General features: G+C 42.8%; 71 protein-coding genes, 1 rRNA gene and 1 other annotated feature (1 of these 73 only partly in view). Of the genes, 3 read left to right on the top strand and 69 right to left on the bottom strand.

The features are described 5' to 3' along the window. Positions 1-833, bottom strand: a 16S ribosomal RNA gene (locus BV11031_RS17990) (it extends 717 nt beyond the left edge of the window). A gap of 346 nt (positions 834-1,179) precedes the next feature. On the opposite strand from BV11031_RS17990, the gene pdaB reads away from it, so the two are divergent. Continuing rightward, a complete protein-coding gene (gene pdaB / locus BV11031_RS17995) occupies positions 1,180-1,944 on the top strand; it encodes a polysaccharide deacetylase family sporulation protein PdaB (RefSeq protein WP_129550798.1) in 765 nt (254 codons plus the stop codon). Here pdaB and kbaA read toward each other — a convergent pair whose 3' ends face one another. Continuing rightward, on the bottom strand, positions 1,945-2,541 hold the full coding sequence (gene kbaA, locus BV11031_RS18000; protein ID WP_121641726.1) for a KinB-signaling pathway activation protein: 597 nt from the start codon (positions 2,539-2,541) through the stop codon (positions 1,945-1,947). 110 nt (positions 2,542-2,651) lie between these two features. On the opposite strand from kbaA, the gene gerD reads away from it, so the two are divergent. Further along, positions 2,652-3,209 carry a spore germination lipoprotein GerD gene (gene gerD / locus BV11031_RS18005; RefSeq protein WP_100739315.1) on the top strand — a complete coding sequence of 186 codons (558 nt, stop codon included), beginning with the start codon at positions 2,652-2,654 and terminating at the stop codon, positions 3,207-3,209. A gap of 38 nt (positions 3,210-3,247) precedes the next feature. Here the strand turns inward: gerD and salA are convergent, their stop codons facing one another. The 9 genes from salA to BV11031_RS18050 form a co-directional block, all read right to left on the bottom strand. Continuing rightward, positions 3,248-4,306, bottom strand: coding sequence for an iron-sulfur carrier protein/transcriptional regulator SalA (salA, locus tag BV11031_RS18010; protein ID WP_039076414.1), 1,059 nt, complete (start codon positions 4,304-4,306; stop codon positions 3,248-3,250). A 95-nt stretch (positions 4,307-4,401) separates the two neighbouring features. Beyond that, positions 4,402-5,115: an N-acetylmuramoyl-L-alanine amidase CwlD gene (cwlD, locus tag BV11031_RS18015; RefSeq protein ID WP_121641725.1), complete on the bottom strand. Its 714-nt coding sequence runs from the start codon at positions 5,113-5,115 to the stop codon at positions 4,402-4,404. 59 nt (positions 5,116-5,174) lie between these two features. Further along, the gene (locus tag BV11031_RS18020; RefSeq protein WP_121641724.1) at positions 5,175-5,618 is read right to left on the bottom strand and encodes a YbaK family protein; all 444 of its coding nucleotides are present in this window, start codon (positions 5,616-5,618) and stop codon (positions 5,175-5,177) included. A gap of 197 nt (positions 5,619-5,815) precedes the next feature. Beyond that, the gene (locus BV11031_RS18025) at positions 5,816-6,583 is read right to left on the bottom strand and encodes a class I SAM-dependent methyltransferase (protein WP_121641723.1); all 768 of its coding nucleotides are present in this window, start codon (positions 6,581-6,583) and stop codon (positions 5,816-5,818) included. Positions 6,584-6,729: 146 nt separating this feature from the next. After that, positions 6,730-7,707, bottom strand: a complete 978-nt coding sequence (locus BV11031_RS18030; RefSeq protein WP_121641722.1) for an ABC transporter ATP-binding protein — start codon at positions 7,705-7,707, stop codon at positions 6,730-6,732. Beyond that, positions 7,697-8,695: an ABC transporter ATP-binding protein gene (locus tag BV11031_RS18035; protein ID WP_121641721.1), complete on the bottom strand. Its 999-nt coding sequence runs from the start codon at positions 8,693-8,695 to the stop codon at positions 7,697-7,699. The genes BV11031_RS18030 and BV11031_RS18035 overlap by 11 nt, the downstream gene beginning before the upstream one ends. An 11-nt stretch (positions 8,696-8,706) precedes the next feature. After that, entirely contained in the window at positions 8,707-9,579 is an 873-nt protein-coding gene (locus BV11031_RS18040) for an ABC transporter permease subunit (protein WP_121641720.1), read from the bottom strand. Positions 9,580-9,594: 15 nt separating this feature from the next. Next, complete coding sequence (gsiC, locus tag BV11031_RS18045) at positions 9,595-10,518, bottom strand: glutathione ABC transporter permease GsiC (RefSeq protein ID WP_039076407.1); 924 nt, start codon at positions 10,516-10,518, stop codon at positions 9,595-9,597. Positions 10,519-10,609: 91 nt separating this feature from the next. Next, complete coding sequence (locus BV11031_RS18050; protein WP_129550799.1) at positions 10,610-12,187, bottom strand: glutathione ABC transporter substrate-binding protein; 1,578 nt, start codon at positions 12,185-12,187, stop codon at positions 10,610-10,612. Between the two features lie 150 nt (positions 12,188-12,337). Between BV11031_RS18050 and BV11031_RS18055 the strand changes: the two genes are divergently transcribed. Next, a complete protein-coding gene (locus BV11031_RS18055; protein ID WP_129550800.1) occupies positions 12,338-13,078 on the top strand; it encodes a gamma-glutamyl-gamma-aminobutyrate hydrolase family protein in 741 nt (246 codons plus the stop codon). 92 nt (positions 13,079-13,170) lie between these two features. Here BV11031_RS18055 and rpsI read toward each other — a convergent pair whose 3' ends face one another. From rpsI to cysE, 58 genes are all read right to left on the bottom strand, one after another. Then, the gene (gene rpsI, locus BV11031_RS18060; protein WP_003225846.1) at positions 13,171-13,563 is read right to left on the bottom strand and encodes a 30S ribosomal protein S9; all 393 of its coding nucleotides are present in this window, start codon (positions 13,561-13,563) and stop codon (positions 13,171-13,173) included. A 20-nt stretch (positions 13,564-13,583) separates the two neighbouring features. Next, entirely contained in the window at positions 13,584-14,021 is a 438-nt protein-coding gene (rplM, locus tag BV11031_RS18065) for a 50S ribosomal protein L13 (RefSeq protein ID WP_003225844.1), read from the bottom strand. 161 nt (positions 14,022-14,182) lie between these two features. After that, the gene (gene truA, locus BV11031_RS18070; RefSeq protein WP_100739324.1) at positions 14,183-14,926 is read right to left on the bottom strand and encodes a tRNA pseudouridine(38-40) synthase TruA; all 744 of its coding nucleotides are present in this window, start codon (positions 14,924-14,926) and stop codon (positions 14,183-14,185) included. Between the two features lie 10 nt (positions 14,927-14,936). Further along, on the bottom strand, positions 14,937-15,734 hold the full coding sequence (locus BV11031_RS18075; protein ID WP_039076403.1) for an energy-coupling factor transporter transmembrane component T family protein: 798 nt from the start codon (positions 15,732-15,734) through the stop codon (positions 14,937-14,939). Next, positions 15,731-16,600, bottom strand: a complete 870-nt coding sequence (locus tag BV11031_RS18080) for an energy-coupling factor ABC transporter ATP-binding protein (RefSeq protein ID WP_129550801.1) — start codon at positions 16,598-16,600, stop codon at positions 15,731-15,733. Before BV11031_RS18080 ends, BV11031_RS18075 begins: the two co-directional genes overlap by 4 nt. Beyond that, positions 16,576-17,421, bottom strand: a complete 846-nt coding sequence (locus BV11031_RS18085; protein WP_129550802.1) for an energy-coupling factor ABC transporter ATP-binding protein — start codon at positions 17,419-17,421, stop codon at positions 16,576-16,578. The genes BV11031_RS18080 and BV11031_RS18085 overlap by 25 nt, the downstream gene beginning before the upstream one ends. Positions 17,422-17,552: 131 nt before the next feature. Continuing rightward, positions 17,553-17,915, bottom strand: coding sequence for a 50S ribosomal protein L17 (gene rplQ / locus BV11031_RS18090; protein ID WP_003225836.1), 363 nt, complete (start codon positions 17,913-17,915; stop codon positions 17,553-17,555). Positions 17,916-17,990: 75 nt separating this feature from the next. Then, positions 17,991-18,935, bottom strand: a complete 945-nt coding sequence (locus tag BV11031_RS18095) for a DNA-directed RNA polymerase subunit alpha (protein ID WP_003225835.1) — start codon at positions 18,933-18,935, stop codon at positions 17,991-17,993. A 176-nt stretch (positions 18,936-19,111) separates the two neighbouring features. Next, entirely contained in the window at positions 19,112-19,507 is a 396-nt protein-coding gene (rpsK, locus tag BV11031_RS18100) for a 30S ribosomal protein S11 (RefSeq protein ID WP_010332782.1), read from the bottom strand. Between the two features lie 20 nt (positions 19,508-19,527). Continuing rightward, on the bottom strand, positions 19,528-19,893 hold the full coding sequence (rpsM, locus tag BV11031_RS18105) for a 30S ribosomal protein S13 (protein WP_129550803.1): 366 nt from the start codon (positions 19,891-19,893) through the stop codon (positions 19,528-19,530). Between the two features lie 22 nt (positions 19,894-19,915). Beyond that, a complete protein-coding gene (gene rpmJ / locus BV11031_RS18110) occupies positions 19,916-20,029 on the bottom strand; it encodes a 50S ribosomal protein L36 (RefSeq protein ID WP_003156543.1) in 114 nt (37 codons plus the stop codon). Between the two features lie 33 nt (positions 20,030-20,062). After that, a complete protein-coding gene (infA, locus tag BV11031_RS18115; RefSeq protein WP_003156508.1) occupies positions 20,063-20,281 on the bottom strand; it encodes a translation initiation factor IF-1 in 219 nt (72 codons plus the stop codon). Between the two features lie 312 nt (positions 20,282-20,593). Beyond that, positions 20,594-21,340 carry a type I methionyl aminopeptidase gene (gene map / locus BV11031_RS18125; RefSeq protein ID WP_039076400.1) on the bottom strand — a complete coding sequence of 249 codons (747 nt, stop codon included), beginning with the start codon at positions 21,338-21,340 and terminating at the stop codon, positions 20,594-20,596. Next, positions 21,337-21,990 carry an adenylate kinase gene (locus tag BV11031_RS18130; protein WP_019713058.1) on the bottom strand — a complete coding sequence of 218 codons (654 nt, stop codon included), beginning with the start codon at positions 21,988-21,990 and terminating at the stop codon, positions 21,337-21,339. The genes map and BV11031_RS18130 overlap by 4 nt, the downstream gene beginning before the upstream one ends. Positions 21,991-22,045: 55 nt before the next feature. Beyond that, positions 22,046-23,341 (bottom strand): preprotein translocase subunit SecY, encoded by a 1,296-nt coding sequence (secY, locus tag BV11031_RS18135; RefSeq protein ID WP_039076399.1) that lies wholly within the window; start codon positions 23,339-23,341, stop codon positions 22,046-22,048. Between the two features lies 1 nt (position 23,342). Beyond that, positions 23,343-23,783, bottom strand: coding sequence for a 50S ribosomal protein L15 (gene rplO, locus BV11031_RS18140; RefSeq protein ID WP_003225819.1), 441 nt, complete (start codon positions 23,781-23,783; stop codon positions 23,343-23,345). Between the two features lie 30 nt (positions 23,784-23,813). Continuing rightward, entirely contained in the window at positions 23,814-23,993 is a 180-nt protein-coding gene (gene rpmD / locus BV11031_RS18145; RefSeq protein ID WP_003156497.1) for a 50S ribosomal protein L30, read from the bottom strand. A gap of 13 nt (positions 23,994-24,006) precedes the next feature. After that, complete coding sequence (rpsE, locus tag BV11031_RS18150; protein ID WP_003328273.1) at positions 24,007-24,507, bottom strand: 30S ribosomal protein S5; 501 nt, start codon at positions 24,505-24,507, stop codon at positions 24,007-24,009. Positions 24,508-24,531: 24 nt separating this feature from the next. Next, a complete protein-coding gene (rplR, locus tag BV11031_RS18155; RefSeq protein WP_039076398.1) occupies positions 24,532-24,894 on the bottom strand; it encodes a 50S ribosomal protein L18 in 363 nt (120 codons plus the stop codon). Between the two features lie 32 nt (positions 24,895-24,926). Next, positions 24,927-25,466, bottom strand: a complete 540-nt coding sequence (rplF, locus tag BV11031_RS18160) for a 50S ribosomal protein L6 (protein ID WP_039076397.1) — start codon at positions 25,464-25,466, stop codon at positions 24,927-24,929. Between the two features lie 29 nt (positions 25,467-25,495). Beyond that, positions 25,496-25,894, bottom strand: coding sequence for a 30S ribosomal protein S8 (rpsH, locus tag BV11031_RS18165; RefSeq protein ID WP_003241998.1), 399 nt, complete (start codon positions 25,892-25,894; stop codon positions 25,496-25,498). A gap of 31 nt (positions 25,895-25,925) precedes the next feature. Continuing rightward, positions 25,926-26,111: a 30S ribosomal protein S14 gene (rpsN, locus tag BV11031_RS18170; RefSeq protein ID WP_003156488.1), complete on the bottom strand. Its 186-nt coding sequence runs from the start codon at positions 26,109-26,111 to the stop codon at positions 25,926-25,928. 22 nt (positions 26,112-26,133) lie between these two features. Next, a complete protein-coding gene (rplE, locus tag BV11031_RS18175) occupies positions 26,134-26,673 on the bottom strand; it encodes a 50S ribosomal protein L5 (RefSeq protein ID WP_039076396.1) in 540 nt (179 codons plus the stop codon). 26 nt (positions 26,674-26,699) lie between these two features. Next, complete coding sequence (gene rplX / locus BV11031_RS18180) at positions 26,700-27,011, bottom strand: 50S ribosomal protein L24 (RefSeq protein WP_003156486.1); 312 nt, start codon at positions 27,009-27,011, stop codon at positions 26,700-26,702. Positions 27,012-27,047: 36 nt separating this feature from the next. Further along, entirely contained in the window at positions 27,048-27,416 is a 369-nt protein-coding gene (gene rplN / locus BV11031_RS18185) for a 50S ribosomal protein L14 (protein ID WP_003156485.1), read from the bottom strand. A 40-nt stretch (positions 27,417-27,456) separates the two neighbouring features. Further along, the gene (gene rpsQ, locus BV11031_RS18190; protein ID WP_003225804.1) at positions 27,457-27,720 is read right to left on the bottom strand and encodes a 30S ribosomal protein S17; all 264 of its coding nucleotides are present in this window, start codon (positions 27,718-27,720) and stop codon (positions 27,457-27,459) included. Positions 27,721-27,742: 22 nt separating this feature from the next. After that, on the bottom strand, positions 27,743-27,943 hold the full coding sequence (rpmC, locus tag BV11031_RS18195) for a 50S ribosomal protein L29 (RefSeq protein ID WP_003156482.1): 201 nt from the start codon (positions 27,941-27,943) through the stop codon (positions 27,743-27,745). Next, entirely contained in the window at positions 27,933-28,367 is a 435-nt protein-coding gene (gene rplP, locus BV11031_RS18200) for a 50S ribosomal protein L16 (protein WP_003225801.1), read from the bottom strand. The genes rpmC and rplP overlap by 11 nt, the downstream gene beginning before the upstream one ends. A 1-nt stretch (position 28,368) precedes the next feature. Further along, positions 28,369-29,025, bottom strand: a complete 657-nt coding sequence (gene rpsC / locus BV11031_RS18205) for a 30S ribosomal protein S3 (protein ID WP_003242001.1) — start codon at positions 29,023-29,025, stop codon at positions 28,369-28,371. Positions 29,026-29,028: 3 nt separating this feature from the next. Next, entirely contained in the window at positions 29,029-29,370 is a 342-nt protein-coding gene (gene rplV, locus BV11031_RS18210) for a 50S ribosomal protein L22 (protein ID WP_014662532.1), read from the bottom strand. A 16-nt stretch (positions 29,371-29,386) separates the two neighbouring features. Continuing rightward, a complete protein-coding gene (rpsS, locus tag BV11031_RS18215; RefSeq protein WP_039076395.1) occupies positions 29,387-29,665 on the bottom strand; it encodes a 30S ribosomal protein S19 in 279 nt (92 codons plus the stop codon). Positions 29,666-29,722: 57 nt separating this feature from the next. Next, positions 29,723-30,556: a 50S ribosomal protein L2 gene (rplB, locus tag BV11031_RS18220; RefSeq protein ID WP_039076394.1), complete on the bottom strand. Its 834-nt coding sequence runs from the start codon at positions 30,554-30,556 to the stop codon at positions 29,723-29,725. 31 nt (positions 30,557-30,587) lie between these two features. Then, entirely contained in the window at positions 30,588-30,875 is a 288-nt protein-coding gene (rplW, locus tag BV11031_RS18225; protein WP_003225793.1) for a 50S ribosomal protein L23, read from the bottom strand. Next, positions 30,875-31,498: a 50S ribosomal protein L4 gene (rplD, locus tag BV11031_RS18230; RefSeq protein WP_129550804.1), complete on the bottom strand. Its 624-nt coding sequence runs from the start codon at positions 31,496-31,498 to the stop codon at positions 30,875-30,877. The genes rplW and rplD overlap by 1 nt, the downstream gene beginning before the upstream one ends. 27 nt (positions 31,499-31,525) lie before the next feature. Next, the gene (gene rplC / locus BV11031_RS18235) at positions 31,526-32,155 is read right to left on the bottom strand and encodes a 50S ribosomal protein L3 (RefSeq protein WP_039076392.1); all 630 of its coding nucleotides are present in this window, start codon (positions 32,153-32,155) and stop codon (positions 31,526-31,528) included. A 39-nt stretch (positions 32,156-32,194) separates the two neighbouring features. Further along, positions 32,195-32,503 carry a 30S ribosomal protein S10 gene (rpsJ, locus tag BV11031_RS18240; RefSeq protein ID WP_003156464.1) on the bottom strand — a complete coding sequence of 103 codons (309 nt, stop codon included), beginning with the start codon at positions 32,501-32,503 and terminating at the stop codon, positions 32,195-32,197. 236 nt (positions 32,504-32,739) lie between these two features. Next, positions 32,740-33,696: an alpha/beta fold hydrolase gene (locus tag BV11031_RS18245; protein WP_129550805.1), complete on the bottom strand. Its 957-nt coding sequence runs from the start codon at positions 33,694-33,696 to the stop codon at positions 32,740-32,742. Positions 33,697-33,795: 99 nt separating this feature from the next. Then, complete coding sequence (gene tuf, locus BV11031_RS18250; protein ID WP_087991688.1) at positions 33,796-34,986, bottom strand: elongation factor Tu; 1,191 nt, start codon at positions 34,984-34,986, stop codon at positions 33,796-33,798. A gap of 119 nt (positions 34,987-35,105) precedes the next feature. Beyond that, entirely contained in the window at positions 35,106-37,184 is a 2,079-nt protein-coding gene (gene fusA, locus BV11031_RS18255) for an elongation factor G (RefSeq protein ID WP_039076389.1), read from the bottom strand. A 51-nt stretch (positions 37,185-37,235) separates the two neighbouring features. Beyond that, positions 37,236-37,706 (bottom strand): 30S ribosomal protein S7, encoded by a 471-nt coding sequence (gene rpsG / locus BV11031_RS18260; protein ID WP_003156447.1) that lies wholly within the window; start codon positions 37,704-37,706, stop codon positions 37,236-37,238. A gap of 41 nt (positions 37,707-37,747) precedes the next feature. Continuing rightward, entirely contained in the window at positions 37,748-38,164 is a 417-nt protein-coding gene (gene rpsL / locus BV11031_RS18265; RefSeq protein WP_003156445.1) for a 30S ribosomal protein S12, read from the bottom strand. 113 nt (positions 38,165-38,277) lie between these two features. Then, positions 38,278-38,526, bottom strand: coding sequence for a 50S ribosomal protein L7ae-like protein (locus BV11031_RS18270; protein WP_039076388.1), 249 nt, complete (start codon positions 38,524-38,526; stop codon positions 38,278-38,280). Positions 38,527-38,703: 177 nt separating this feature from the next. Continuing rightward, positions 38,704-42,303 (bottom strand): DNA-directed RNA polymerase subunit beta', encoded by a 3,600-nt coding sequence (gene rpoC / locus BV11031_RS18275; RefSeq protein WP_039076387.1) that lies wholly within the window; start codon positions 42,301-42,303, stop codon positions 38,704-38,706. A 61-nt stretch (positions 42,304-42,364) separates the two neighbouring features. Next, on the bottom strand, positions 42,365-45,946 hold the full coding sequence (rpoB, locus tag BV11031_RS18280) for a DNA-directed RNA polymerase subunit beta (RefSeq protein ID WP_039076386.1): 3,582 nt from the start codon (positions 45,944-45,946) through the stop codon (positions 42,365-42,367). 245 nt (positions 45,947-46,191) lie between these two features. Continuing rightward, the gene (locus BV11031_RS18285; protein ID WP_010327720.1) at positions 46,192-46,797 is read right to left on the bottom strand and encodes a class I SAM-dependent methyltransferase; all 606 of its coding nucleotides are present in this window, start codon (positions 46,795-46,797) and stop codon (positions 46,192-46,194) included. An 89-nt stretch (positions 46,798-46,886) separates the two neighbouring features. Beyond that, the gene (rplL, locus tag BV11031_RS18290; protein ID WP_003156436.1) at positions 46,887-47,258 is read right to left on the bottom strand and encodes a 50S ribosomal protein L7/L12; all 372 of its coding nucleotides are present in this window, start codon (positions 47,256-47,258) and stop codon (positions 46,887-46,889) included. A gap of 45 nt (positions 47,259-47,303) precedes the next feature. Continuing rightward, on the bottom strand, positions 47,304-47,804 hold the full coding sequence (gene rplJ, locus BV11031_RS18295) for a 50S ribosomal protein L10 (protein WP_010327719.1): 501 nt from the start codon (positions 47,802-47,804) through the stop codon (positions 47,304-47,306). Positions 47,805-47,869: 65 nt separating this feature from the next. Further along, positions 47,870-48,010, bottom strand: a sequence feature (ribosomal protein L10 leader region). A gap of 45 nt (positions 48,011-48,055) precedes the next feature. Then, positions 48,056-48,754, bottom strand: a complete 699-nt coding sequence (gene rplA / locus BV11031_RS18300) for a 50S ribosomal protein L1 (RefSeq protein WP_010327718.1) — start codon at positions 48,752-48,754, stop codon at positions 48,056-48,058. Positions 48,755-48,848: 94 nt separating this feature from the next. Further along, a complete protein-coding gene (rplK, locus tag BV11031_RS18305; RefSeq protein ID WP_003156430.1) occupies positions 48,849-49,274 on the bottom strand; it encodes a 50S ribosomal protein L11 in 426 nt (141 codons plus the stop codon). A gap of 167 nt (positions 49,275-49,441) precedes the next feature. Further along, positions 49,442-49,975: a transcription termination/antitermination protein NusG gene (gene nusG, locus BV11031_RS18310; RefSeq protein ID WP_010327717.1), complete on the bottom strand. Its 534-nt coding sequence runs from the start codon at positions 49,973-49,975 to the stop codon at positions 49,442-49,444. Between the two features lie 176 nt (positions 49,976-50,151). Then, positions 50,152-50,331 carry a preprotein translocase subunit SecE gene (gene secE / locus BV11031_RS18315; RefSeq protein WP_010327716.1) on the bottom strand — a complete coding sequence of 60 codons (180 nt, stop codon included), beginning with the start codon at positions 50,329-50,331 and terminating at the stop codon, positions 50,152-50,154. Positions 50,332-50,363: 32 nt separating this feature from the next. Beyond that, positions 50,364-50,513, bottom strand: coding sequence for a 50S ribosomal protein L33 (gene rpmG / locus BV11031_RS18320; protein ID WP_003156421.1), 150 nt, complete (start codon positions 50,511-50,513; stop codon positions 50,364-50,366). A gap of 93 nt (positions 50,514-50,606) precedes the next feature. Next, a complete protein-coding gene (sigH, locus tag BV11031_RS18325; RefSeq protein WP_010327715.1) occupies positions 50,607-51,263 on the bottom strand; it encodes an RNA polymerase sporulation sigma factor SigH in 657 nt (218 codons plus the stop codon). A gap of 62 nt (positions 51,264-51,325) precedes the next feature. Beyond that, positions 51,326-51,838 carry a ribosome-dependent mRNA decay endonuclease Rae1/YacP gene (gene rae1, locus BV11031_RS18330; RefSeq protein ID WP_010327714.1) on the bottom strand — a complete coding sequence of 171 codons (513 nt, stop codon included), beginning with the start codon at positions 51,836-51,838 and terminating at the stop codon, positions 51,326-51,328. Positions 51,839-51,844: 6 nt separating this feature from the next. Beyond that, positions 51,845-52,594, bottom strand: a complete 750-nt coding sequence (rlmB, locus tag BV11031_RS18335; RefSeq protein WP_003225755.1) for a 23S rRNA (guanosine(2251)-2'-O)-methyltransferase RlmB — start codon at positions 52,592-52,594, stop codon at positions 51,845-51,847. Next, positions 52,578-53,009 (bottom strand): mini-ribonuclease 3, encoded by a 432-nt coding sequence (locus BV11031_RS18340; RefSeq protein ID WP_010327713.1) that lies wholly within the window; start codon positions 53,007-53,009, stop codon positions 52,578-52,580. The genes rlmB and BV11031_RS18340 overlap by 17 nt, the downstream gene beginning before the upstream one ends. A gap of 4 nt (positions 53,010-53,013) precedes the next feature. Next, a complete protein-coding gene (gene cysS, locus BV11031_RS18345) occupies positions 53,014-54,414 on the bottom strand; it encodes a cysteine--tRNA ligase (protein ID WP_010327712.1) in 1,401 nt (466 codons plus the stop codon). After that, positions 54,411-55,064: a serine O-acetyltransferase gene (gene cysE, locus BV11031_RS18350; protein ID WP_010327711.1), complete on the bottom strand. Its 654-nt coding sequence runs from the start codon at positions 55,062-55,064 to the stop codon at positions 54,411-54,413. Before cysE ends, cysS begins: the two co-directional genes overlap by 4 nt. Positions 55,065-55,116 lie beyond the last annotated feature (52 nt).

Here is a 55,116-nt window from a genome sequence, read left to right on the forward strand (position 1 = left end):
GCACTCATCGTTTACGGCGTGGACTACCAGGGTATCTAATCCTGTTCGCTCCCCACGCTTTCGCTCCTCAGCGTCAGTTACAGACCAGAGAGTCGCCTTCGCCACTGGTGTTCCTCCACATCTCTACGCATTTCACCGCTACACGTGGAATTCCACTCTCCTCTTCTGCACTCAAGTTCCCCAGTTTCCAATGACCCTCCCCGGTTGAGCCGGGGGCTTTCACATCAGACTTAAGAAACCGCCTGCGAGCCCTTTACGCCCAATAATTCCGGACAACGCTTGCCACCTACGTATTACCGCGGCTGCTGGCACGTAGTTAGCCGTGGCTTTCTGGTTAGGTACCGTCAAGGTGCCGCCCTATTTGAACGGCACTTGTTCTTCCCTAACAACAGAGCTTTACGATCCGAAAACCTTCATCACTCACGCGGCGTTGCTCCGTCAGACTTTCGTCCATTGCGGAAGATTCCCTACTGCTGCCTCCCGTAGGAGTCTGGGCCGTGTCTCAGTCCCAGTGTGGCCGATCACCCTCTCAGGTCGGCTACGCATCGTTGCCTTGGTAAGCCATTACCTCACCAACTAGCTAATGCGCCGCGGGTCCATCTGTAAGTGGTAGCCGAAGCCACCTTTTATGTTTGAACCATGCGGTTCAAACAAGCATCCGGTATTAGCCCCGGTTTCCCGGAGTTATCCCAGTCTTACAGGCAGGTTACCCACGTGTTACTCACCCGTCCGCCGCTAACATCAGGGAGCAAGCTCCCATCTGTCCGCTCGACTTGCATGTATTAGGCACGCCGCCAGCGTTCGTCCTGAGCCAGGATCAAACTCTCCGATAAAAGTTTGACTGACTACGCACATTGCTGTGCGATTTATAAAAAAATGAATTAACAGGTACGTTTTGTCTTGTTTAGTTTTCAAAGATCATTACTGCCGCTTAACGAAGCAGCTTTATTACTATAACATTCAGCTTCTTGTAAGTCAATAACTTTTTTCAAAGCATTTAATGAAGCTTTTAATTGTTGCCTGGCTTATCAGCGACGAATAATAATATATCACGGATATTATCAAAAGGTCAACACCTAATTTAGCTTTATACAAAGAGACATTTTGACGGTTATATTCAATCGGCCCTGCTCATAAGATGTAGTACAAGAATGATGGACAAGATAAGGAGGCATCTCAGTGAATCACTTCTATGTGTGGCACATTAAACGAGTGAAACAATTTATCATTATACTTATCGCCGCATTTGCAGCAGCCAGCTTTTTTTATATCCAAAGAGCTGTTCCGCTTCCCGTGTTTTCAACTGACACCGGACCTAAAGCCATTTATAAAGGAGAAACAGATTCGAAAGACGTTGCCCTTACTTTTGATATCAGCTGGGGTGATAAAAAAGCAGAACCTATACTTAATACTCTGAAAGCAAATGGAATTAGAAATGCGACGTTTTTTCTTTCCGCTTCCTGGGCTGAACGCCACCCCGACACAGTAGCGCGTATCGTAAAGGAAGGCCATCAAATAGGGAGCATGGGCTATGCTTATAAAAACTATGCCAATTTAGAGAGCAGCGAAATAAAAAAGGACATTAACCGTGCGCAAACTGCCTTTGAAAAGTTAGGGGTCAAAGACATACAGCTATTAAGACCCCCTACCGGACAGTTCAATAAGAATGTACTAACGGTCGCTAAGCAATACAATTATACGGTTGTTCATTATAGTATAAACTCTCAGGATTGGACTAATCCCGGGGTTGAAAAAATTATCGATAATGTGACCAAGCAGGTTTCCGGAGGAGACATTGTTCTTTTACACGCCTCCGACTCGGCAAAACAAACAGAAGAAGCGTTGCCTGATATCATCCATCAGCTAAAAGAAAAAGGGTTAAAAAATGTAACCGTAGGTGATCTCATTGCAAATTCTGATGCCAAATCCTCAGAGATAAAGTAATTACTTCGCTGCAAACCTCGGCAGCATCAGCAATTGGAAAGCATTACACGCCATTAACGGAAAAAGCATTAAATAAAGCCAGTCCTCATCATTTACTCTTAACGCAGGAAACCATTCTAATGCAGTAATCACAACCATTAAAAACAACGATGACACAAACGTTTTCTTAGAGGACTGCTTTTGCTTTATATAAGCTGTTACCACCCCAAAGATCAGTAAAAATATTGGTAACCACGCATAGCCAGCCAGCGATTCTCCGCTTTCTCCAAAAAATAAGAACCGCACATACATTAAATCAAAAGCTACAAACAAGATGAAAAACAACTGAAGCAAATTCCATAAGGATGATGATCTTAATATCTCAAGCGCAAACCGGTGAACTGTTAAAAACACGAAGAAACCCATTTGGCTAATCACACTAAAAATCATGCCTACCCCGACAAACCAAAACAAAACAGAAAAAATCTGCCCCGCTTCGAAGGCAAGAAACAGCCCCTTATATTCTCCCCACTTTAAAGCAAAACCCACAATACTCGTGATAACCGCTCCGACAGCTAATATAGAAAAGAAAAAACGAACCAAACCACGGCTTTTCATTTCTTTAATCAACCCCCTCAAAAATCGCATACCGCGATATTTTGTTATGTATAATTCCAAAGAGATGAATCATATTAAAAGTAAGACAAGTATGTGAAAGGAGCTTAAGCATGTCAAAAGCCAAAACGCTATTGATGAGCTGTTTTTTGTTATTATCTGTAACAGCTTGTGCTCCAAAAGACCAAGCAGCGGATATGGACTATGATCAGACCAAAAAAATGGTTGTTGATATATTAAAAACTGATGATGGAAAGAAAGCCATTAAGGAATTATTAAACGATGATGCGATGAATGAAGCACTGGTGATTGACCAAGATGCGATTAAAGGAACGATAGAAAAAACACTCACCTCTAAAAAGGGTGAAGAATTTTGGAAAAACATCTTTGAAGACACTGATTTTGCCGAAGGCTTTTCGAAAACCCTTCAGAAAGAGCATGAAAAAGTGATTAAAAAATTGATGAAGGACCCGGATTACCAGAAGATGTTGATGGACGTCATGCAGGATCCAGGCATGAATAAAAAGTACAGCCAATTGGCAAAAAGCCAAGAATTCCGCAGTTACTTAGAAGAGGTTATTAACGAAACGCTTTCTAGTCCGCTTTACAAAAAACAGTTCGAAGATGAGCTGAAAAAAGCAGCAAAAGAAACGGCTAAAGAAAGCGAATAAAGGGAAAGCCGGGATTCAGAATCCCGGTTCGCCTTTTTTTATACTTGCACTGACATTTTCGCATCTATTTTTTTAGCGATGTCCTGATATATTTCTCCTATAGGATGGCTTTTGTCATATACAGAAGGAGCAAATTGTTCCTTATCCCAATCAGGCTGTTTCAACGGGATTCTGCCAAGCAAAGGCACATTCAATTCCTCAGCTAGTTTATCTCCGCCGCCTTTACCAAAGACATACTCTCTTTCTCCTGTCTTAGCGCTTTCGTAATAAGCCATGTTCTCTATGACGCCAACGACTTCATGATCAGTTTTAATGGCCATAGAACCCGCTCTAGCCGCGACAAAAGCAGCTGTAGGATGCGGCGTTGATACGATGATTTCTTTGCAGCTCGGAAGCATTGTATGTACATCGAGAGCAACGTCCCCTGTTCCAGGCGGAAGATCAAGAACAATATAGTCTACTTCTCCCCACTCTACTTCATGGAAAAAGTTGTTCAGCATTTTGCCAAGCATTGGCCCTCTCCATACGACCGGAGCATTTTCTTCTACGAAGAAGCCCATCGACATCACCTTTACCCCGAAGCGTTCAACAGGAAGAAGTTTCTCTCCTTCAATAGTCGGACGCACAGTGATGCCCATCATATCAGGCACACTGAAGCCATAAATATCCGCATCAATTAAACCAACCTTTTTCCCAAGACGAGCAAGAGAAATAGCAAGGTTTACTGACACAGTTGACTTGCCTACGCCGCCCTTTCCGCTTGCTACAGCTAGAAAGACTGGCGGATTATCCATATTTAGCAATGTTTTTTTCTCAGCTGACGGCGCACGGAACTTAGCAATCGTTTCCTCAGGAAGCTCTTCAAATCGAAGGCCGACCGTCTCGGCGCCTGCCCCTTTTAAGACGTTTACGATCTCTTGCTGAATCTGCATTTGCTCTGCAGTCCCGGTCTTTGCAAGAGCGACTTTTACACTGATATGCCGTTTTTCAGGCTTTATTTTAATTTCCTTTACGGCATCCAATTCTCCCAGAGGTCTTTGAAGAAAAGGTTCGCGCATTTCACCGACTAGTTTTCTTACTTCATCTTCTCTTATCATCGAACCTCACCCTTTTGTGTATTCGTTTTCAGGCATTATTATATCATACATAAATAGCAGGTGTCTTATGCTTGAAACCATAAGAAAACCCTCCTTTACTCTGGAGGGTTTCCTTTTTCCGTGTAATATCGCAAAATGCCTTTATATATGGAAGATGCCACCTTGTCCTGATATTTCGATTTTCCGAGCAGCTTTGCTTCACTTGGATTAGATAAAAATCCGACTTCTATAAGTGCTCCGGGTTTGGTGACGTTTTGCATTAAGTAGACACCATGAATCCGCTTTGCTTTTCGGGTTGTGTTTTCCAGATTTCGTCTCAATTCATCCTGAATGTATTTTGCGACTTTTTCATTTTCTGCATATTTCCCGAAATAAAAGCTTTGGGCTCCGCTCCACTTTTGCGATGGAATCGCATTGAGATGAATGCTGATATAGAGTTCAGCCTCTGAATGGTTTATTAATTTGACTCGCTGTCTTAGGTCTTCCGCTTTTCGCCTGCTATAGCCCTTCGTTCCTTCTGGAGCGAGATCGACATCACTCTCCCTAGTCATGATGACAAGCGCCCCTTGTTGCTGAAGGTAGTCCCTGACTCTAAAGGCCACTTCAAGCGTTACATCTTTCTCTAACAGCTTTCCGCCGACTGCTCCTCCGTCAGGACCTCCATGACCGGGGTCCAGATAAATAATTTTCCCGCTCAGAGGCAGACTCCACGGCTTCCATGAATCGTTATTGCTGAACTGATACTTGAATAGAAATAGTAAAACGATGAAGCCTAGCAAAAAACCGAGCCATTTAAGCTTTTTCCTCATGCCTTCCCCTCCCGCTTGTCCGTTACTACATAACTATGGGACAGGGCCGGGAATTATGATTATCGCATGCGAAGCTTACACTGTTTTTCTCTTTGGACAACTCCCTGTGTCCACCAGTCTTTAATGAACTTTCGCGCTGCTTCATAAACCGTATTTTTATCAAAAGTTGCGTATTGCTCGTGTATCCAATTATAGAGATAATCAAAAAACTCCATACGCAGCTCTTCTTCTTCACTTGCTGAGCGGGCACTGATGCTCTGCATGGATTCTCCGTAGTAGCCGAAAATCCCAAAACGCCCACCCAACAAATAAGCTTCTATCGCAAAATCAATACAGCCTTCGCTGATAATATCTCTTTCATCATGTAAAAATGGGAATAATGGTTCCAAACAGTCCTTAACAGACAGAATAATTTGTCTCAGAGAGAGTTCTTTGAGCAAGTTCTTTTCTAATTCATAATCCTTTTGGCGTTTCACATCCATAAAAGACAGTACCTCTGCCATACAAATTCACTCTCCTTTTACCGGTTATTTTGAGGTTTCAATCGTGATACCATGCCCGAATTCGGTTGGAAATTCGCCCAAATGAAGGTGCAGGGATTGATAAAAGGAAGAGGATTTAGCAGCTTTCCGCAGGTGAGGGAACGAACGTTCTGCCAATAAGCATTATAAAAGCAGCCCCTCTAACAGGTCGCTGCTTTTCATACTTTCACACTTCTTGTTGCAGAATATGTATGAATATACTGGTCCAATACAAAACCGCCTTTATCTTCATAAAAACCAGTGACAATAAAACCGGCATCAATTTGGCCCTTGATTTGGTCTTCTAACGAATGGCCGAATTCTAGAGCTTCATTATTCTCAATCAGTTTTTTTACTTTATGTTTTGGAAGATCTTCTGAGTCGGCATATGGAATAGAGTGTTTTACTTTCAAAATACCTTGCTGTTCTAACTCTACATCAAACAGAAATACGACAGGATTGACAAAACCTGAGATTAGAGTGCCGTTTCTTTTTAGCACACGGTGCGCTTCTTTCCAGACCGGGAGGACATTCTCAACAAAAACATTGGCAACAGGATGTACAATGACATCGAATGATTCATCCTGAAATTGACTGAGGTCGTCCATACTTCCTTTGACAGTATGTATCCTAAGATCATCACGCTCAGCAACTATTCTATCCTGATCCAACTGCTTTTCCGAGTTATCTAATACAGTGACATCCGCTCCTGCGGCTGCCAAAATCGGGCCCTGCTGGCCGCCACCTGATGCTAAACAGAGCACTTTCAGCCCATTGACAGGGGGAAACCAATCTCTCGGTACATCTTTCATTGGTGTTACCCTTATATCCCAATTGCCTTTTTTCGCTTGTTCAATGACATGCTGCTCAACAGCAACAGTCCATTCATTACCTGTTTCTACTTTTTGATCCCAGGCTTTGCTATTATGATCTACTAACGCATTCATGAATCGTTCTCCTTACTTTAATGTATAGAGTATAACAAATATTTCTAGATTGATATCGCTTTCCCTTTGCATATTTAGAAAAAAGTTCATAAAAACGCAAAAAAACCACAAAGGAGATGTGATTTTTTTGGCTAGTGACTATCATATCATTTTTTTGAATCATATAAGTGGCAAAATACTTGATGCTGCTCAGACATATTGCTTAGCATTGGCATCTCTGTTTTGCATTGATCCATGACAGCAGGGCATCTGGTATGAAACGGACAGCCGGCCGGCGGATTCGAAGGACTAGGCAAATCACCTTTAAGCTCAATGCGTTCCTTTCTGCGATGCGGGTCAGGGATCGGGACAGCTGAAAGCAGCGCTTTTGTATACGGATGCTTCGGATTCTGTATAATTGAATCGCGATCTCCAACTTCAACCAGTTTCCCAAGATACATCACACCAATACGGTCGCTTATAAAATCAACAACACTTAAATCATGTGCTATAAACAAATAAGTTAAACCAAATTCCTTCTGCAGGTCTTTCATCAAATTCAGTATCTGCGACTGAATCGATACATCGAGTGCGGAAACAGCCTCATCTGCAATAATCAGCTTCGGATTTACAGCCAGAGCCCGGGCGATGCCGATTCTTTGCCTTTGCCCGCCGCTGAATTCATGCGGAAAACGACTGCCGTGCTGACGGGACAGCCCCACGGTATCCAAAAGTTGATGCACTTTTCTTTCACGTTCAGAAGAAGTCATAAGTCCATGAACAATCAACGGTTCTTCAATGATTTCTTTCACTCTCATTCTGGGATTTAATGAGGCATAAGGATCTTGAAATACCATTTGAAAGTCTTTTCGCAAATTACGAACGTCTTTCTCATTCATTTTCGTAATATCCTGTCCGTTAAACAGAATACTGCCTTCTGTAGGCTCCAGCAGCTTCATCAACATCCGTCCGGTTGTTGACTTTCCGCATCCGCTCTCTCCGACAAGGCCGAAAGTTTCTCCGCGATTAATTGTAAATGAGATATCATCCACCGCTCTCACGGGCTTTGATTTTTTAAAAAGGCCCGATGAATCAGAAAAGATTTTTTTCAAATGTTTCACTTCAACTAAAGGCTCATGATTCATATGCTGGCTCCTCCTTTCCCTCATTTTCATTCAGCCAGCATCGGCTTGTTCTTCCTTCCCCCACGTTTAGCAATGGCGGCTCTTTTTTCAGGCATTTATCAAAGACAAACGGACAACGTGATGCAAATTTGCATCCGGACGGCCAATCCTCTGCCATCGGAACATTGCCTTGGATAGAATGCAACCGTTCCTGCCGCTTTCCGATTCGAGGAATGGATTCCAGCAGCCCTTTTGTATACGGATGCTTTGGATCATCAAACAGATCATAAACCGAACCTTGTTCTACAATTCTCCCTGCATACATTACGGCCACTCGGTCACACGTTTCAGCGATGACGCCAAGATCATGTGTAATCAACAATATCGATGTGCCGTGTTTCTCCTGCATATCTTTCATGACATCTAGTATTTGGGCTTGAATCGTTACATCAAGCGCTGTTGTAGGTTCATCGGCAATTAATAATTTAGGCGAACAAGACATGGCCATGGCGATCATGACGCGCTGTCTCATTCCTCCGGACAACTGGTGAGGGTACTGCTGTAAAATTTCATCAGCCCTTGAAATACCGACTTGTGTCAACATTGAAACTGCATGTTGATCCGCCTTTTTGCGTGAATAGTTGAGGTGCTTTTTAATCGCCTCTCTTAGCTGATTCCCTATCGTTAGAACAGGATTTAATGAAGTCATCGGCTCTTGGAATATCATGGCGATCTCATTTCCCCTCAGTTCCCGAATTTCTTTTTCTGAGAGAGCTAAGAGGTCTCTGCCGTCAAAATGAATTGATCCGCCAACGATCTTTCCCGGTGTGTCTTTTAACAGTTTCATAATGGATAAAGAGGTGACGCTTTTTCCGCTCCCGGATTCCCCTACAATACCCAAAATTTCACTTTCATTTATCGTAAAATCAACTCCGTCCACTGCAGGAATTTCCTTACCGTTTACAAAAAAGCTCGTCCGTAGCTGATTGACGTTTAATATCGGTTTCATTCTTTTACCTCCTAATCCTTTATCTTAGGATCAAGCGCGTCCCGGAGTCCGTCACCAAGCAGATTAAAAGCTAAAACGGTGAGAAAGATTGCAAGTCCCGGAAAAATCGTCACATGCGGAGCTGTGTTTAAGTAGTTATGCCCATCACTCAGCATAGCGCCCCATTCAGGAGTAGAGGGATCTGCTCCTAATCCTAAAAAACTAAGTCCTGCCGCTATTAAAATAGCGGAACCGATTCTCATTGTGAAATACACGATAATCGTTGAGAACGTACCCGGTAAAATGTGTTTTAGAATAATGCGTGTATCTTTAGCACCTGTTGATTTTGCCGCTTCCACATACAGGCTTGATTTCATCTCCAGCACACTGCTTCGAACAATCCGCGCAAATACAGGCACGCTGAATATAGCAACTGCAAAGACTACATTCATTAAACCTGTTCCTAGGATTGCGATAATCCCAATGGCCAGCAGCATCCCCGGAAAAGCTAATAAAATATCGCAAAATCTCATAATCAAACTATCAATCCATTTACCAAAATAACCGCTTATAACGCCAAGTGCACTTCCGGCTAAAGCTCCCAAAAAAACAGAAGACAAACCAACAAATAACGAAATTCTGGCTCCTACTAAGATTCTGCTGAAGATATCCCTTCCGTATGCGTCAGTTCCCGCCAAATGAGCCGCTGAAGGCTTTAAAAATAATTGGCCGTAATCGACTTTTGCAGGGTCATATGGCACAAGGTACTGGCCGAATAATGCGACAAAAAATAATAGGAAAAGAAATACAGCCGATATCATTGATACCTTTTGCTTCTTAAAAGAAATCCAAAAATCGTGGAACCTGCTGCTTTTTGCCGGCTTCTCAACATGCTTTATCTCCATTTGTGATCCTCCTTCCTATGATCCGTAGCGTACTTTCGGATTCAGCCAGCCATATAACAAATCAACGATTAAATTAATGAGTAGAAATTCAAAAGAAAATAATAAAAGTTCAGCTTGTATAACGGGATAATCCCTTGACACAATTGAATTAATTAATAGACGCCCCAATCCAGGCCAGCTGAATAACGTTTCTGTAATGATTGATCCGCTCAGCATAAACCCGAACTGTAATCCAGTCATCGTGACAACCGGAATCATTGCATTTCTGAAGGCATGCTTCATAAGAACCGTATATTCATGCAGGCCTTTGGCTCTGCTCGTCCGGATATAATCATTCTTTAACACATCCATGACTGCGGATCTTGTAAAGCGGGCAATTATAGCTGCGACTCCTGCTCCTAGCGTAATAGAAGGGAGAATATAATGTTTCCAGGAGTCCATTCCCCCTGTAGGAAGCCAGCCTAACTGAACGGAAAACAACTGCATAAGCATAAGCCCCAGCCAGAAAGAAGGAATAGATATCGCAGAAACCGCAAAAATCATTGTCGCATGATCCTGCCACTTGTTTCTTTTGACAGCTGAAACTAAGCCGATCGGAATTCCGAATAGCAATGACCAAAACATGCTGACAACTGTCAGCCAAAATGTCGGCATAAACCGCTCAGACAGCATCTCTGCCACAGGTCTTCCTGCCTGAATAGAGGTTCCTAGATCTCCTTGAAAGAGATTGGACATATATGAGATGTATTGTTGATATAAAGGCTGATCTAAGCCATATTTCTCTCTAACTAATTTGATTTCATCAATTGTTGCATCACTGCCTGCGATTAACCGGGCAGGGTCTCCGGGAATCATATGCACGAACATAAAGACAATAACAGTAATAATGAACAAGAGAGGAATCATCAGTAATAAACGTTTGATTGAGTACTTTATCATTAGGCGCCCTCCTTGACTTCAATAAAAGGAGGCTGACCCATATGAGTCTGCCTCCGGAACACGCTGGATGGGCGTCACCCAAGCGCCAGCATTATTTTTTTTCTGCCCCGCGAACATCCATCACACCTGATGGCTGCATTACCACTCCATCGACACTTTCTTTTTTCGCATAAATTAAATCTGGTACAGCAAGGAAAACCCATGGCGCATCTTCCCAAATCTGTTGCTGTGCCTTTCCATATAATTCTTTGCGTTTCGCCGTGTCAGAAGTTTGTAACGCTTGGTTCAGAAGACTGTTTACAGTATCACTTTGGTAGTAAGACGTGTTATAAGAATTCGGCGGGAATGCTTCTTCTCCGCCAAAGACTGGGCGAAGACCCCAGTCGGCATCACCGGTAGACGGAGACCATCCGCCATTATAAAGCTCTAGATCAGCATCTTTCGCATTTGTAACGCCCCAGATTTTATCCCCGATTGTACCGCTTTCCATAGGAACTGTTTTTAATGTAATCCCTACTTTATCAAGCTGCTGTTTATAAAATTCCATCATTTTAACCTTATCAGAGCTGTTTCCGCCCCAGATTGTTGCCTCAAACCCATTTGGATAACCCGCTTCTTTTAAAAGCTGCTTTGCTTTTTTGATGTTATATTCGTATGGTGTTTGTTCAGCGTAAAACTGTGTATCAGGTGCAATAGATGACTTCGTTTCAGAAGCATATCCGTTATATACAACTTTTAGGAAAGCTTCTTTATCAATTGCATAGTTAATAGCCTGGCGGACTTTCACATCATTAAAAGGCTTTTTCATTGTATTCATTGAAAAGTACTTCACAATTAAAGACGGCTTTGTAACCAATGATAGTCCGTCGGTGTTCTCAATCGTTTTTGTATCTGTCGGTGGTACCGGATAGATGAAATCAGCTTCTCCCGTTTGAAGCATCGCAATTCGTGCCCCATTTTCAGGAACAGGCTTAAAGACCATGTTATGTACCTTTGGAAGGTCCTTGTTCCAGTAATCTTTATTGGCAGTTAATTTAAGATATTCGCCGTGCTGCCATTTTTCAAACGTAAACGGTCCTGTTCCGACCGGGTGCTGTGATACTTTATCGCCATATTTTTTAATCGCATCAGGACTGATCATCATAGCTGCCGGATGGGCAAAGTTGTTGATCATGGCCGCAAATGGCTTACTTAAAGTTACACGCACTGTATGATCATCTATTACTTTCGTTTCTTTTACTAGCTCAAATAAACTATGTCGTTTTAGCTTGGAGTCAGGATCAGCAAGACGGTCAATGTTCGTTTTCACCGCTTCGGCATTAAAGGCCGTTCCGTCTTGGAACTTGACTCCTTCCTTCAGTTTGAACGTGAACTCAGTCGAATCTTTGTTTACCTCATAGCTTTCGGCTAGGACGGGGATGACTTTGTTATCCTTATCAAAGCCTAAAAGGCCTTCCATAATAGCTGATTCAGCCGTATAAGAGGCATTATCGTTTGTATCATGAGGATCAAGCGTTGTCACATCACTTTCTAAAGCAACCGTGAATGTATCACGAGATGAGCCCTTACTCTCTGAAGCTTTATCATTTTTATCGTTGTTGCCGCACGCCGCTAAGAAAATACTGGCTATGAGCACAAATGATAAGCTGAATATAAACCGCTTTTTCACTTTAAACCCCCCATATAAAATTGTTAAAATTTAAACTAATTGAACAATAGTGTATACTACAAGAGAAGCGTGAGATTGTCAATAATGCTGATCAGTTTAATAAGCTTTATGGCAATCTGCAGTAGAGTCAGTTGGAAGGAATGATTATAGATGAAACCTGTTATCGGCATATCAGGAAGTATCATCATTGATCAAGGCGGGCGTTTCCCAGGTTACAAGCGCGCCTATGTGAATGATACATACGTTCAATCTGTTTTAGATGCGGGAGGCGTCCCTTTTATCGTGCCTGTTATAAATGATGAAGAAACGATCGATCAGATGATACAGCAAATAGATGGGCTTGTGATGTCAGGAGGACATGATGTTAATCCCCTCCTGTATGGTGAGGAGCCTCTGGCTAAGCAAGGTTCAGTTTTTCCCGAGCGAGATGAATTTGATCAATTACTAATAAAAAAAGCCATTGCTGCCGGCAAACCCGTATTTGCCATTTGCAGAGGATTACAAATCTTAAATGTCGCGTTTGGCGGCTCTATTTACCAGGATCTATCTTATATTGAGAATGCCTCTATTAAACATGATCAGTACAATAATACCGAGGTACCCACTCATACCATTGATATTGAACCGGGTACGCACCTTCATTCTGTATTTGGAGATACTGCGCTGGTCAATTCGTTCCATCACCAAGCGATTAAAGATGTGGCTCCTGGGTTTCTCATATCTGCACGGGCAAGGGATGAAGTCATTGAAGCAATCGAAATGGAGAGCAGCACATTTGTGCTTGGGGTTCAGTGGCATCCAGAGATGTTGACAAAAGGGTATCCGCTCATGCTGAAGCTATTCGAAACTTTAGTGGAGAAAGCCGAGCAGCAAAAAGCAGCCGTTTTATAAAGCAAAAAGCAGAAGCACTCATACAGGCTTCTGCTTTTTTGAACATATAAAAAAGCTCCCAACGCAAGGTTGAGAGCTTTGAAAACGTAAAATTAACGTTTTGAGAACTGAGGTGCACGACGAGCGCCTTTAAGACCGTATTTTTTACGTTCTTTCATACGAGCGTCACGAGTCAGAAGACCTGCACGTTTAAGTGTTGCACGGTATTCTGGATCTGCTTCAAGCAAAGCACGAGCGATACCATGACGGATTGCTCCAGCTTGACCAGATAAGCCGCCTCCATGTACGTTTACTAAAACATCATAAGTACCAGCTGTTTCAGTCAAAGTTAATGGTTGTTTAATATCTTCGATTAGAGCTGGAGATGGGATGTGCTCGCTGATTTCACGATTATTAACGACGATACGACCTTCTCCTGGAACTAAGCGCACACGCGCTACAGAACTTTTACGACGGCCAGTACCGTAATATTGAACCTGTGCCAAATTGGTAACCTCCTTTTTAATTAACCGCGAAGTTCGTAAACTTCAGGTTTTTGTGCTTCATGTGGATGCTCAGAACCACGGTATACGTTCAATTTTTTGAACATTTGACGACCTAGAGAACCTTTTGGAAGCATGCCTTTGATAGCAAGCTCAAGCATTTTCTCAGGGTAGTTTGTACGCATTTCAAGAGCAGTTCTTGATTTTAATCCGCCTGGATGTTGAGTGTGACGGTAGTAGATTTTGTCAGTTAACTTTTTACCAGTTAACTCGATTTTTTCAGCGTTGATGATGATCACATGATCTCCTGTATCAACGTGCGGTGTATAAGTTGGTTTGTGTTTCCCGCGAAGGATAGATGCAACTTCTGTAGAAAGACGTCCTAGAGTCTTGCCAGCAGCATCAACAACTAACCACTTGCGTTCAATAGTACTTGCGTTAGCCATAGGTGTTGTACGCATTGAATTTCCCTCCTAAATGATCTGTCATTTTCAATAAACTTCGATTACGTTCTATTTCACAACACAATAAGTTCCGGGGCTTATCGTGGGGTTGAAATACATACCATATGATATCTTATAACTTTATGCAGACTCTGTCAAGAAAATATTACACACCTGGTTTAGTTGTCATAGCAAACGTTCCATAAATATAGCCCGTGCCCCGGCGCTGTGCGCCCTGCCGCTTCGCGATCCTTCGCTTCCAGCATAGATTTCACATCATCGGGAGAAATTTTACCAATACCTGCATCAAGCAAAGTACCCGCTATAATTCTAACCATATTATATAAGAAACCACTGCCTATGATCCGCATTTGCAGGCCGTCATTCGTCTCAGTCCAATCAAGTTCGTAAATCGTCCTTACCTTGTCCTGTACTTCTGTTTTCACCGCGCAAAAGCTCGTAAAATCATGTGTCCCTAAAAGATGCGTTGCCGCTTCTTTCATGTTCTGCACATTAAGGTGATATGAAAAATGGTAAGCGTAATGCCGTTTAAATACGTCCGGGTGTTTCTCCGTGTAAACAAAGTAGCGATATTCTTTTTTCACTGCGCTAAATCGTGCATGGAACCCATCATCCGCAATTTCTGCCTGTTTGACTGCGATGTCGTCCGGAAGCAGTGCATTTAAGGCATACGGCCATCTCTCTGCCGGGATAGACAGTGGTGTATCAAAATGGATCACCTGTCCGGCTGCGTGAACCCCGCTGTCTGTTCTTCCTGACGAAACGACCGGAATTCTTTCTTTCGACTTATGCAGGACAGCCAAAGCCTTCTCCAGTTCGTTTTGAACCGTTCGTTTGCCTGGCTGAACCTGATAACCATAAAACAAATGTCCGTCATAAGAAATCGTGCATTTCATTCTCATACCAGCACCTCTAAGCCCTTAACAAAAATAACAAAGCAGCCAATACCATCAAGCTGACAATGACAGAAGTGTCTTTTCCTGTCCATACAAGCTTTCTGTATTTCGTGCGTCCCTCTCCGCTTTGATAACCCCTTGCTTCCATTGCCACCGCAAGCTCTTCAGCGCGTTTGAATGCACTGACGAAGAGAGGGACAAGAAGGGGTACAATCGCCTTCACTCTGTCTTTTACAGGGCCGCTTGTAAAATCAACGCCTCTCGCCATCTGAGCCTTCATGATCTTATCTGTCTCCTCCATCAAGGTCGGGATAAACCGTAATGAAATGGACATCATAAGAGCGAGCTCGTGAACAGGAAGTTTTATTTTTTTAAATGGATTCAGAAGCTGTTCCATTCCATCGGTAATCTCAATCGGAGTTGTCGTCAGTGTTAATAAGGTTGTGATTAAAATGAGATAAACGAATCTAAGAGAAATAAATATCCCTTGAACCAAACCGCCCTCATAGACTTTGAAAACACCTAATTGAAAGAGAACCGGTCCTTCGTGTGTCATGAATATGTGAAGAAGGAACGTGAAAAGGACAATCCAGATGATTGGCTTTAACCCTTTTAGCAAAAAAGGGAAAGGAACTCGTGTTAAAGAAACGACACCCATTGTAAACAATCCAAGCAACGCATATGTCTGCACATTATTGGCCAGAAATACGATACAAACAAATAAAAAGATCGTGATGAGTTTTGTTCTGGGGTCAAGCCGATGCACAAGTGAAGAGCCCGGTACATACTTGCCGATAATCATGCTGTCCATCATAAGGTTTTCTCCCCCCGAAAGAGAGTACGGATTTCACTAGCAGCCTCTTCAATTGTGAGCATAGGCTCTTTAAATGTGACGCCAAGTGCAGCTTCAAGCTGCCTTTGAAATTTGATCGTTTCCGGAAGGTCAAGCCCCCAGCCAGCCATCTCTTCACCTTTTGAAAACAAATCACGCGGACTGCCTGAAGCTTGTATCGTTCCTTTATGCATGACAATCATTTCATCAGCGTATGCAGCTGCGTCTTCCATGCTGTGTGTTACAAGGATCGTCGTCAGGTTTCCCCGTTGATGAAGCTCATAAAACATGTCCATTATCTCTTTTCGTCCTCTTGGATCCAACCCAGCAGTCGGTTCATCCAAAACAAGCACTTCAGGGTCCATTGCAAGTACGCCGGCAATTGCAACTCTGCGCATTTGTCCCCCGCTTAATTCAAAAGGCGATCTGTCCAGAAGCTCTTCTGATAAACCAACGAGCTTCAGCATCTCTCTCGCTCTTTGTTCAGCAGCCTCTTTTTTTACACCAAAATTCATAGGTCCGAACGAAATATCTTTGAGAACTGTTTCTTCGAATAATTGATGCTCAGGAAATTGGAAAACGATTCCGACTTTTTTACGAAGGGCTTTCAGCTCTTTATTCTTTTTCCCTGCCTGGATAACAGTGCTGCCTAGTGAAATCTGTCCCTCCGTCGGTTTCAGTAGGCCATTCAAGTGCTGAAGAAGAGTGGACTTGCCAGAGCCTGTATGCCCGATAACGGCTACATAGCTTCCTTCTTTAATCGATGCATTGATGTCATACAGTGCAAGGCGCTCAAACGGCGTCTTCATCTGATAACGATGCTCTACATCTTTGATTGTAATGTCCATAGCTCTTTCACCAGCCCTTCCTGAGTCAAATGATTTTCCTCCAGCGCCAGTCCATTTTTCCGTAAAAGCTGGCTGAGCTGGAATGAGAAGGGTAAATCAAGCCCGATTTGAACAAGTTGCTTATTCAATTTAAAAATCTCTTCAGGCGTCCCTTCGGCATATTTCTTCCCGCCATTCATCACAATGATCCGGTCTGCTTTTGCTGCTTCATCTAAATCATGTGTGATAGAAATGACAGTGCCCATGCCCTGTTCCTTTAAGTGCCTTACCGTTTCAAGCACTTCTTCTCGCCCGATCGGGTCAAGCATAGATGTTGCTTCATCTAAGATAATAATATCAGGACGTGCGGCAATCACTCCCGCAATCGCAACTCTCTGCTTTTGGCCCCCGGAGAGATGGTGCGGCTCTTGATCGAGAAAATCTTGCATATTCACCTGTTTTACTGCCCAGTCTACTCTCTCAATCATTTCTTCCCGCGGTACACCATTGTTTTCTAAACCAAAAGCCACATCATCGCGAACCGTCGTTCCGACAAATTGGTTGTCCGGATTTTGAAAGACCATGCCAATCTTTTTACGCACTTCCCAAACGGATTCCTCTGTCAATTGAATCCCAGCAACCTCAATGTCGCCTGATTCAGGAAGGATTAAGCCATTCAAAGCCCGGGCCAGTGTTGATTTCCCTGAACCGTTATGACCTACAATAGCAAGCCATTCACCCTCATACACCTGCAGGGAGACGCCGTCTAATGCCCGTCCTTCTGCGTCTTTCCGATATCGAAATACGATATCCTCTACCGATATCAACTGATTTTGATTCATGGAAAACCGGCCTCCTCTCAGCTAACGCTCTGCTATTCTCTCTATATAAAAAGTTGCAGTATCTAAAAAAAGGGCATAGATCCAGTTAGAAACTGTCCCGCCCTTCTTTAGATACACAAAAATATGTGATATTAAACCAATTCGATAATTGCCATTGGTGCTCCGTCACCACGGCGAGGACCAAGCTTCATAATACGTGTGTATCCACCTTGGCGCTCCTCGTAACGAGTTGCAATGTCAGAGAATAATTTTTGAAGTGCATCTTGGTTATTTTCTTCGTTAGCAACCTCGTTGCGGATGTATGCAGCAGCTTGACGGCGAGCGTGAAGATCGCCGCGTTTGCCAAGCGTGATCATTTTTTCAACTACAGAGCGAAGTTCTTTCGCACGTGTTTCAGTTGTTTCGATTCTTTCATTGATGATCAAATCAGTTGTAAGATCACGAAGCATAGCTTTACGCTGTGCACTCGTACGTCCTAGTTTTCTGTATGACATATGATGTCCCCTCCTTTATTGGAATGCTGTTCTGATAATAAACACACGAAAATCCTAGTTCACATGGGAAACTAGTCAATCGTCTTTGCGAAGTCCGAGTCCAAGTTCTTCTAGTTTCGCTTTCACTTCTTCAAGTGATTTCCGTCCTAGGTTACGAACTTTCATCATATCTTCTTCCGTCTTGTTCGCAAGCTCTTGAACCGTGTTAATACCCGCACGCTTTAGGCAGTTGTAAGAACGAACTGAAAGATCCAATTCTTCAATTGTCATTTCAAGAACTTTCTCTTTTTGATCTTCTTCTTTTTCAACCATGATTTCAGCATGCTGAGCTTCGTCAGTTAAACCAACGAATATATTAAGGTGTTCAGTTAAAATCTTTGAACCAAGCGCAATGGCTTCTTTCGGTCCAGTGCTTCCATCAGTCCAAACATCAAGTGTAAGTTTATCATAGTTTGCAACTTGGCCTACACGAGTGTTCTCTACCTGATAAGATACACGAGAAACTGGTGTATAGATAGAATCGATCGGAATCACGCCGATTGGCTGATCGTCTCTCTTGTTTGCGTCAGCAGGCGTATACCCACGTCCTCTTTGAGCAGTAAGGCGAACTCGGAAACTCGCATTCTCACCAAGAGTCGCGATATGAAGATCAGGATTTAAGATCTCTACATCACTATCGTGTGTAATATCAGCTGCCGTTACAGTTCCTTCGCCCTGTACATCAATTTCTAGCGTCTTCTCTTCATCAGAGTAGATTTTCAATGCAAGCTTTTTAATGTGTAAGATAATCGTTGTAACATCTTCCACAACGCCTTCAATTGTCGAGAATTCGTGCAGTACACCATCTATCTGGATTGATGTTACAGCGGCACCAGGGAGTGAGGATAAGAGGATACGACGTAAGGAGTTACCCAGAGTTGTACCATATCCACGCTCAAGTGGCTCTACGACAAACTTACCAAATTTGGCATCGTCGCTGATTTCAACCGTTTCGATTTTTGGTTTTTCAATCTCGATCATTACTTAAAACCCTCCTTCAAAACGTCGAAACCTCGAATAGAATCATATGAGATTCCATCCGAAATTCCCCATTGTTTAGTCCCGTATGTGCTCAGGCAACGAGTCGGTGCATTCGTTTCATAAATAACTGTATCATAACCCATTATTGACAGGGACACAAAATCTATACAAACAAATTACACGCGGCGACGTTTTGGTGGACGGCATCCGTTATGAGGAACAGGAGTTACGTCTCTGATAGCAGTGACTTCTAGTCCAGCAGCTTGAAGTGCACGAATTGCAGCTTCACGGCCTGAACCAGGGCCTTTAACAGTAACCTCAAGAGTTTTAAGACCATGTTCGATTGAACCTTTAGCAGCTGTTTCTGCAGCCATTTGCGCAGCAAAAGGAGTAGATTTACGAGAACCTCTGAATCCTAGAGCTCCGGCACTAGACCAAGAAAGAGCATTACCATGAGTGTCAGTGATCGTAACGATCGTGTTATTGAAAGTTGAACGAATATGAGCAATTCCAGACTCAATATTCTTTTTCACGCGACGTTTACGCGTGTTAGATTTACGAGCAGCAGCCATTGTTTAGGTACCTCCCTTACTTATTTTTTCTTGTTAGCTACAGTACGACGCGGACCTTTACGAGTACGCGCATTGTTTTTAGAGTTTTGTCCGCGAACAGGCAATCCTCTGCGATGGCGGATTCCGCGGTAGCTTCCGATTTCGATCAGACGCTTAATGTTAAGAGAAACTTCACGGCGAAGGTCACCTTCTACTTTCAGTTTGTCAATAACATCACGGATTTTACCAAGTTCTTCTTCAGTAAGATCACGCACACGAGTATCTTCTGAAACACCAGCCTCTTTCAAGACTTGCTGAGCCGTTGTACGGCCAATTCCGAAGACATATGTTAAAGAAATAACAACACGTTTCTCACGTGGGATATCTACACCAGCAATACGAGCCATTCTCTGGGCACCTCCTTATAAATTATCCTTGTTTTTGTTTATGCTTTGGATTTTCACAGATCACCATTACTTTTCCTTTTCTGCGAATAACTTTACATTTTTCGCAGATTGGTTTAACTGATGGTCTCACTTTCATGTGTTTCCAACCTCCTTCAGTTTCCGGAGTGCTTTATTTGTAACGGTACGTAATCCTGCCACGAGTTAAGTCATATGGAGATAATTCTACCGTAACTTTGTCTCCAGGTAAAATGCGAATGAAGTGCATGCGGATTTTACCAGATACGTGAGCCAAAACAGTGTGGCCATTCTCAAGTTCAACTTTGAACATCGCGTTTGGCAGTGTTTCGACTATAGTACCTTCCACTTCAATTACATCGTCTTTCGCCATTCAAGTGTTCTCCCTTCTTCAAATCAGTAACTTGCTTTCTGACAAATTTCAAAAGAAGTTTGTCACACGCCCTGTTTCGTTTATACTGTTCTGAACTTCCGGAGATACGCAATCATAAAGGGTTAAATGATTGATATTTTTTTCTCAGGAGAATGAAATGTACGCTTTTCTCCGTCTGTTGTTAGTACAATGATGATGGGTAACAATTCCAATGACAACAGCAAGATGAATTCGGTCCTGCCAATGTTCATCCAAACTTTCTGCCCTATCAAGCCTGAAAAAAACACATGTCCTCGGAATTATTTTCATCACCTAGACTCTCGTCAGTATATCAAAACCCGTTTCCGTAATCGCAATTGTATGTTCAAAATGAGCACACTTTTTCCCATCTACCGTTACAACCGTCCAGTTATCAGCCAATGTTTTCACGTAGCGGCTGCCAGCGTTCACCATAGGTTCAATAGCGAGAACCATGCCAGGTTTAAGCCGTGGTCCTTTGTTGGGCGGACCGTAATGAGGAATTTGCGGGTCCTCATGCAAGTCTTGACCAACACCATGTCCGACATACTCCCTAACAACTGAAAACTGCTCATTTTCGACATACGTTTGTATTGCGTGGGAAATATTCGACAAACGTTCACCTGGTTTTGCTTCCTGCAAGCCTTTATATAAAGACTCCTCTGTCACTTCCAGAAGTTTTTTATCAGCATCGCTGATGTTTCCTACCGGATATGTCCATGCAGAGTCACCATGATAACCATTTAATTTAGCACCGATATCAATACTGATGATGTCTCCGTCCTTTAGCACCCTGCTGCCAGGAATACCGTGAACGAGTTCTTCATTAACTGATACGCAAATGCTCCCGCGAAACCCATTATACCCCTTAAAAGATGGGATTGCACCCTGCTTCTTAATAAAACGTTCGGCAATTTGATCCAATTCTTTTGTCGAGATTCCTGGTTTAATGTGCTTTTTTAACTCTTCATGAGTTAAAGCCACGATTCGCCCTGCTTCCCGCATGATATCAAGTTCACGTGGGGTTTTACAGATAATCATTTTTTTAATCCTCCAAGAAGATCCTTCACATCTGCATAAACGTCTTGAATGTCCTGTTGGCCATTCACGTTTGCAAGATAACCTTTCTCAGAATAAAAATCGAGTAAAGGCTGAGTTTGCTTCATGTTTACCTCAAGCCGTTTAGAGACGGTTTCCTCATTATCATCTGCCCGTTGATAGAGTTCGCCTCCGTCTTTATCACAAACACCCGGCGTTTTCGGCGGATTAAAGATTAAATGATAGGTTGTGCCGCAAACACTGCAAATTCTGCGTCCAGTCAGACGTTCCATTAGAGCGTCTTTGTCGACTTCAATGTTAATGACATAATCAATCGGCTTGCCGTATTCCTCAAGAATTTCTTCAAGAGCTTCGGCTTGAGCGACTGTTCGCGGAAATCCGTCCAGAAGAAAACCTCTTTCACAATCATCTTTGCCAAGTCTTTCTTTGACAATTCCAATTGTGACTTCGTCAGGTACGAGCTCTCCCTTATCAATATAAGATTTTGCTTCGAGTCCGAGTGGTGTTTCTTCTTTCATAGCAGCACGGAACATATCTCCTGTTGAGATATGAGGAATCCCATAATCCTCAACAATTCGTTCGCCCTGTGTACCTTTACCGGCACCAGGAAGCCCCATTAAGACTAAGTTCATTCGGATTTCCCCCCGTCCTCTCTTTATTAAGAGGGAATGGATAAATCCATTTCCTCTAGTTTTTCATAAATCCACGGTAGTTTCGTTTCACCAACTGGCTTTCTAGTTGTTTCATTGTCTCTAAGGCTACCCCGACAACAATTAACAAAGATGTTCCGCCAATTTGTGCACTTTGAGGCAATCCAGCGAATTGAATGAAAAAGATAGGAAGAATGGAAATCACGGCTAAGAATATAGAACCCACAAACGTAAGTCGATACAAAATGCTCGTAATTCTATCTTGAGTCATTTTCCCTGGACGAACCCCCGGGATATAGCCACCCTGTTTTTTAAGGTTATCAGCCATTTGTTCAGGATTAACCTGTACAAAAGCATAAAAGTACGTAAAGGCAATAATCAACGCAACATATATCGCCATACCCACCGGATGTGTATTGTCAAAGTAGTTTTGAATCCACTTTGTCACATCGTTTGTTCCAAAGAATGAAGCGATTGTCCGCGGCGTTATCAAAAACGCAACTGCAAAGATCACCGGAATAACCCCTGCAGGGTTTACTTTCAATGGAAGGTGAGTAGACTGTCCACCGCCAGCAGGTGAACGACCTGTGCCTTTAGCATATTGAATCGCAATTTTCCGTACGGCTTGCTGAATGAAAATAACTCCAACAATAACTGCTAAAATCGCAATCACAAGAAGTGCGATTTTCACAATATGAATAAACAACTGATCGTCGCTGCCGACAAATTGAGTCTCATATATTTGTCCAATCGTTTTTGGAATACTAGCCACAATCCCCGCGAAGATAATGATCGATATTCCGTTGCCTACTCCATGAGACGTAATTTGCTCTCCAAGCCACATTAAAAAGGCAGTTCCGCCAGTGAGCACTAAAGCAATAATAAGATATGTCGATACACCGGATTTTTCGATCAGCATACCGTTTGCCAGATTGTTGAATCCGTATGACATACCTAACGCTTGGATGAAACCAAGCACAATCGTAAAGTACCTTGTGAACTGAGCTAATTTACGGCGGCCAACTTCACCTTGCTTAGACCACTCGGTAAACTTCGGCACCACATCCATCTGAAGCAGCTGAATGATGATCGAAGCCGTGATATAAGGAGTAATTCCCATTGCGAAAATGGAAAATTGGTAAAGCGCACCGCCGCCAAATGTATTAAGGAGATCAAAAACACCCATTTGAGACTGTGCCTGTAACACTTCAGCGTTAACATAAGGCACAGGAATAAACGCACCTATGCGAAAGACGATAAGCATGAGTAAAGTGAATATGATTTTATTCCTGATATCACTCACACGCATAAAGTTGGAGATTGTTTTAAACAAGTTAGATCACCTCAGCTGTACCGCCAGCAGCTTCAACAGCTTCTTTTGCAGAAGCAGAGAATTTATTGGCTTTTACAGTTAATTTTTTCTCTAATTTACCGTTGCCAAGAATCTTTACTCCTGCATTAAGTTTGCTAATAACACCAGTCTCAAGAAGAAGTTCAGGAGTGACTTCCGTTCCTTCTGCAAAACCGTTCAATTTGTCTAGGTTGACTACAGCGTATTCCTTGCGGTTGATGTTAGTGAAACCGCGTTTAGGAAGACGTTGGAATAAAGGCATTTGTCCCCCCTCGAATCCTGGGCGTACACCACCGCCAGAACGAGCGTTTTGACCTTTGTGACCTTTACCAGCTGTTTTACCGTTGCCAGAACCAATACCACGACCTACGCGATTACGCGTTTTGCGTGAACCTTCTGAAGGTTTTAATTCATGAAGTTTCATTAGGACACCTCCTTATCCAATCAATTATTTTTATTGTTCTTTAACAGAAACTAAATGAGATACTTTATTAATCATACCGCGGATCGCAGCGTTGTCTTCGTGAACAACAGTTTGGTTTGTTTTCTTTAAACCGAGTGTTCTCACAGTAACGCGTTGATCTTCCGGACGACCGATTACACTTCGTTTGAGGGTAATTTCTAATTTAGCCATTAATGTTCCCTCCTTATCCTAACAGTTCTTCTACAGATTTTCCACGAAGCTTTGCAACGTCTTCAGCGCGCTTAAGTTCACTTAAACCTTGAAGAGTTGCACGAATCATGTTGATCGGTGTGTTAGAACCTAAAGACTTAGAAAGGATATCAGCTACACCAGCAAGCTCAAGTACCGCACGTACAGGGCCTCCAGCGATAACTCCAGTACCTTCAGAAGCAGGTTTTAACAAGATGTTACCTGCACCGAAACGTCCGATGATTTCGTGTGGAATTGTAGTTCCAACCATTGGTACTTCAATTAAATTCTTTTTCGCATCTTCAACAGCTTTGCGGATCGCTTCTGGTACTTCTTGTGCTTTACCAGTACCGAATCCTACGTGTCCGTTTTTGTCACCGACAACGACTAGAGCTGCGAAGCGGAAACGACGACCACCTTTAACAACTTTCGCTACGCGGTTAACCGTAACTAAGCGTTCTTCTAACTCTAATTTGCTTGGGTCAATACGACGCATAATCATGTGTCCCTCCTTCTTTTATTAAAATTTAAGTCCAGCTTCACGAGCAGCATCAGCCAAAGCTTTTACACGTCCATGGTATAAGTATCCGCCACGGTCAAATACTACGTCAGAAACGCCTTTTTCAGCAGCGCGTTTTGCAACTAATTCTCCAACTTTAGTAGCAGCAGAAGTATCTCCAGTGCTTTCAACATTCAAGTCTTTATCGAGAGTAGATGCACTAGCAATTGTTACACCATTTACATCATCGATGATTTGAGCGTAGATGTGCTTGTTAGAACGGAAAACGTTCAGACGCGGTCTTTCAGCAGTACCGGAAAGTTTAGCGCGAACACGAGCGTGTCTTTTAAGACGAGCAGCATTTTTGCTAGTTTTCGTAATCATCTAGGTCACTCCTTTCTTCACTTTAAGCGATCTTACTTAGCAGATTTACCTTCTTTGCGGCGAACAACTTCACCTTCGTAGCGGATTCCTTTACCTTTGTAAGGCTCTGGAGAACGGACAGCGCGAATGTTAGCAGCAATAGCTCCTACACGTTCTTTGTCTGTTCCTTTTACAACTACTTTAGTTTGAGAAGGAACTTCGATTTCGATGCCTTCTTCAGGAACGATCTCAACAGGGTGAGAGTATCCAACGTTTAAAACAAGTTTATTTCCGGATTTAGACGCACGGTAACCGACACCGACTAATTCCAAACCTCTTTCAAATCCTTTAGATACACCTTCAACCATGTTGCCAAGCAGACTGCGAGTCGTACCATGCAGCGCACGGTGCTCTTTATGATCAGAAGGACGAGCGACTGTAAGCACATTGTCCTCTACTTTAATCTCCATATCAGGGTGAAACGTACGAGTTAATTCTCCTTTTGGTCCTTTCACAGCTACAGTATTGTTATCGTTAAACGTTACTGTAACATCAGAAGGAATCTCAAGTAACTTCTTACCTACACGAGACATACCAAACACCTCCATTCATGTTAAACTTCTTACCAAACGTATGCTAGAACTTCTCCACCAGCTTGTTTTGCACGGGCTTCTTTGTCCGTTAAAACACCTTGTGATGTAGAAATAATCGCAATTCCAAGACCGTTAAGTACGCGAGGTACTTCATTAGATTTAGCATAAACACGCAAACCAGGCTTGCTGATTCTTTTAAGACCAGTGATAACACGCTCGTTGTTTTGTCCGTATTTCAAGAAAACGCGGATGATACCTTGTTTGCTGTCTTCTACGAACTCAACGTCACGAATGAAACCTTCACGCTTTAAAATTTCAGCAATTTCTCTTTTCAATTTAGAAGCAGGAATTTCAAGCTTCTCATGACGTACCATGTTTGCATTGCGAATACGAGTTAGCATATCTGCAATTGGATCTGTCATAACCATTATATAATTACCTCCTTCCCTTTCTTGGGGATTACCAGCTGGCTTTTTTCACGCCAGGAATTTGTCCTTTATATGCAAGCTCACGGAAACAAATACGGCAAAGTTTAAATTTACGAATGACTGAATGCGGACGTCCGCAGCGTTCACAGCGTGTGTACTCTTGTACTTTAAACTTTGGTGTACGTTGTTGTTTCGCAATCATAGACTTTTTAGCCACGATTTCGCCTCCCTTTCATTGATTATTTCTGGAACGGCATACCTACTTGAGTTAATAGCTCACGAGCTTCTTCGTCAGTATTAGCAGTTGTTACGATAACGATGTCCATTCCGCGAACCTTAGTTACTTTATCGTAGTCAATTTCAGGGAAGATTAACTGTTCTTTAACACCAAGTGTGTAGTTACCGCGACCGTCGAAAGATTTTTTAGAAACCCCGCGGAAGTCACGTACACGCGGTAAAGATACAGAAATAAGTTTATCAAGGAAATCATACATGCGCTCTCCGCGAAGAGTTACTTTCGCACCGATAGGCATTCCTTCACGCAGACGGAATCCAGCAATTGATTTCTTCGCACGAGTAACGACAGGTTTTTGACCTGCGATAAACGTTAATTCTTCAACAGCACTGTCGATTGCTTTCGCGTTTTGAACAGCGTCACCAACACCCATGTTGATTACGATTTTTTCGATTTTAGGCACTTGCATGACAGAATCATAGTTGAACTTTGTCATTAAAGCAGGTGCAATTTCTTTATTGTACTTTTCTTTAAGGCGGTTCATGAGATAGACCTCCCTTCCTTTTAATACTATTTATCTAGAACTTGCCCAGATTTTTTTGCTACACGAACTTTTTTGCCATCTTCCACTTTGTATCCTACGCGAGTCACTTCACCTGTTTTAGGATCGAGCGGCATAACGTTTGATACATGAATTGGCGCCTCTTGATTAGAAATACCGCCTTGAGGGTTAGCTTGAGTTGGTTTAGAGTGCTTCTTCACCATGTTCACACCTTCAACTAAAACGCGGTCCTTTTTAGGGAAAGCAGCAAGGATTGTTCCTTGTTTGCCTTTATCTTTACCAGAGATAACCATTACTTTATCGCCTTTTTTAACATGCATCCTGATCGCACCTCCTTGACTAAGGCATTTATTTCATTAGATAACTTCTGGAGCTAGAGAAACAATTTTCATAAAGTTGTTTTCACGCAACTCACGAGCAACTGGTCCGAAGATACGAGTTCCACGTGGGCTCTTGTCGTCACGGATGATAACACATGCATTCTCATCGAAGCTGATGTATGAACCGTCGCTTCTGCGTGCTCCGCTTTTCGTGCGAACGATAACAGCTCTTACGACTTCACCTTTTTTGACAACGCCTCCTGGTGTTGCTTGTTTAACCGTGCAAACAATGACATCACCAATGTTAGCTGTTTTGCGTCCAGAACCACCGAGAACTTTAATAGTAAGCACTTCACGAGCGCCAGAGTTGTCAGCTACTTTTAAACGAGTCTCTTGTTGAATCATTATTTGTTACCTCCCTTCGGAAAAAGAATTCCGAACTTTATTAGATAATAACAGCTTCTTCGACAACTTCAACTAGACGGAAACGCTTAGTTGCAGACAATGGACGAGTTTCCATGATCTTTACGATGTCACCGATTTTAGCTTGATTATTTTCATCATGTGCTTTGAATTTTTTTGAGTATTTTACGCGTTTACCGTAAAGTGTATGTTTTTTGTATGTTTCAACAACAACAGTGATGGTTTTATCCATTTTGTCAGAAACTACACGGCCTTGGTAAACTTTGCGCTGGTTACGTTCGCTCATGCTCACGACCTCCCCTCAGTGATTATTTATTAGCAGCAATTTCTCTTTCACGAATCACAGTTTTCATGCGCGCGATAGCTTTGCGCACTTCACGAATGCGAGCAGTATTTTCAAGTTGTCCTGTCGCTAATTGAAAGCGAAGATTGAAAAGTTCTTCTTTAAGAGACTTTACTTTTTGTTCAATTTCAGCAGTGGTAAGGTCACGAATTTCATTAGCTTTCATTTGATTCACCACCAATTTCTTCACGTTTTACGAACTTCGTTTTAATTGGCAATTTATGAGATGCAAGACGAAGTGCTTCACGAGCTACCTCTTCAGACACACCAGAAATCTCAAATAAAACTTTGCCCGGTTTTACAACAGCTACCCAACCTTCTGGAGCCCCTTTACCGGATCCCATACGTACCTCAAGTGGTTTAGCAGTGTAAGGTTTAGAAGGGAAAATTTTGATCCAAACTTTACCGCCACGTTTCATGTAACGAGTCATCGCAATACGTGCAGCTTCGATTTGACGGTTAGTGATCCAAGAAGCTTCAAGAGCTTGGATACCGAACTCACCGAAATGTACTTCAGTACCGCCTTTCGCACGACCACGCATTTTTCCGCGATGCTCTCTGCGATATTTAACGCGTTTTGGTAATAACATATTATTTTCCTCCTTCCTCAGTTTTCTTCTTAGTAGGAAGAACCTCTCCACGATAGATCCAGACTTTCACACCAAGCTTACCGTAAGTAGTGTCAGCTTCAGATGTTGCATAGTCAATGTCCGCACGTAATGTGTGCAATGGAACAGTTCCTTCACTGTAGTATTCAGAACGAGCGATATCTGCACCGCCAAGACGACCAGAAACCATTGTTTTCACACCTTGTGCTCCAGCACGCATAGTACGTTGGATTTGTTGTTTCTGCGCACGGCGGAAAGAAACACGGTTTTCTAATTGACGAGCGATGTTGTCAGCAACTAGCTGTGCATCAAGATCTGCTCTTTTGATTTCAAGAATGTTAATGTGTACACGCTTGCCAGTAAGGCTGTTAAGGGCTTTGCGAAGTGCTTCAACTTCAGAACCGCCTTTACCGATAACCATACCAGGCTTAGCTGTGTGGATCGTAATGTTAACGCGATTTGCTGCACGCTCGATTTCCACTTTAGAAACAGAAGCGTCAGAAAGGCGTTTGCTAATGTATTCACGAATTTTTAAATCTTCGTGCAGGAAGTCAGCGTAATCTTTACCAGCGTACCACTTAGATTCCCAATCACGAATGACTCCGATACGAAGACCGACTGGATTTACCTTTTGACCCACTACTTATCCCTCCTTCTTTTCTGATACAACGATTGTAATGTGGCTCGTACGTTTGTTGATTTGGCTCGCACGTCCCATAGCACGTGGGCGGAATCTTTTTAACGTAGGGCCTTCGTCAACGAATGCTTGAGAAATAACAAGGTTGTTAACGTCCATTTCATAGTTATGCTCAGCATTTGCAATAGCGGATTTTAATACTTTCTCGATAATTGGAGAAGCAGCTCTTGGTGTAAGGTTCAAGATTGATACTGCCTCACCTACTTGCTTGCCTCGAATCAGGTCCATTACTAGACGTGCTTTACGAGGAGCAATTCGGACTGTTCTTGCAACAGCTTTAGCTTGCATTTAAAAGCCTCCTCTCTTAGCGTCTTGTTTTTTTGTCATCACTAGCATGGCCTTTGTACGTACGAGTTGGAGCGAATTCACCCAACTTATGCCCTACCATATCTTCAGAGATGAATACAGGCACGTGTTTACGTCCGTCATAGACTGCGATTGTGTGACCAATAAACTGTGGGAAAATAGTAGAACGACGAGACCAAGTTTTTACCACTTGTTTCTTGTCTGATTCGTTTAATTTCTCGATTTTTGTCATCAAGTGTCCATCGACAAATGGTCCTTTTTTCAAGCTGCGAGCCATTTTGGAACCTCCCTTCGTGATTGCACTACGGTCCGAAATGAACCGTAGACAACCCCGTTATTTATTTTTACGACGACGTACGATAAATTTATCAGATTTGTTCTTTTTCTTACGTGTCTTGAATCCAAGAGTTGGTTTGCCCCATGGAGACATTGGTGATTTACGTCCGATTGGCGCACGTCCTTCACCACCACCGTGTGGGTGATCGTTAGGGTTCATTACAGAACCACGAACTGTAGGGCGGATGCCTTTCCAGCGAGAACGTCCAGCTTTACCAACGTTGATAAGTTCATGCTGTTCGTTACCTACTTGACCGATAGATGCACGGCAAGCAGAAAGAATCATGCGAACTTCACCAGAGTTAAGACGTACAAGAACGTATTTACCTTCTTTACCAAGAACCTGAGCAGATGTACCAGCTGAACGTACAAGCTGTCCGCCTTTACCAGGTTTTAATTCAATGTTGTGCACTACTGTACCAACAGGAATGTTGATAAGAGGAAGTGCATTACCTACTTTGATGTCAGCTTCAGGACCTGACATGATTTCAGTACCCACTTGAATTCCTTTAGGAGCAAGAATGTAACGTTTTTCTCCGTCTGCATAGTTGATTAGAGCGATGTTAGCTGAACGGTTTGGATCGTATTCAACTGTAGCAACGCGTCCAGGTATACCATCTTTATCGCGCTTGAAGTCGATAACACGGTATTGGCGTTTATGTCCGCCACCTTGGTGACGTACAGTCAATTTACCTTGGTTATTACGTCCGCCTTTTTTGTGAAGGGGAGCAAGCAAGGATTTTTCCGGCTTGTCAGTCGTGATTTCAGCAAAATCTGAAGTTGTCATGCCACGACGTCCATTAGAGGTCGGTTTATACTTTTTAATCGCCATTTTGAATTTCCCTCCTTCTTTTTACAGATAATTAAGCTTCAAAAATTTCGATTTCTTTGCTGTCTGCAGTAAGTTTTACGATCGCTTTTCTGCGACGGCTAGTCATACCAGTGTAGCGTCCGACACGTTTTGATTTACCTTTGTAGTTCATGATGTTGACTTTATCAACTTTCACTCCAAAGATGCTTTCAACCGCGTCTTTCACTTCTGTTTTGTTAGCTCTTACATCAACTTCAAACGTATATTTCTTTTCAGCCATTAAATCAGCAGAACGTTCAGTAATGACGGGGCGCTTTAGAACATCACGAGGATCTTTCATTATGCAAGCACCTCCTCTACTTTTTCAACCGCTGCTTTTGTAATCAGAAGCTTCTCGTGGTTGACAACGTCTAAAACGTTGATTCCGTTAGCTTCAACAACAGTAACTCCTGGAATGTTGCGAGCAGATAAAGCGACTGCTTCGTTAGCATCCACAGTTACGATTAAAGCTTTTTTCTCAACAGATAATCCTTTAAGGACAGCTGCCATTTCTTTTGTTTTAGCCGTATCAAGAGTAAGATCTTCAAGTACGATGATGTTATTGTCGATCACTTTAGAAGACAATACTGATTTGATTGCCAAGCGGCGAACTTTTTTAGGTAATTTGTAAGAATAGCTGCGTGGTGTTGGGCCGAATACGACACCACCTCCGCGCCATTGCGGTGAACGGATGGAACCTTGACGGGCACGTCCAGTACCTTTTTGACGCCATGGTTTACGACCTCCGCCGCGTACTTCAGAACGATTTTTTACTTTGTGAGATCCTTGACGTAAGGAAGCTCTTTGCATAAGAATAGCGTCGAATACAACACTCTCATTTGGCTCGATACCAAATACAGAAGCGTTTAATTCGATGTCACCAGCAGTAGAACCGTTTTGGTTGTATAATGCTACTTTTGGCATGATCAATTTCCTCCTTTCCTAAGAGAGTTATTTAGATTTAACAGCACTTTTAACAGTGATTAAAGTTTTCTTCGGACCAGGTACGTTACCTTTGATCAAAAGAAGATTGCGCTCTGCATCAACTTTAACGATTTCAAGGTTTTGAACAGTGATTTGATCTCCGCCCATACGTCCAGGTAATAATTTGCCTTTGAATACACGGTTAGGATCTACAGGTCCCATTGAACCAGGACGACGGTGGTAGCGTGAACCGTGAGACATAGGTCCGCGAGATTGTCCGTGGCGCTTGATCGCACCTTGGAAACCTTTACCTTTAGATACTCCTGTTACATCTACGATTTCTCCAGCAGAGAAAATTTCAACCTTGACTTCCTGACCAACTTCATACGCATCCATTTCCACTCCGCGTAATTCTTTAACGAAGCGCTTAGGAGCAGTTTCCGCTTTTGCAACGTGTCCTTTTTCTGGTTTGTTAGAAAGCTTTTCACGTTTGTCGTCAAAACCAAGCTGGATAGCCTCGTAGCCATCGTTTTCAGCTGATTTCTTTTGAAGAACAACGTTTGGAGCAGCTTCAATAACAGTTACCGGAATAAGATCACCGTTTTCTGCGAATACTTGCGTCATACCAATTTTTCTTCCTAAGATTCCTTTGGTCATTCGTCACACCTCCTATTAAGATCATTCTATATTTTAGAATTAAAGTTTAATTTCGATATCGACACCAGATGGTAAATCTAATCGCATAAGAGCATCAACAGTTTGTGGTGTTGGGTTCACAATGTCGATTAGACGTTTATGTGTACGCATTTCAAATTGCTCACGAGAATCTTTGTATTTGTGCACCGCACGAAGGATTGTGTAAACTGATTTTTCAGTTGGCAACGGGATCGGACCAGATACGCTGGCACCAGAACGTTTTGCCGTTTCAACAATCTTCTCTGCAGATTGATCAAGGATTCTATGATCATATGCTTTCAAACGAATACGAATTTTTTGTTTTGCCATTATTTTCCCTCCTTTTCGCCTACATCACGTTAGACAGTTCTCCGTGAGAAAAACCTGAACACCTTGCCATGGCAAAGCGGCCGGGTGTGTCAGCAACCTCTCACTTCATCGCAGTCAAAGACCAACATACACCATTATACAGAAAATAGACGTATGTTGCAAGACTTATTTAAGATATGCATGATTTGCACACTTTTTTTATTATACAGGTGTTTTTCTTATTTATCAAGGACCTATCATAAGTGGTACAGCGCGTGGCGCCTCAGTGTACTCGCAAATAGAAATGGCTCTTCGATGTGCGGGGTGTGCGCGGAATTCTCAAATTGAATCCATCGCTTTTCAGGTGCCTCAAGCCGTTGGTAATACTGTTTCGATATTTCAGCAGGAACAATTAGATCATGTCTCCCCGAAATAAAAAAACACGGCAATTTAATAGAAGGAATTGATGTGAATCCATTAAAACGGTACATCTCACCGGTTAAATGTTTTTTACTGAAACGCAGCCCATTGAGGAATTTGTGCATGTTTTTTACACCATACTCTTTGCCAGTAAGCATTTGAAAAAATAGTGCAAGGGACTGACGACGTTGGTGAGTGAATCCTCCCCTGCTCATCTCGACACAAAACCGATAGATATGATGATAGATATCCTTATCCCAAGGTGGAGCGCCAATAAAACGTATGGCCTTGGATACTATACCGGCACTCCTCACATCAGACATTTCTCGAATAAATTGATAAGCAGCTGATTCTTCATTGTGAGGGTTAACAACCTGACTGATTCCATAATAGGCGTAAAACAAATCCGGACGCTGCTGCAGTACATGAAGAGCTAGCAGTGATCCCCACGAATGGCCCGCAAGATATAGTTTTGTTCTTGAAAAACGTTTTAGGACCCATTGGACCACTTGAATTGAGTCACTAATGAAATGACTAATTGTCATGGAGTTCTGAGGAATTCGTTTTGAATAAGAAAGCCCGGCTCCTCTTTGATCCCAATGTACGACTGTAAAATGCTTTTCCAGCTCTTTTTGATAATGCCTAACATATCCGATTTGAGGAGTACCCGGTCCGCCATGTAAAAAAAGCAGCAATGGATTATTTATATCAGCCCCACTAATCATCAGCATTTGCTTCGTTTTATCAATGCTCAGTTCTTTCATGATCGCGATTGATTTCTTTTCAGGAATCATAAAAATTAGCCCCTCGAATATGATAGATCCTATTATACAAGAAAAAGATGACTAAACAAAAAACGAGACCCGCAGGGGGTCACGTTTTTAATCATACGATTACTCAGTGATTGTAGAAACAACGCCTGAACCAACAGTACGTCCGCCTTCACGAATAGAGAAACGAGTTCCTTCTTCGATAGCGATTGTAGAGATAAGTTCAACGATCATTTCTGTGTTGTCTCCAGGCATAACCATTTCTACGCCTTCTGGAAGTTGGATGATACCAGTTACGTCAGTTGTACGGAAGTAGAACTGAGGACGGTAGTTAGAGAAGAATGGAGTATGACGTCCACCCTCTTCTTTAGAAAGAACGTAAACTTCAGCTTTGAATTTGCTGTGTGGAGTGATTGTACCTGGTTTAGCAAGTACTTGACCACGTTGGATATCTTCACGAGCTACACCACGAAGAAGGGCTCCAATGTTGTCTCCAGCTTCAGCGTAATCAAGAAGCTTACGGAACATTTCAACACCTGTAACAGTTGTTTTCTTGTTTTCTTCTTGAAGACCGATGATTTCTACTTCGTCACCGACTTTAACTTGTCCGCGCTCAACACGTCCAGTAGCAACTGTACCACGACCAGTGATTGAGAATACGTCCTCAACTGGCATCATGAATGGTTTTTCAGTGTCACGCTCTGGAGTTGGGATGTACTCATCAACCGCATCCATAAGTTCGAAGATTTTCGCTTCGTAGTCAGCGTCACCTTCAAGTGCTTTAAGAGCAGAACCTTTGATTACTGGTACATCATCACCAGGGAAGTCGTATTCGCTAAGAAGATCGCGAACTTCCATTTCAACTAGTTCAAGAAGCTCTTCGTCGTCTACCATGTCGCATTTGTTTAAGAATACAACGATGTAAGGTACACCAACGTTTTTAGAAAGAAGGATGTGCTCACGAGTTTGTGGCATTGGGCCATCAGCAGCAGATACTACAAGGATAGCTCCGTCCATTTGCGCAGCACCAGTGATCATGTTTTTAACATAGTCAGCGTGTCCTGGGCAGTCAACGTGTGCATAGTGACGAGTTTCAGTTTCGTACTCTACGTGTGCAGTAGAGATTGTGATTCCGCGCTCGCGCTCTTCTGGTGCACCATCAATTTGATCGTACGCCATAGCTGTACCTTTACCAGATTTCTTATGAAGTACTGTTGTGATAGCAGCAGTTAATGTTGTTTTACCATGGTCAACGTGTCCAATTGTACCAATATTGGCATGTGATTTGGAACGGTCGAATTTTTCTTTAGCCATTCTAAAATCCTCCTTAAGAGCTTTTAATTAGTAATGTATAGTGTGATAGGAAGTGAAAGAAAGCTTTCACTTCCTCATCTTACAATAGTAGTTATACTTGAGTTAAGAGGCAAAATCAATTATTCGCCTTTATTTTTTTTGATAATTTCTTCAGCAATGCTCTTCGGCACTTCTTCGTAGTGATCCATGAACATAGTGAACGTACCGCGACCTTGCGTATTAGAACGAAGAGCAGTAGCGTAACCGAACATTTCAGCAAGAGGAACCATCGCGCGAACAACTTGTGCGTTACCGCGAGCTTCCATACCTTCTACACGTCCGCGACGAGAAGTAACATCACCCATGATGTCTCCCATGTATTCTTCAGGAATAACAACTTCAACTTTCATAATTGGTTCAAGAAGAACAGGGTTACATTTGCTGACTGCATTTTTCAATGCCATTGAAGCAGCGACTTTAAACGCCATTTCGTTTGAGTCAACATCATGGTAAGAACCATCAAAAAGTTTTGCCTTGATGTCAATTAGAGGGAAACCTGCTAAGACACCATTTTCAAGAGAGTCTTCAAGACCTGCTTGTACGGCTGGGATGTATTCACGAGGAACAACACCACCGACGATTGCGTTTTCGAATTCAAATCCAGCGCCTTCTTCGTTTGGTTCGAATTCAATCCAAACGTGTCCGAACTGACCGCGTCCACCAGATTGACGTACGAATTTACCTTCAACTTTTGCACCTGAACGGAATGTTTCACGGTACGCAACTTGAGGAGCACCTACGTTAGCTTCTACTTTGAATTCACGCTTCATACGGTCAACAATGATATCAAGGTGAAGTTCACCCATACCAGAGATGATCGTCTGACCAGTTTCCGGATTTGTTTGAGTACGGAATGTAGGATCTTCTTCAGCAAGTTTCGCTAAAGCGATACCCATTTTATCTTGGTCAGCTTTTGATTTAGGCTCAATCGCAACATCGATAACCGGCTCTGGGAATTCCATTGATTCAAGGATTACAAGATCCTTTTCGTCACATAGAGTATCTCCAGTAGATGTATCTTTTAGACCTACAGCAGCTGCAATATCTCCTGCGTAAACAGTAGCGATCTCTTCACGGCTGTTGGCATGCATTTGCAGGATACGTCCGACACGCTCACGCTTGCCTTTTGTTGAGTTTTTCACGTATGAACCGGAATCGAGCGTTCCAGAGTACACACGGAAGAACGTCAGCTTACCAACATAAGGGTCAGTCATTACTTTAAATGCAAGTGCAGAGAATGGTTCTTCATCAGAAGAATGACGAACAATCTCTTCATCCGTATCCGGACGTACACCTTTGATTGCAGCAACATCAGTTGGTGCAGGAAGGTAGTCAAGAACCGCATCAAGTACAAGCTGAACACCTTTGTTTTTGAAAGCAGAACCGACAAGTACTGGGTAGAATTCAACATTCAAAGTTCCTTTACGGATTGCAGCTTTCAGCTCGTCGATTGTGATTTCTTCACCTTCGAGGTACTTTTCCATAAGCTCTTCATCAAGCTCAGCGACAGCTTCAATTAAGCTGTTGCGATGCTCTTCAGCTTGTTCTTTGTACTCTTCAGGGATTTCTTTCGCATCAGAACGAGTTCCAAGATCATCTTCGTAGAAATACGCAACGTTTTCTACAAGGTCGATGATACCTTCGAAGTTGTCTTCAGCACCGATTGGCAATTGGATTGCATGGGCGTTAGCTTGAAGACGGTCTCTTAAAGTGCCTACAGAGTAAAGGAAGTCTGCGCCGATTTTGTCCATTTTGTTGACAAATACGACACGCGGTACTCCGTAAGTTGTTGCTTGGCGCCATACTGTTTCTGTTTGAGGCTCAACGCCTGATTGTGCATCAAGCACGGCAACCGCACCATCAAGTACACGAAGAGAACGTTCAACTTCAACTGTGAAGTCTACGTGTCCTGGAGTATCGATGATGTTTACGCGGTATCCTTTCCACTGTGCTGTTGTCGCAGCGGATGTGATTGTGATACCGCGTTCTTGTTCCTGCTCCATCCAGTCCATTTGGGAAGCTCCTTCATGAGTTTCGCCAATTTTGTGGATACGGCCTGTGTAGAACAAGATACGTTCTGTAGTAGTCGTTTTACCGGCATCAATGTGAGCCATGATCCCGATATTACGAGTTTTATCTAAGGAGAACTCTCTTGCCATTGGGTAATTTCTCCTTCCTTATTAGGAAATTGTGTTTTTAGTATATAAATCCTACCAGCGATAGTGAGCAAATGCTTTGTTTGCTTCAGCCATCTTATGAGTATCTTCGCGTTTCTTAACAGCAGCACCAGTATTGTTAGCTGCGTCAAGGATTTCGTTAGCCAAACGCTCTTCCATCGTTTTTTCTCCACGAAGACGAGCATAGTTTACTAACCAGCGAAGTCCGAGAGTAGTACGACGTTCAGGACGAACTTCTACAGGAACTTGGTAGTTTGCACCACCCACACGGCGTGCTTTAACTTCAAGTACAGGCATGATGTTTTTCAATGCTTGTTCGAAAACCTCCATTGCATCATTGCCAGTACGTTCTTTAATGATATCGAATGACTTGTATAGGATTGTTTGAGACTTACCTTTTTTACCATCGATCATCATTTTGTTGATTAGACGTGATACAAGCTTAGAATTATAAAGCGGATCAGGTAAAACATCTCTTTTTGCTACAGGACCTTTACGTGGCATCTGAATATCCTCCCTTCATTAATTTTACGTTTTTATGTTTATTATTTTGCTTTAGGGCGTTTAGTTCCGTATTTAGAACGGCCTTGCGCACGGTTTTCTACTCCAGCAGTGTCAAGCGCACCACGAACGATGTGGTAACGTACCCCTGGTAAGTCTTTTACACGTCCGCCACGGATGAGTACAACGCTGTGCTCTTGCAGGTTGTGACCGATACCAGGAATGTAAGCCGTAACCTCGATTCCGTTAGTCAAACGAACACGAGCATATTTACGAAGTGCTGAGTTCGGTTTTTTCGGTGTCATTGTACCAACACGAGTACATACCCCGCGTTTTTGTGGAGAAGATACGTTAGTGTGCTCTTTTTTAAAGCTGTTGTATCCTTTGTTAAGTGCAGGAGACTTTGAGTTTTCTACTTTACTCACGCGTCCTTTGCGAATTAGCTGATTAATTGTAGGCATTATTTTTTCCTCCCTTCATTACGTTTTATAACCCACATACCCAGGTGGTTCATTAAAAGGCAAAAAACAATGTCTTTACACAAGATGAAATCTTACGCAAAAACAAAAGTACGCTATAAAATAATGGCAACAGCGGCTGCTCCTACTTCAATTCCGCAGGCTTTGCCGAGCTTTTTCATGGATTCAACCATTAAGACAGAGATACCTTGATCTTCCGCAAGTGAAACAACACTTGTCGTGAGCACTGGATCTGCATCTTTTGCAACGACTACTTCCTTTACTGAACCTCGTTTTAGAGCTTTCACTGTTTGCTTCGTACCAATAATAATTGATTTGGCCTGTGATACTTTATCATAAGACATGAACATATCCTCCAAAGTAACAGGTTTATTTCGAGCACCTTGGTTATATTATCATTCTAGGAGACGATTGTCAACATGGTATGACATTTTTTAGTTTCGTTCTTCTCATAGCGTAATATTTTATTAAATATATCTGCTGAAAGACTGTTTTGACAGTCTTTCAGCAGCTTAAATCAGTTATTCAACCGGAACCATGTCATCAGTCGGCTGAACATTTGAAACTGGTTTTACTTTACGGTATTTCATCATACCAGTACCAGCCGGAACAAGCTTACCGATGATTACATTCTCTTTCAAGCCGAGAAGCTCATCACGCTTACCTTTGATCGCTGCATCTGTAAGAACACGTGTTGTTTCCTGGAAGGAGGCAGCAGATAAGAATGAATCAGTTTCAAGAGAAGCTTTTGTAATACCGAGTAAGACAGGACGGCCTGTAGCAGGACGATTGCCTTCAAGTAGTACCTTTTTGTTCGCTTCAGTAAATTGGTGAATATCAAGCAATGTGCCTGGAAGCACATCAGTGTCACCGGCGTCAATCACGCGGACTTTGCGAAGCATCTGGCGAACCATAACTTCTACGTGTTTATCACCGATTTCAACACCCTGCATACGGTAAACCTTTTGAACCTCATGGAGAAGATACTCTTGAACAGTCGTCAGGTCAGTCACTTTCAGAAGCTCTTTCGGATCGATTGAACCCTCTGTCAGCACTTGGCCTCGAGTAATTTTGTCTCCTTCCGCTACTTTCAAGCGGGAGTTATAAGGTGCCGTATATGAACGTGTTTCCACTGCGCCTTGAACCACAATTTCCTGTTGTTTATCACGAACTTCATTGATCTCAACGACTGTACCGTCGATTTCTGTAATTGTTGCCTGACCTTTCGGATTACGCGCTTCGAATAGCTCTTGGATACGCGGAAGACCCTGTGTGATATCGTCTCCGGCAACCCCGCCTGTATGGAATGTACGCATTGTTAACTGTGTACCAGGCTCACCGATTGATTGGGCAGCAATGATACCGACAGCCTCGCCGACTTCAACATCAGAGCCAGTTGCAAGATTTCGGCCATAGCATCGTTTACATACACCATGAGGCGTATTGCATGTGAAGGCAGAACGGATCCACACTTCTTCAATGCCGGCTTCTACAATCTCTAATGCTTTATCTTCATCGATCAGTTCGTTTTCATTGATAAGTACTTCACCTGTTTCAGGGTGCTTTACTTGTTTTCGTGCAAAACGGCCGATTAAGCGTTCTTCTAAGCGCTCAATTGTTTCAGTTCCTTCTTTAAGGGGCTGAGCGAGGATGCCTCGGTCAGTTCCACAATCCGTTTCACGGATGATAACATCCTGTGCAACGTCAACGAGTCGACGTGTAAGGTAACCTGAGTCAGCGGTTTTAAGTGCGGTATCGGCAAGACCTTTACGCGCACCGTGAGTGGAGATAAAGTACTCCAATACCGTCAGACCTTCACGGAAACTTGATTTGATCGGCAACTCAATGATACGTCCAGCCGGGTTGGCCATCAGACCGCGCATTCCGGCAAGCTGTGTAAAGTTAGACGCGTTACCACGGGCACCAGAGTCACTCATCATGTAGATCGGGTTAAGCTCATCCAGTGATTGCATCAGTTTGCCCTGGATAACGTCTTTCGCAGCACTCCAGATAGAAATAACTCTCTCATAGCGTTCTTCTTCAGTGATTAGACCACGTCGGAATTGCTTCAAGACGTTATCAACTTTGCCTTGTGCTTCTTCAAGAATTTCTTGCTTATCATCGAGAACGACGATGTCAGAAACCCCAACTGTAATACCAGCTTTTGTAGAGTATCTAAAGCCTAGGTTTTTCATGCGGTCAAGCATTTTAGACGTTTCCGTGATATGGAATCGTTTAAAGATTTCCGCGATGATTTTACCGAGAATACCTTTTTTAAACGGTGCATTGATTGGCTGCTCTGCAATGGCAGCTTTAACATCGGCACCTTTTTCTAAGAAGAAACGGTCAGGTGTTTTTTCTTCAATGTTGCTCTTCGTCGGTTCATTCATGTAAGGGAATGATTCCGGAAGAATTTCATTGAAGACAAGCTTACCGACAGTTGTAATTAACAATTTTGAGCGCTGTTCTTCTGTAAATGTCACATTCTTAAGGGAGTTGGCTGCAACAGCTACTCTCGTATGAAGGTGTACATATCCATTTTGATAAGCGAGCAGCGCCTCGTCTGTATTTTTGAAAACCATACCTTCACCGACAGCACCGGCACGCTCAAGTGTCAGGTAATAGTTACCCAGTACCATATCCTGAGACGGTGTTACAACCGGTTTACCATCTTTAGGGTTCAAGATGTTCTGAGCGGCAAGCATCAAGATGCGTGCTTCAGCTTGAGCTTCTGCAGATAATGGTACGTGAACTGCCATTTGGTCACCATCAAAGTCAGCGTTATAAGCTGTACATACGAGCGGATGAAGACGGATCGCGCGTCCTTCAACAAGTGTTGGTTCAAACGCTTGGATACCTAATCTGTGAAGCGTAGGGGCACGGTTCAGAAGTACCGGATGCTCCTTGATAACTGACTCTAGTACATCCCACACTTCAGGCTGTACGCGCTCAATTTTGCGTTTCGCACTCTTAATGTTGTGAGCAAGACCTTTTTCAACAAGCTCTTTCATAACGAAAGGTTTGAAAAGTTCAAGCGCCATTTCCTTCGGTAATCCGCATTGGTACATTTTCAAATGAGGGCCAACAACGATTACAGAACGTCCAGAGTAATCGACACGTTTACCAAGAAGGTTTTGACGGAAACGGCCTTGCTTCCCTTTCAGCATGTGAGAAAGAGATTTTAATGGCCTGTTACCAGGACCTGTCACAGGACGTCCGCGGCGGCCGTTGTCAATTAAGGCATCGACAGCCTCTTGAAGCATACGCTTCTCATTTTGAACAATAATGCTAGGCGCACCAAGGTCCAAAAGGCGTTTCAAACGATTGTTACGGTTGATGACACGACGATAAAGATCGTTCAAATCAGAAGTCGCAAAACGTCCGCCATCAAGCTGAACCATCGGTCTAAGCTCAGGAGGGATAACAGGAAGCACATCAAGGATCATCCAAGAAGGCTTGTTACCTGAGTTACGGAAGGCTTCTAAAACTTCAAGGCGCTTGATCGCACGAGTACGGCGTTGTCCTTGTGAAGTTTTCAGCTCTTCTTTTAACATATCTACTTCTTTTACAAGATCAATATCTTGAAGAAGTTTATGAATCGCCTCTGCACCCATAGACGCTTGGAATTTATTACCGTATTTATCGAGATAAGCACGGTATTCTTTCTCAGACAGAAGCTGTTTCTTTTCAAGCGGTGTATTTGCCGGGTCAGTTACAACGTAAGAAGCAAAGTAAATGACTTCTTCTAAAGCACGAGGTGACATATCCAGCACAAGACCCATACGGCTTGGAATACCTTTGAAATACCAAATGTGGGAAACTGGGGCAGCCAGTTCAATGTGCCCCATTCTCTCACGACGGACTTTAGCCCGTGTTACTTCGACTCCGCAGCGGTCACAAACTACGCCTTTATAACGAACTCGCTTGTACTTCCCGCAATGACATTCCCAGTCTTTAGTCGGTCCGAAAATGCGTTCGCAGAATAGACCGTCCTTTTCAGGTTTTAACGTACGATAGTTTATCGTTTCAGGCTTTTTCACTTCACCAAAAGACCATGAACGGATTTTATCCGGTGAAGCAAGACCGATGTTCATATACTCAAAATTGTTCACATCTAGCAAGGGGCCTACCTCCCTTTTTATCTTCGGATTAACCGATGTCACTTGCCTTTATAACTAGAGATTATTCTTTTGTTACTACATCTCGTTCAACGTCTGCTGATGCTGTTTCCTCCGGCTCTTCATCACCTGATAATGCCAGGCCGTCAGCTTGTTTCGCATCTTCTTCGTCTTCTAAATCTCTCATTTCTATTTCTTCTTCATCACCGGAAAGGATTTTCACATCCATACCTAAGCTTTGAAGTTCTTTGATTAATACTTTGAATGATTCCGGAACACCTGGTTCAGGAACGTTGTCGCCTTTAACGATGGCTTCGTATGTTTTCACACGTCCGACCACGTCATCAGACTTAACAGTCAGAATCTCTTGAAGAGTGTAAGCCGCACCGTAAGCTTCAAGTGCCCAAACCTCCATCTCACCAAAACGCTGTCCGCCAAATTGCGCTTTACCGCCGAGAGGCTGCTGCGTAACAAGTGAGTAAGGACCTGTAGAACGCGCATGAAGTTTATCATCAACCATGTGGGCCAGTTTAATCATATACATGATACCGACAGACACACGGTTATCAAACGGCTCTCCGCTACGCCCATCGTAAAGAACGGTTTTGGCGTCGCGAGACATACCGGCTTCTTCAAGTGTTTCCCAAACATCCTCTTCACGCGCACCGTCAAATACCGGTGACGCAATGTGGATGCCGAGATAACGAGCGGCCATCCCCATGTGAAGCTCCAGTACCTGCCCGATGTTCATACGTGATGGTACGCCCAGCGGGTTAAGCATGATATCAATTGGTGTACCGTCAGGAAGGTAAGGCATATCCTCTTCAGGAAGAATCTTAGAGATAACACCTTTGTTACCGTGACGACCGGCCATTTTATCCCCTTCAGAAATCTTACGTTTCTGAACGATATACACACGTACCAATTGGTTAACGCCTGGAGGAAGTTCATCTCCGTCTTCACGGTTGAAGACTTTAACGTCGTGGATAATTCCGCCGCCGCCGTGAGGCACACGAAGAGAAGTATCACGAACCTCGCGGGCCTTTTCACCAAAGATGGCGTGAAGCAGGCGTTCTTCAGCAGTCAGTTCTGTTACACCTTTAGGCGTTACTTTACCAACAAGAAGATCTCCGTCTTTCACTTCTGCCCCAATACGAATGATTCCGCGGTCATCAAGATTGCGAAGCGCATCTTCACCGACGTTTGGAATATCGCGAGTGATTTCTTCAGGTCCAAGTTTCGTATCGCGTGCTTCTGATTCATATTCTTCAATGTGGATAGATGTATAAACATCATCCTTCACAAGGCGTTCACTCATGATGATGGCATCCTCATAGTTGTAACCATCCCATGTCATGAAGCCGACCATTACGTTACGGCCAAGCGCAAGTTCACCAAGCTCCATAGAAGGACCGTCAGCAAGGATTTCTCCTTTTACCACTTCATCGCCGACACTTACGATCGGGCGCTGGTTGTAGCAAGTACCTTGGTTGGAGCGGACAAATTTCAGCATGCTGTATTTATCCAGGTTTCCTTTTACCTTTTGACCGTCTACTTCTTCATAACGGCGAACCCAAACGTTTTTCGCTTCTACGCGTTCAACGATACCAGGGTGTTTACAAATAACAGCGGCCCCAGAGTCTTTACCTGATACGTATTCCATACCAGTTCCAACGAATGGCGCTTCCGGCTGCATCAAAGGCACAGCCTGACGCTGCATGTTCGCTCCCATTAGGGCACGGTTGGAGTCATCGTTTTCCAGGAACGGGATACATGCTGTCGCAGCAGAAACAACCTGTTTAGGTGATACATCCATGTAGTCCACACGGTTTCTGGAAACAACGGTGTTTTCCCCTCGGAAACGGGCTACGATGCTGTCATCAATAAATGAGCCATCGTCATCAAGACGAGCGTTCGCTTGAGCGACAACATAGTTATCCTCTTCATCAGCAGTTAAGTAATCGATTCTGCCCGTTACCTTCCCTGTTTCAGGGTCAACACGGCGATATGGTGTTTCGATAAAGCCAAAACGGTTTACTTTTGCATAAGATGAAAGTGAGTTGATCAAACCGATGTTCGGACCCTCAGGCGTTTCGATCGGACACATACGGCCATAGTGGGAGTAGTGAACGTCACGCACTTCCATTCCGGCACGCTCACGTGTCAATCCGCCCGGTCCTAATGCTGACAGACGGCGCTTATGCGTTAATTCAGCTAGCGGGTTCGTCTGGTCCATGAATTGAGAAAGCTGAGAGCTTCCAAAGAACTCTTTAATGGACGCAATAACAGGACGAATATTGATCAGCTGCTGAGGTGTAATTGTATTCGTATCTTGAATTGACATTCTCTCACGAACCACACGCTCCATACGGCTTAAACCGATACGGAATTGGTTCTGGAGAAGCTCACCTACAGAACGTAAACGGCGGTTTCCAAGATGATCGATATCATCTGTGTCGCCTACCCCGTGCAGCAGGTTGAAGAAGTAGCTGATAGAAGAAATAATATCAGCAGGCGTAATGTTTTTAATCTCTTCTTCGGTGTAAGCATTTCCGATTACATTAATAACCTGTTCTCCTTCTTGATCAGTCGGAGCAAAGATTTTAATCGATTGAAGAGTTACTTCATCTTCAACAACGCCGCCATTCGGATACAGCTTTCTGAAACCGATTCCGTTTTCTAAGTATGGCAGTACTTTATCAAGTGTTCTTCTATCAAGGATCTGGCCTTTTTCAGCCAGGATTTCTCCTGTTTCAGGATCAACAAGCGTTTCTGCAAGTCTCTGATTAAAGAGGCGATTCTTGATATGAAGTTTTTTATTAATTTTATAGCGTCCTACATTGGCAAGATCGTATCGTTTCGGATCAAAGAAACGAGAATCAAGCAAGCTTTTCGCATTTTCTACTGTAGGCGGCTCTCCAGGACGGAGACGTTCGTAAATTTCAAGCAACGCTTTGTCGCTATTTTCTGTGTTATCTTTATCAAGCGTATTTCGCAGATATTCATTTTCTCCTACGAGATCAAGAATCTCTTGATCGGAACCGAAGCCGAGAGCACGCAAAAGAACCGTAACCGGCAACTTACGTGTGCGATCAATGCGGACATAAACAACATCTTTCGCATCAGTTTCGTATTCTAACCATGCGCCACGGTTTGGAATGACAGTTGCGGTAAAACCTTTTTTACCGTTTTTGTCTACTTTACCACTGAAATATACACTTGGAGACCGAACAAGCTGAGAAACGATTACGCGTTCCGCACCATTAATGATAAAAGTACCTGTATCTGTCATAATCGGGAAATCACCCATGAAGACATCTTGGTCTTTTACCTCTCCAGTTTCTTTGTTAATTAAACGAACCTTCACTCTTAGCGGAGCTGAGTAAGTCACATCACGTTCTTTTGATTCCTCTACAGGATATTTAGGATCGCCTAAACTATAATCAATGAACTCAAGAGAGAGGTTACCAGTGAAATCCTCAATTGGCGATATGTCTTGAAACATCTCTCTAAGACCCTCATCAAGAAACCACTGATAAGAAGAGGTTTGAATTTCAATGAGATTTGGTAATTCTAACACTTCGCTAATGCGAGCATAGCTTCTGCGCTGGCGGTGTCGTCCATACTGAACTAGTTGACCTGTCAACTGATTCACCCCTCAAATCATGCGTATTATATGTGTAATAAGCATTTCCTTCAAAGAAAGAAAATACTTTTACAAGACAAAAGAAAAAAGGGTTTCTAATTAAGAAAACCACATCCAAAAACAAATACCGATTTTATTAGCATTTCCATACTTGTATAATTTATACATAGATATTGACAATAGATCATATCAAGCAAAATATATACATTGGCATTTTATAATATTAACATAGCTAAAATACCGAGTCAAACTTTTTTTGCTTTTATGATATAATAGCCTTTCTTTTTTTGAACGACAGAAACTTCATCGAACAGTTCCTCGAGCTTTTCAATGGCAGAAGGCGCGCCTTGTTTTTTCTGTATGACGATCCACAACTCACCTGAAGTTTTTAAGTGTTCAGCGCTTTTCTCAAAGATAGCATGGACAACTTTTTTTCCGGCTCGGATTGGGGGATTTGTAAGAATAGAAGCAAATGTTTGAGCAGAATCAACGTTCGAAAACAAATCACTCTGATAAATCTTAACGTTTGTTATTCCGTTTTGTTCCGCATTTTCATTTGATAACTCTACGGCTCTCTCATTAACATCAATCATGTGGATGGTCCGGTCTTTAAAGGCGCTGGCTATCGATAAACCAATCGGGCCATATCCACAGCCAACATCCAGAATGCCGCCCTCAACTTCAGGCTCTTCAAAAGAATCAATCAGCAGACGGGAGCCGAAATCAACTTCCTTTTTAGAAAAAACCCCGCTGTCGCTGGTAAACGTGAAATCTTTATTACGAAGCCTAAAAGACCAGGTTTGCTTGTTGCTTTTCACTGAAGGTTTATCTGAATAATAGTGCTCACTCATTATTAGAACCTCCCTTTGTTATGGCATAAAGAATGGCAAAGAAAAAGCCCGCCTCATAAAAGCGAGCTCCCTCTACAGGTAAGTGAAGATTACTTAACTTCTACAGAAGCGCCAACTTCTTCAAGTTTAGCTTTAAGCTCTTCAGCTTCTTCTTTAGCAATACCTTCTTTAAGTGGTTTTGGAGTGTTGTCAACAAGTTCTTTAGCTTCTTTCAAGCCAAGACCAGTGATTTCACGTACAACTTTGATAACTTTGATTTTTTGAGATCCTGCACCAGCAAGGATAAGGTCGAATTCGCTTTGCTCTTCAGCAGCTCCGCCAGCAGCAGCTCCGCCAGCTACAGCTACAGGAGCAGCAGCAGTTACGCCAAATTCTTCTTCGATTGCTTTTACTAGGTCGTTCAATTCAAGTACAGTCGCTTCTTTAACGGAAGCAATGATTTCTTCGATATTTAAAGCCATTTGTAATTCCTCCATTTTGTTTTAATTTATGAAAAACTGATTAGATTAAGCGCCTTGTTCTTCTTTTTGTTCTGCCACAGCTTTTGCAGCAAGAGCAAAGTTGCGAACTGGAGCTTGAAGTACGCTAAGCAACATAGAAAGCAAGCCATCGCGTGATGGAAGTTCAGCAAGAGCTTTCACTTCTTCAACAGTAGAGACTTTACCTTCGATAACGCCAGCTTTGATTTCAAGAGCTTCGTGGTTTTTAGCGAACTCATTAAGAACTTTAGCCGGAGCGACAACATCTTCAGTGCTGAATGCGATCGCGTTCGGTCCAGTTAAGAAATCATTCAAACCATTAAGCTCAGCTTGTTCAACTGCACGGCGAGTCATCGTATTTTTGTAAACTTTGAACTCAACGTTAGCTTCGCGAAGCTGTTTACGAAGTTCTGTTACTTCAGAAACGCTAAGTCCGCGATAGTCAACGATGATCGTTGATTTACTTTCTTTCAGTTTAGAAGCAATTTCTTCAACAACAACTTTTTTTGTTTCAATTGCGCTGCTCATGGTTACACCTCCTGTAGATTCTTGTGTAACACTTATACCGTTAGGTGATCACGACCGAGACGACGGATTCCATATAAAAAGCCTCCATGAGACATGGAGGCTGTATATACAAGCATACGTAACGTAATAGCTGTGATAATATACACCTCGGTAGGATAATTAAGCCGTCAGGCCCCTACTGTCTGCGGTATAAATGATATTCTATTTTACAACATTTTGAATCATATCAGAATGTTGATGTCGTGTCAATATTATTTTACGTTAAAAGTTGAAGAGTCTACTTTGACACCAGGTCCCATAGTAGAAGTAACGGCAACATTTTTCACGTAAACGCCTTTTGCTGCAGCAGGTTTTGCTTTCAGGATTGTATCGTACATAGTTGTGAAGTTCTCAACAAGTTTTTCATCCTCGAAAGAAACTTTACCGATAGGAACATGAATGTTTCCAGCTTTATCAACACGGTATTCAACTTTACCAGCTTTGATTTCGCCAATTGCTTTTTCAACTTCGAAAGTAACTGTTCCAGTTTTAGGGTTTGGCATTAAACCTTTTGGTCCAAGCACACGACCGATTTTACCAACTTCACCCATCATGTCAGGTGTAGCTACGATTACATCGAAATCGAACCAACCTTGTTGAATTTTGTTGATGTAGTCAGTATCGCCAACGAAATCTGCACCAGCAGCTTCAGCTTCTTTCGCTTTTTCGCCTTTTGCGAAAACGAGAACGCGCTGAGTTTTACCAGTTCCGTTTGGAAGAACAACTGCTCCACGGATTTGCTGGTCGTTTTTACGAGGGTCGACCCCTAGACGGAAAGCCACTTCAACTGTAGCGTCGAATTTAGCTGTGTTTGTTTTTTTAACGAGAGCTACTGCTTCAGAAACGTCGTAAGCTTTTGAACGATCTACAAGCTTAGCAGCTTCAGCGTACTTTTTACCTTTTTTAGCCATTTTAAAATTTCCTCCTTATGTGGTTATAGCGGAATAACCTCCCACGAATAAGGGTTGCGAACTTGTTAAAACTCGCAACCCGACAAGAAACAAATTAATCCTCGATTACAATACCCATACTGCGGGCAGTACCTTCAACCATGCGCATTGCCGCTTCAACGTCTGCTGCGTTTAAGTCAGGCATTTTTGTTTCAGCGATTTCGCGTACTTTATCGCGCTTAACGGTTGCCACTTTATTACGGTTTGGTTCACCAGAACCAGACTCAATTCCAGCTGCTTTTTTAAGCAATACTGCAGCAGGTGGAGTTTTTGTAATAAATGTAAATGAACGGTCTTCGTAAACCGAAATTTCAACAGGAATGATTAAACCAGCTTGGTCAGCTGTACGAGCGTTAAACTCCTTACAGAATCCCATGATGTTAACACCGGCTTGACCAAGTGCAGGTCCAACTGGTGGTGCTGGGTTAGCTTTTCCAGCAGGAATTTGCAATTTTACAACTTTAACTACTTTTTTAGCCACGAGACACACCTCCTTAAGTCCGTGATGTGGTAATAGGGTAAACCCTCCCACTCAAGGTTTCATTCTTTATATGAATGACGAAATATCAAGCTAGTTGCCTTGGATAAGTCCAAGACGTACCTTTGCTATATTATCATTTATATATAGCAATTTCAAGTTTTTTCACATTACAATTTATCGATTTGGGTAAATTCCAGCTCAACCGGCGTTTCGCGGCCGAACATATTAACGAAAACTTTGACCTTGTTTTTATCATAATCAATCTCTTCAATTGATCCAGTAAAGTTAGCAAAAGGCCCGTCTATTACTTTTACTGTCTCTTTCAGTTCAAAGTCAATGTCCGTTTTGCGTTCGTCCATGCCCATTCTCTTCAGAATGGTTTCTGCTTCGCCCGGGAGAAGCGCCGTCGGTTTTGAACCAGAGCCGGCAGATCCTACGAAACCAGTAACGCCCGGCGTGTTGCGGACAACATACCAAGAGTCGTCTGTCATTACAATTTCAACAAGCACATAACCAGGGAATACTTTCTTTTTCACAACTTTTTTCTTGCCGTTTTTGATATCTGTTTCTTCTTCTTCAGGTACGACTACACGGAAAATTTTATCTTGCATCCCCATTGATTCAACACGTTTTTCCAAGTTGGCTTTTACTTTATTCTCGTAACCAGAGTACGTGTGAACAACATACCAATTCTTTTCCATTCTCTTCAGGACTGTCCAGTCCTTCCCTCCCCGCATTTGGTTTTAGTGAATTACCATAACGCTCAAAAATAGGCGGCAAGCCTATGATAACTTTCATTTTAAGCCACAATAAAAAACCCGCTGAACGGGTTTTGGCAAGTGATATTATGATCTATTATAGCACGTATTGCTGATCATTATTCAACTATTAAACGAATTAATTGAGAAATTCCTGTGTCAAGGAGGGCAAAAAAGATAATAAAAAAGATAACTGTTGAAATTACCGTAATGGTATAACGCGTTAACTCTTTTCCTTTAGGCCAGCTTACCTTTTTCATTTCTTTCCCAACATCTTTAAAGAATCTCATAATACGCATGTAAAAGACCTCCACAATTTAAAAGCGAAAAACTATTTTGTTTCAAGATGAGCTGTATGTGAATTGCAAGTACTGCAGTATTTCTTTACTTCTAATCGCTCAGCCGCTGATGCAGAGCTCTTCATTGTCGTATAATTACGGTTTCCGCATGTCTTGCATGCTAGCGTAATCTTTTTTCTCATGTCATTACACCTTTTTCCTAAATAGACATTAGTTCTTATCGTTAGTAACATATCATAGTCAGAAAAATACTGTCAATATAACGTAAATCCCTGTCACAAACTAATTTCGCGAATTTCCAAGTACTTCTCCAGTTTGCGTTTCACACGCTGAAGGGCGTTATCAATCGATTTCACATGCCGATTCAATTCATCAGAAATCTCTTGGTAACTTCTCCCGTCAAGATATAAAACCAGTACTTTTCTCTCTAAATCACTTAATAGTTCTCCCATTTTCATTTCAATATCATCAAATTCTTCCTGATTGATAATCATTTCTTCAGGATTTAAAGTTTTCGCTCCTGAAATGACATCAAGCAGCGTTCGGTCTGATTCTTCATCAAAAATCGGTTTATCTAATGAGACGTAGGAATTCAAAGGAATGTGTTTCTGGCGAGTAGCTGTCTTTATTGCGGTAATAATTTGGCGGGTAATACATAATTCTGCGAAAGCTTTGAATGAGGTAAGCTTGTCCTCCTTAAAGTCGCGAATAGACTTATAGAGGCCTATCATACCTTCCTGAATAATATCCTCTCTGTCCGCTCCTATTAAAAAATAAGATCTTGCTTTTGCCCGAACAAAATTTCGGTACTTTGTAATCAAGTAATCTAACGCATCACTGTCCCCAACATGAACCTTTTCAATGACCTGCTCGTCCTCCAACTGGCAAAACTGCTCTTTGTTGAATTTTCCCTTGTTGTTCTGTAGATTCACTCCGATCCCCCCGGCGCACGTAGATAGAAATATTATACAGTATTGGGCAAAAAAGCGTCAACTTAATCTAAGTCCCCCCGCCTCCACTTTTCAAACGTTTTCAAAACCTCTTCCGATAAAGCAATTTTACCCGCCGGCTTTTCGGAAGTGATTTTTCTGACCCGTCTCTGTATTCGCCTTTCAATCGCTTCAACCTCTCTCAAAAGCTCCCGGGCCGATTTCCGCAATGCTCCCTGTCCGAAAATCGCCCACTGCTCAGTGTAGTCAGAGGTCGCAACATGAATCTGAGTCGCAATATTATTCAATGCCTGAGCAAGCTTTTCTATCCGCTCATCAGCCGTCTCATTTTCTTTTGTAAAAATCACTTCAACTCTGTGATTGGTCTGTTTTTTCTCAAGCCCTTTTACGAGATGCGCGTCAAAAACAACAATAACCCTGTTTCCTGTATACGATTGATATTCCGCCATTTTCTGAATCAGTACGTTTCTCGCCTCTTCAAAACTGTTCGCTTTTAAATCCTTCAGCTGCGGCCAAGCTCCAATCATGTTGTATCCGTCTACTAACAGGATATCCATGGGTCTTTATTCTCCCAGAGGGTTTCGCTTCCGGTATACTTCATACATCAAAAGACCCGCCGCGACAGATGCATTCAGTGAAGTTACCTTCCCGGCCATCGGGAGTTTAATGAGAAAATCACACTTTTCTTTCACGAGGCGGCCCATCCCTTTTCCTTCACTTCCGATAACTAATGCCAAAGGCATATTGCCGTCCATATTGCGGTAGTCTTCGCGTGCTGATGCATCCGTTCCGACAACCCAGATACCCCGCTCTTTCATTTCTTCTAACGTCCGCGCCAAATTGGTGACTCTTGCGACAGGGATGTGCTCAATTGCCCCTGTTGAAGCTTTGGCCACTGTTGTTGTCAGCCCGACAGCTCTCCGTTTTGGAATCACGATGCCGTGGGCGCCGACCGCATCGGCTGTTCTCATAATCGAACCAAGATTATGAGGATCTTCAAGCTCGTCCAAAATGAGGAAGAAAGGCTGTTCATTTCTTTCTTCGGCCGCTTTATATAAATCATCCAGTTCCGCATATTCATAAGCAGCAACCTGTGCCACTACGCCTTGATGCTGCCCTGTCACCATTTGATCGAGTTTTTTTCTCGGGACATATTGAATCGTGATTCCCTGCTTTTTCGCAAGCTCAATCACCTGCTGTGCTTGTCCCTTTACGGTGTTTTCCGCCATCCACAGCTTATACAGCTTACGATCTGATTTTAACGTCTCGATCACTGCATTTTTCCCTATGACGTAATCATGTTGCTGACTCATTTGTTTTCCTCCCTGACGTCCCGAATTGTATAGCTTCGGCAACGAGCTGACTAAGTCTTTCTTCTTTTTTCTCCAGAAAAAGGTAACCCAGCAGCGCTTCAAATGCTGTACTGTAGCGATACGTTTGAACATCTGTATTTTTAGGTGTCGTTCCCGACTTGGCATTTCTGCCCCTTTTCAGCACCGCTTCCTCTTCTTCCGTAAAAAATGATTGATCCTGCAGAAAGAACAGGATTTCAGCCTGTGACTTTGCCGAAACGATCCGGCTTGATTTCTTATGAAGATCATTTGGTTTCGTCAAGCCCTGCTTAAGCAGGTGATGCCTGACATACACTTCAAATATGGCATCACCTATATAAGCAAGCGCAAGACCGTTGAGCTGCTTTGAATCTTTTATCGTCTCAAAATCAAGCATCCGACTATTCTCCCCGTTTCCAGCGAGTGCCTTGAGCCGTATCTTCAAGAATGATATTCATGCTTTTCAGCTGGTCGCGGATCTGATCTGATAATGCAAAATCGCGGTTCCGGCGCGCTTCATTTCTTTTTTCAATTAAGTCTTCAATCTCTTGATCAAGCAGTTCCTGCTCACCCAATGAAAAGCCGAGGACAGCAACAATGCGGTCAAACATCTCAACAAATGCTGTAATCACATGATCAGCCGTATGATCCTTCTGAAGATAATAATTAGCATGCTTCGCCAAGTCGAATAAAACAGAAATGGCATTCGCTGTATTAAAATCATCGTCCATCGCTTCTTCGAATGCTTTGCGGTGGTCCTCTACTTTCTCAAGCCATTGATCGTCATCTTCCGTTAAATTCGTACTGCTGTTCAGACGGTGCTTAAGGTTGCTGTATGCTGTTTTTAATCGGTTGAACGCACTTTTTGTATTCTCTAAAAGCTCTTCTGAATAGTTAATCGGATGACGATAATGAACAGATAGCATAAAAAATCTCAAAAGCTTCGGATCATGCTGTTTAATGATGTCATGCACAAGCACAAAGTTGCCTAGTGATTTTGACATTTTTTCATTATCAATATTGATATAGCCATTATGAAGCCAGTACTTCGCAAATGTTTTGCCTGTCAGTGCCTCAGATTGCGCGATTTCGTTTTCATGGTGTGGGAATGTTAAATCCTGACCGCCCGCATGAATATCAATTTGGTCACCCAGATACTTTTTCACCATCGCTGAGCATTCAATATGCCAGCCCGGACGCCCTTTACCCCAAGGGCTTTCCCAAGAGATTTCTCCGTCTTTTGCCGCTTTCCACAGCGCAAAATCAAGAGCATCTTCTTTTTTCTCGCCGACCCGGATGCGTGCACCTGATCTCAGTTCATCAATTGATTGCTGAGAAAGCTTTCCGTACCCTTCAAATGCTCGTGTTTTGAAATAAACGTCACCTTCTGATTCATAAGCGTAGCCCTTTTTCACGAGCTGATCTACGAATTCGATAATCGCATCCATGTTTTCCATCACTCGCGGATGAAGGTCGGCTTTACGGCATCCGAGCGCACCTACATCTTCAAAGTATGCTTTAATAAAACGCTCTGAAATGGCAGGTACATCGTCACCAAGTTCATTCGCTGCTTTAATTAATTTATCGTCTACGTCTGTAAAGTTAGAAACATACTGCACATCATATCCTTTATATTCCAGATAGTTTCGAACTGTATCATAAACAATAGCCGGACGCGCGTTCCCGATGTGAATGTAATTGTAAACCGTCGGGCCGCACACGTACATTTTCACTTTTCCCTCTTCAAGAGGAACAAACGTTTCCTTCTGTCTAGTCAATGTATTATAAAGAGTGATTGTCATTTTTGATTGATCCTTTCTTTTCTGTCTTCAATTTCTGCCTTCAGCTCTGAAATCTGCTCTTCCAAAAATTTAAATCGATCAGCAACCGGATCGGGCAAATCCTGATGGTTCAAATCGCGTCTTACTTTCTTGCCATTTTGTACAACGACCCGTCCAGGGATGCCGACAACTGTTGAAAAATCAGGAACATCATGCAGCACTACTGAACCGGCACCAATTTTTGAGCCTTCACCGACAGTAATTGAACCAAGCACTTTAGCACCTGTGGCTATCAATGCGTCATCTTTAATCGTTGGGTGTCTTTTTCCCTTTTCTTTCCCCGTCCCCCCGAGGGTAACCCCCTGAAAAACGGTGACGTTATTGCCGATTTCACATGTCTCCCCAATGACAACTCCCATACCGTGATCTATGAAAAATTTCCTCCCAATTGTAGCGCCGGGATGGATTTCGATCCCGGTAAAAAAGCGGCTTACTTGAGATATTAGGCGTGCAAGGAAATAAAATTTTCGTTTATATAAAGCATGTGCAATCCGATGCGCCCATATAGCATGTAAACCGGAATAAGTTAAAATCACTTCAAAATAGCTTCTTGCTGCAGGATCTTGATCGAACACTGTATCAATGTCTTCTTTGAGCATTTTAAAAAACACATGCTTCCCCCCGTTTCTCTATCTGATTTCCTCTATCGCCAATAAAAAAAAG

Source organism: Bacillus vallismortis, assembly GCF_004116955.1.
Lineage (GTDB): Bacteria > Bacillota > Bacilli > Bacillales > Bacillaceae > Bacillus > Bacillus vallismortis.

Excerpts from the sequence above, each read along its gene's own strand:
- kbaA (WP_121641726.1), bottom strand. The coding sequence starts at position 2,541 with ATGAAAAGCCGTGGTTTGGTTCGTTTTTTCTTTTCTATATTAGCTGTC.
- gerD (WP_100739315.1), top strand. The coding sequence starts at position 2,652 with ATGTCAAAAGCCAAAACGCTATTGATGAGCTGTTTTTTGTTATTATCT.
- salA (WP_039076414.1), bottom strand. The coding sequence starts at position 4,306 with ATGATAAGAGAAGATGAAGTAAGAAAACTAGTCGGTGAAATGCGCGAA.
- cwlD (WP_121641725.1), bottom strand. The coding sequence starts at position 5,115 with ATGAGGAAAAAGCTTAAATGGCTCGGTTTTTTGCTAGGCTTCATCGTT.
- BV11031_RS18020 (WP_121641724.1), bottom strand. The coding sequence starts at position 5,618 with ATGGCAGAGGTACTGTCTTTTATGGATGTGAAACGCCAAAAGGATTAT.
- BV11031_RS18025 (WP_121641723.1), bottom strand. The coding sequence starts at position 6,583 with ATGAATGCGTTAGTAGATCATAATAGCAAAGCCTGGGATCAAAAAGTA.
- BV11031_RS18030 (WP_121641722.1), bottom strand. The coding sequence starts at position 7,707 with ATGAATCATGAGCCTTTAGTTGAAGTGAAACATTTGAAAAAAATCTTT.
- BV11031_RS18035 (WP_121641721.1), bottom strand. The coding sequence starts at position 8,695 with ATGAAACCGATATTAAACGTCAATCAGCTACGGACGAGCTTTTTTGTA.
- BV11031_RS18040 (WP_121641720.1), bottom strand. The coding sequence starts at position 9,579 with ATGGAGATAAAGCATGTTGAGAAGCCGGCAAAAAGCAGCAGGTTCCAC.
- gsiC (WP_039076407.1), bottom strand. The coding sequence starts at position 10,518 with ATGATAAAGTACTCAATCAAACGTTTATTACTGATGATTCCTCTCTTG.
- BV11031_RS18055 (WP_129550800.1), top strand. The coding sequence starts at position 12,338 with ATGAAACCTGTTATCGGCATATCAGGAAGTATCATCATTGATCAAGGC.
- rplM (WP_003225844.1), bottom strand. The coding sequence starts at position 14,021 with ATGCGTACAACACCTATGGCTAACGCAAGTACTATTGAACGCAAGTGG.
- truA (WP_100739324.1), bottom strand. The coding sequence starts at position 14,926 with ATGAGAATGAAATGCACGATTTCTTATGACGGACATTTGTTTTATGGT.
- BV11031_RS18075 (WP_039076403.1), bottom strand. The coding sequence starts at position 15,734 with ATGATGGACAGCATGATTATCGGCAAGTATGTACCGGGCTCTTCACTT.
- BV11031_RS18080 (WP_129550801.1), bottom strand. The coding sequence starts at position 16,600 with ATGGACATTACAATCAAAGATGTAGAGCATCGTTATCAGATGAAGACG.
- BV11031_RS18085 (WP_129550802.1), bottom strand. The coding sequence starts at position 17,421 with ATGAATCAAAATCAGTTGATATCGGTAGAGGATATCGTATTTCGATAT.
- rplQ (WP_003225836.1), bottom strand. The coding sequence starts at position 17,915 with ATGTCATACAGAAAACTAGGACGTACGAGTGCACAGCGTAAAGCTATG.
- BV11031_RS18095 (WP_003225835.1), bottom strand. The coding sequence starts at position 18,935 with ATGATCGAGATTGAAAAACCAAAAATCGAAACGGTTGAAATCAGCGAC.
- rpsK (WP_010332782.1), bottom strand. The coding sequence starts at position 19,507 with ATGGCTGCTGCTCGTAAATCTAACACGCGTAAACGTCGCGTGAAAAAG.
- rpsM (WP_129550803.1), bottom strand. The coding sequence starts at position 19,893 with ATGGCTCGTATTGCTGGTGTAGATATCCCACGTGAGAAACGTGTTGTT.
- rpmJ (WP_003156543.1), bottom strand. The coding sequence starts at position 20,029 with ATGAAAGTGAGACCATCAGTTAAACCAATCTGCGAAAAATGTAAAGTT.
- infA (WP_003156508.1), bottom strand. The coding sequence starts at position 20,281 with ATGGCGAAAGACGATGTAATTGAAGTGGAAGGTACTATAGTCGAAACA.
- map (WP_039076400.1), bottom strand. The coding sequence starts at position 21,340 with ATGATTATCTGTAAAACCCCACGTGAACTTGATATCATGCGGGAAGCA.
- BV11031_RS18130 (WP_019713058.1), bottom strand. The coding sequence starts at position 21,990 with ATGAACTTAGTCTTAATGGGGCTTCCTGGTGCCGGTAAAGGTACACAG.
- rplO (WP_003225819.1), bottom strand. The coding sequence starts at position 23,783 with ATGAAACTTCATGAATTAAAACCTTCAGAAGGTTCACGCAAAACGCGT.
- rpmD (WP_003156497.1), bottom strand. The coding sequence starts at position 23,993 with ATGGCTAAATTAGAAATTACCCTCAAACGAAGTGTAATCGGTCGTCCG.
- rpsE (WP_003328273.1), bottom strand. The coding sequence starts at position 24,507 with ATGCGTCGTATTGACCCAAGCAAATTAGAGTTAGAAGAACGCTTAGTT.
- rplR (WP_039076398.1), bottom strand. The coding sequence starts at position 24,894 with ATGATTACGAAAACTAGCAAAAATGCTGCTCGTCTTAAAAGACACGCT.
- rplF (WP_039076397.1), bottom strand. The coding sequence starts at position 25,466 with ATGTCTCGTGTAGGTAAGAAGTTACTTGAGATTCCTTCTGATGTTACA.
- rpsH (WP_003241998.1), bottom strand. The coding sequence starts at position 25,894 with ATGGTTATGACAGATCCAATTGCAGATATGCTAACTCGTATTCGCAAT.
- rplE (WP_039076396.1), bottom strand. The coding sequence starts at position 26,673 with ATGAACCGCCTTAAAGAAAAGTACAATAAAGAAATTGCACCTGCTTTA.
- rplX (WP_003156486.1), bottom strand. The coding sequence starts at position 27,011 with ATGCATGTTAAAAAAGGCGATAAAGTAATGGTTATCTCTGGTAAAGAT.
- rplN (WP_003156485.1), bottom strand. The coding sequence starts at position 27,416 with ATGATTCAACAAGAGACTCGTTTAAAAGTAGCTGACAACTCTGGCGCT.
- rpsQ (WP_003225804.1), bottom strand. The coding sequence starts at position 27,720 with ATGAGCGAACGTAACCAGCGCAAAGTTTACCAAGGCCGTGTAGTTTCT.
- rpmC (WP_003156482.1), bottom strand. The coding sequence starts at position 27,943 with ATGAAAGCTAATGAAATTCGTGACCTTACCACTGCTGAAATTGAACAA.
- rplP (WP_003225801.1), bottom strand. The coding sequence starts at position 28,367 with ATGTTATTACCAAAACGCGTTAAATATCGCAGAGAGCATCGCGGAAAA.
- rplV (WP_014662532.1), bottom strand. The coding sequence starts at position 29,370 with ATGCAAGCTAAAGCTGTTGCAAGAACAGTCCGAATTGCTCCTCGTAAA.
- rpsS (WP_039076395.1), bottom strand. The coding sequence starts at position 29,665 with ATGGCTCGCAGCTTGAAAAAAGGACCATTTGTCGATGGACACTTGATG.
- rplB (WP_039076394.1), bottom strand. The coding sequence starts at position 30,556 with ATGGCGATTAAAAAGTATAAACCGACCTCTAATGGACGTCGTGGCATG.
- rplW (WP_003225793.1), bottom strand. The coding sequence starts at position 30,875 with ATGAAAGATCCTCGTGATGTTCTAAAGCGCCCCGTCATTACTGAACGT.
- rplD (WP_129550804.1), bottom strand. The coding sequence starts at position 31,498 with ATGCCAAAAGTAGCATTATACAACCAAAACGGTTCTACTGCTGGTGAC.
- rplC (WP_039076392.1), bottom strand. The coding sequence starts at position 32,155 with ATGACCAAAGGAATCTTAGGAAGAAAAATTGGTATGACGCAAGTATTC.
- rpsJ (WP_003156464.1), bottom strand. The coding sequence starts at position 32,503 with ATGGCAAAACAAAAAATTCGTATTCGTTTGAAAGCATATGATCATAGA.
- BV11031_RS18245 (WP_129550805.1), bottom strand. The coding sequence starts at position 33,696 with ATGATTCCTGAAAAGAAATCAATCGCGATCATGAAAGAACTGAGCATT.
- tuf (WP_087991688.1), bottom strand. The coding sequence starts at position 34,986 with ATGGCTAAAGAAAAATTCGACCGTTCCAAATCACATGCCAATATTGGT.
- fusA (WP_039076389.1), bottom strand. The coding sequence starts at position 37,184 with ATGGCAAGAGAGTTCTCCTTAGATAAAACTCGTAATATCGGGATCATG.
- rpsG (WP_003156447.1), bottom strand. The coding sequence starts at position 37,706 with ATGCCACGTAAAGGTCCTGTAGCAAAAAGAGATGTTTTACCTGATCCG.
- rpsL (WP_003156445.1), bottom strand. The coding sequence starts at position 38,164 with ATGCCTACAATTAATCAGCTAATTCGCAAAGGACGCGTGAGTAAAGTA.
- BV11031_RS18270 (WP_039076388.1), bottom strand. The coding sequence starts at position 38,526 with ATGTCTTATGATAAAGTATCACAGGCCAAATCAATTATTATTGGTACG.
- BV11031_RS18285 (WP_010327720.1), bottom strand. The coding sequence starts at position 46,797 with ATGAGTGAGCACTATTATTCAGATAAACCTTCAGTGAAAAGCAACAAG.
- rplL (WP_003156436.1), bottom strand. The coding sequence starts at position 47,258 with ATGGCTTTAAATATCGAAGAAATCATTGCTTCCGTTAAAGAAGCGACT.
- rplJ (WP_010327719.1), bottom strand. The coding sequence starts at position 47,804 with ATGAGCAGCGCAATTGAAACAAAAAAAGTTGTTGTTGAAGAAATTGCT.
- rplA (WP_010327718.1), bottom strand. The coding sequence starts at position 48,754 with ATGGCTAAAAAAGGTAAAAAGTACGCTGAAGCTGCTAAGCTTGTAGAT.
- nusG (WP_010327717.1), bottom strand. The coding sequence starts at position 49,975 with ATGGAAAAGAATTGGTATGTTGTTCACACGTACTCTGGTTACGAGAAT.
- secE (WP_010327716.1), bottom strand. The coding sequence starts at position 50,331 with ATGCGTATTATGAGATTCTTTAAAGATGTTGGGAAAGAAATGAAAAAG.
- rpmG (WP_003156421.1), bottom strand. The coding sequence starts at position 50,513 with ATGAGAAAAAAGATTACGCTAGCATGCAAGACATGCGGAAACCGTAAT.
- rae1 (WP_010327714.1), bottom strand. The coding sequence starts at position 51,838 with ATGGATATCCTGTTAGTAGACGGATACAACATGATTGGAGCTTGGCCG.
- rlmB (WP_003225755.1), bottom strand. The coding sequence starts at position 52,594 with ATGAGTCAGCAACATGATTACGTCATAGGGAAAAATGCAGTGATCGAG.
- BV11031_RS18340 (WP_010327713.1), bottom strand. The coding sequence starts at position 53,009 with ATGCTTGATTTTGAGACGATAAAAGATTCAAAGCAGCTCAACGGTCTT.
- cysS (WP_010327712.1), bottom strand. The coding sequence starts at position 54,414 with ATGACAATCACTCTTTATAATACATTGACTAGACAGAAGGAAACGTTT.